This is a genomic window from Aurantiacibacter xanthus (assembly GCF_003584015.1).
GTDB classification, from domain to species: Bacteria; Pseudomonadota; Alphaproteobacteria; order Sphingomonadales; family Sphingomonadaceae; genus Alteraurantiacibacter; species Alteraurantiacibacter xanthus.
Window position 1 is genome coordinate 1 of record NZ_QXFM01000107.1, and the last position, 57,671, is coordinate 57,671.

The following is a 57,671-nucleotide window of genomic DNA, read 5'->3' on the forward strand; positions in this document are numbered from 1 at the left end:
TGAACCGCCCCGCGATTGCCGGAGGCCATTTGGTTTGAGTTATGCCGCCATCGGGCGTTCGTCCAGCATGGCGTAGTATCGTGCTTCGGCTTCGGCGGGCGGGATGTTGCCGATTGGCTCGAGCAACCGCCTGTTGTTGAACCAACTCACCCATTCGAGCGTGGCATGTTCGACAGCCTCGAACGACCGCCACGGCCCGCGTCGGTGGATCACCTCGGCTTTGTAGAGTCCGTTGATCGTTTCGGCCAAAGCGTTGTCGTAGCTGTCGCCAACGCTGCCCACCGAAGGTTCGATCCCGGCTTCGGCGAGACGCTCGGTGTACTTGATCGAGACGTACTGGCTACCGCGGTCGGAGTGGTGGATAAGACCGCCATGATGGACGGGCCGCCGATGATGGATCGCCTGCTCCAGGGCATCCAGGACGAACCCGGCATGCGCGGTCCGGCTCACTCGCCAGCCCACGATATAGCGGGCGAACACGTCGATCACGAAGGCGACGTAGACGAACCCGGTCCAAGTCGCGACGTACGTAAAGTCCGACACCCACAGCATGTTCGGCGCCGGGGCATGGAACTGCCGGTTGACCTGATCGAGCGGGCAAGGCGCCGCCTTGTCGCTCACCGTCGTCTTCACCGGCTTGCCCCGGATCACGCCCTGCAGACCAAGATCGCGCATCAGCCGCTCGACCGTGCATCGGGCGATGTCGAAGCCTTCGCGCTTCATCTGCCGCCACACCTTCCTTGCACCATAGACGCCGAAGTTCTCGGAGAACACGCGCAGCACCTCGGGCTTCAGGGCCTGATCGCGCTGGGCACGGGCCGACATTCGCGAGGGATCGCGCCGCTGCGCGACACGCTCGTGGTAGGTGGATGGGGCGATCGGCAAAACCCTGCAGATCGGCTCGACCCCGTACTCCTCGCGATGCTCGTCGATGAACCCGCTCATCGCTTCAGTGGGCGGTCGAGCTCCGCCTGGGCAAAATAAGCAGACGCCTTGCGCAGGATCTCGTTGGCCTGGCGCAGCTCGCGGTTCTCGCGTTCCAGCGCCTTGAGCTTGTCAGCCAGCTCGGACGGAACGCCAGCACGCATGCCCTTGTCGACCTCGGACTTCTTCACCCACTCGAGCAGCGTGTAGGCCGAGCAGCCAATCTTGCCGGCAATCGATGTCACCGCGGCCCAGCGCGAGGGATGATCCTTCTCGCTGTCGAGAACCATCCGCACCGCCCGCTCGCGAACCTCGGGTGAAAACTTGTTCGTCGTCTTGCTCATAGACCCTTCCTCTCAGGAGTTGGGGCCTCCGGCAATCGCGGGGCGGTTCAGAAGCCGGGGGTGGCATAACTCTTGATCGCTCCGCCCGGCTCAATCGCAAAGCGCACCGGGCCTCCCGTTTCCAGAGCCAGTCGCACTTCGGCCTGTTCGAAACGGGCGAAGCGATCCTTGTCGCCAAACGCCATGTAGCCCGAGGCCGACAAGGCCGCGTGAAACCTGTCCTTGGCGCCCAGCACCAAGGTGACGCCTGCGCTGGGGCCACAATGGGAATAGTACGACTTGAAATCGGAATCGTCGAACTCCGCCGCACAGGTGCCAATCAGGTACATGGATGTGCCAGGCGATGGGCGCAGCGCCAGACCGGCCGATATACGCCCGCCGACGAAACCCAGTTCCTGATGATCGAGAAAGCTCGCGTAAAAGGCGCCAACCGATCCAACCAGAGCGACGCCGTCGGCAACAGGCTTGCCACCATAGGCCGATATGCCGCCAACCACGACAGTGTCTGGTATCCGGTCTTCCTCGAAGCCGCCGGGCAAGTTCGAGGCGGAAAGCGCGTTCAGACTATACCTGAGATCGGCGAAAACGTCGACGCCGGTCTCGACTCGCAGTGGCGGACGCGAGACTTCGAATTCGGTATTTTCATCAATGATCTGCGCCTGCGCGGGGGAGGCCAAACTTCCCATCAGCGCACAAGCACAAAGGGCAAGGCATTCGCCCTGCCGTGCATGGACCTTAAACATGAACCCCCCTTAGTCAGTTCACCGCCGGAATTTGTCTCAGCCGGACAGGCCGCCGTTGCTGGCCACCGCGTGCTGTTTCATTTTCCAAGCAGACTCGGCTGCGCCCACCGTTTGCGAGAGGTGTCAGGCAGGTGGATGTCTGCCTGACACTTTGCTCGCCCCGCATAGCGGCGGGAGCGGGTCGCCCAGGTGGTGTAGCCTTGCCTTTTTGCGCGATCATCTCCCCTGAGGGGGATGTAAGTAAGACGGTTCACATCATCTTGATTCGGGCAAAGCGGCGGAATAGTTAACCATTAATCGGTCATGCCTTCGGTTCACGCCGAGGTTGCTGGGTGGGTCAGGAGCATATGCGGGCTCGCATGAATGAGTTTCCCGATTGGGACGAGGTTTTTACAAGCGCAGCGCTGGATCCAACGCATTGGCTCGACGCCTTGAGGCAGCTGGCCGAGGCGACCGGATCCAGCAGTGGCCAGCTTCTGGGTCTTGGTCCGCTGCGAGCGAATCCGTTCAACCTCGTGTCGAACTTCTCGCCGGAGAATATCTCAAGATCCCTCACTTGTGGTGCTGACAAACCAGAAGAGAACTTCCGCATCGCCGCGGCCAATGCCCAGATCGCTCGCGGCCAGTATGATCAGGTTCTGCACGAGGCTGACTATGACGCGGCCGTTCCGCACCTGAGAACACGCGGCTATGTCGATTTTTGTGCCGAAGTTGATATCCCCTTCGGGTGCCAAACGAATTTGGTAGTCGACGAGCACGGCTTGATCGGCCTTGCGATCCTTCGTTCACAACGGGAAGGTCGTTCAACCCGTGAGCAGCGGCGTGTATTTGCGCACGCGTCTCAGGCCGCGCGGAGGGCCGTCCGCCTTCAGGAACGGCTCGAAAACCAGCAGGCGAAAATGCTGGCCGGTGCCTTCGAAGCTATGACTATCACTGCATTTGTCCTGAATTCACAGGGCAAGGTTACGGCACTGACAAGCGGCGCGGAAGAACTCGTGCGGGAAGGTGCGATCCGGCTTTCCGGTGGTCAGGTGGATGCGGCGGCACAGCCGCTATCGCTGAGCCAGTGCATAGCGGCCTTGGTGGCGCCCAACGGCATTGCGAACGTGCGCTGCCGGATCGAGCGGCCGAACGGGCTGCCGCCGCTGTTCTTCGAAGGCTTCCGCTTGCCCCACTATCCTTGGCAGTTCGGGCAGCCACCTCATGCTGTGTTGCTTAGCCGCAAGCGCAGTGGGGACCGCGCCGGAATTTCGGGCCTCCTCTCGGCGCTCTATGGGCTGACCACGACCGAAGCCACGATCGCGCTACGCCTGCTTAACGGCCACAGCCGCACCGACATCGCCGCCTCACGTGGCGTGTCCACAGACACACTGCGCGGCCAGATCAAGACCTTGCTGGCGAAAACAGATTGCGCCAACGAAGCGGCACTGATGCGCCTGCTTGCGGCAATTACGGACTAGCTCGCCAAGCGGTCGAAACGGGCGCGGCGCGATCCATATGCCTTTCGGGCATCCGCGATCGCCTGTTCTTCCGTCGCAAAAAGCAGACTATCGATCACGGCCGTGAGATGATCCTGCATCGCCTGGCGCGCCCTGGCCGGATCTCGCGTTTTCAGTCCCTCGAGGATGTCCGCATGCTCTTGCACGACAGGCTTAACGTCGGCCATCCGCGCTTTGGCGTGGAGCAACGCGCTTTCCGGGGAATTTGCCCGCAAATCCCACAATTGTGCCACAACCTTTTCCATCGCCGCATTGCGGGTAGCCCGGGCGATGGCGAGATGGAATTCTCGATCCGCCTCCTCCCGGCCACCGGCCTCTTCATTTTCAGCCGAGATTTTCTCAACGAGGCGAGCGAGATTCGCCAGCTCCTCATCGGTGATGTTGACGGCCGCCAGCGCTGCGCATTCGCTTTCCACCAGCCACCGCGCCTCGCTCAGCTCAAACGCACTGACACCGAAATCGGGTTCTTCGTCTTTGCCCGGAAGGCGCAAGAGATACGCTCCCGAGCCCATGCGTACTTCGACGAAGCCCTGTACTTCGAGAGCAATGATCGCCTCGCGGATCGTTGGCCGGCTGACATCGTAAGACGCAGCAAGTTCACGCTCGGTGGGCAAGCGATCACCCGGTTGGTATCCGCCCGCGGCAATGTCCGCGATCAGGCGTCCGGCAATTTCCTGGTAAAGGCGGTCGCGTGGCTTTTTCATGCTCGTCTGATCCTGTGCCCGTTCCACGATGAATTCACCTGTCCGCCCATTTACTTGCTTGCCTTGGCTCCCGCTTCGTAACCCAGCCCGAAGCCAAAGGGAAACAATGTCCCGCCTTCGGTCTCGCCATAGCCGGGAGCATCGGAATGCTGCGCCTCGATTGCGCGCACCGATGCCGGCAGCGCAAAGGGCAGCCTGCCGCCGGGAGCGGCCTGTCCACCGATGACATCGACCAGCGCTTCCTCGCTGACGCCGAGCGTCGCCAGCAGCGCGCCTGCCTCACGCACGCCGCTTTCGCGGTCGATCGCGTAGGGGTTGCGGAAATAGATGCTTACGATCACCCGGCGCGGGTCGCCAATTTCGGCCATCACCGCGCGGATATCCGTAAGCGAGGGATACATCACCCAGCTCTGCGAGGCAGCCATCGCACTCAGCGAAAGCTCGCTCGCCTCCCACGGGAATGCGCCGCCGAAGTAGAGGCGGCTGTCGACGCAGTTCACGCCCTCTCCGGGAGACACGACGCAGGGGTCTTGCGCGCCCCAGCTCGCCTGCTGCTGGCCGGTGTGCGGATCGATGATCTGCATGGTTTCCGGCAAAGCCTGGCCACCGGTTGCAGGGTCGTCGCTACGATAGCGCCCTGCCGGAGCGTTGTTCACCAGCACGCTGAGGACGGCATAGTCCGTCCCAGCGGGCACCGCCGGACGGGTGCCTCCGCTGGCCGGGTTGCCATCGGTCACGGCAAAGCCCGCCTTGGCGAACAGCGTCGGATCGACGCCCATCACATAGACCGAGCTTCCCTGCGCCAGCGGCAACACGGGCCGTCCGTCCAGTTCGCGATTCTGCAACAGCACGATCGAGCGGCGCTGCATGGCAAGGCCCAGCGCGTGGTTTGCGCTGGAGCCGACAATGCGATCGGCCTCCTCCGCCGCGACATAGGGGTTTTCGAACAGCCCCAGTGCGAACTGCTCGACCAGCAGGTGCCGGATGGCCGGATCGATCACCGTCGCTTCATCAATTGCGCCCTGCTCGACCAGATCGACGATCACCTCCGCGCTGCGGAATTCGGAGATCACATCGACGCCTGCTTCGAGGGCCATCTGCGTGCGGTCGGTGACGGTGAAGTTCTTGCCGGTGCGCGGGTTGATCCGGTAATCCTCAAGGCCCCAGCCGCGCTCTTCGATGATGCCGCTGTCGGAGTTGATATAGCCGCCGAATCCCAGTTCTTCGCGCAGCAGGCCGCGCAGGATCGCGGGCGAGAAGGCCATGCCGACCTGCTCCAGTTCCTCGCCATTGTGCATCGCGCCCACAGGCACCCCGTAATAGGGCATGATCGCCGCTACACCGGCGTCAACCGCCTCGGCGAAGGGGCGCAGGTGATAGTCGAAGCCGTAGTTGCCCGAGGGATCGGTGTAGAACTGGTCCTTGCCGAAAGTGTAATGCGCATCGAGACCGAGGTGCTGCGGCCCACCACCGGGGAAATGCTTGACCGTCATGCTGACGGCAGTGTCCGGGCTGAGCGCAAGGCCGTCGGCACCCTTCGGTCCCTGCAAGCCGGCCACTAGTTCGCGTCCGATCAGGCCAACCAGATCGGCATTCTCGCTGAAGGTCTCGTGGAAGCGCGACCAGCGCGGCTCGGTCCCGAGATCGAGCATATAGCCATACATGCCGCGCAGGCCGACCGCGCGCCATTCCTGCCCCATCACGCGGGTGAACTGGCGCAGCACCTCAGGGTCGGGCCGCAGGTTCGCAGGTGGCATGCCATCGCTGGCCGAAAGCGGCGCCCCTGCCCCCAGCATCGCGGCGGCGAGCCCCGCCTCCTTCGGAAACTCGGTGAACGACCCGGCCCCTTGCCCGATCCCGAAGGTGGGCGAGACCTCGACATGGTTGCGGGCATTGTCCTTGAACAGCGCCGGGATGCCGAGCCGGGTCCCCTCGCGCAGTTCCTGCACCGCATTGGTGAATCCTGCGAGTTCGGAAGGCGTCTGGTCATACCCGCCGCGCAGGGCAAATCCGCTCAGTTCGACCGAGCAGTCCGCGCCTTCGGGCGTGGCGGTCGCGCGCAGGATGAAGCGGGTCATATGCCGCTGCTCGATCATCTCGCGCCCGGTGTCGGTCACCGTGCCGTCGCAGGCCGGGTTATTGGTCGCGATCAGCATCATCCCGGCCTTTTCGGCCAGCGTCATGCGCGAGGCGAGATCGTCCGCGCGCTGCTCGGCAGTGAGACGCCAGTCTTCGTAAGGGTCAAGCGTGCCGCTGGCATTCAGGTCCTTGAATCGGAGACCATCGACCGTAATCACCGGCTTTACCCGCGCAGCGATGGGCGCTTGCGGCGTTGAAAGCTCCGGCGCGGTTGCGGGCGTGCTGACACAAGCGCCGAGAAGTGACGCTGTGCCGAAAAGCAGGGCCATCGAATGCCCGATCCGTGTGTTTTTCATTCCCGCTCTCTCCCGCAAGGCTTAGCTATAGATATTCGGTTCGGCAGCCGGGATGGCTCCCTTCCGGCCGACAACCCAGCCGGCCAGCTTGGTGGCCCTGCGCGCAGCCTCTGCCGGAGGGAGCCCGGACAGCCGCCCATGCAGATAGGCGGCGTTGAACGAATCCCCGGCGCCGCTGGTGTCGACCACCGCCACGGCCTGCGCCGCGATGGCCTCACCGCCGGGCACCAGACACCCCGCACTGCCGCACTTCACCACCACTTCATGGCAACCCAGCGCCGACCATGCCGCCGACACGCCCGCCGCATCGCCCGCCGTTCCCAGAGCGACCTCGTCCTCCAGCGTCGGCAGGCCGATGTCGGCGAGAGAAGCCATGGCAGCGCTCCAACGCGCGGCTTCCTCGCGGCTCTGCCACAGGATCGGGCGATAGTTGCTGTCGAAGGAAATCCGCGTTCCGGCTGCCTTCGCCTGCCGCACCAGATCGCGCAGACGTTCACGGCCCTCCTCGGGCAGGATCGCCAGCGAGATCAGCGACAGATGGACAAGCTCGGCCTCAGCCATCGCCGTGCCCAGCCGATCAGCATCGAGTGTTTCCATCATCGCCCGCGCCGCGCTTTGCGAGCGCCAATAGGTGAAGCTGCGCTCACCCGCGGCATCGGTGGAGACGAAGTAGATCCCGCATTGCCGCTGCGCATCGGTCGCCACGAGGCTGGCGTCGACACCCTCGGCTACAATCGCCTCGCGCAGCGCAGCGCTGAACATGTCCTCGCCCAGCGCCGAGGCATAGGCGACATCGGCCCCCAGCCGCGCCAGGTGGATCGCCGTGTTGAGCGTATCGCCGCCAATGCCCTGCACCCAGCGATCCTGCTCGCGGGTGAACTCCACCATGCCTTCGCCGATGACGAGGATGCGCATCACCAGTTCCACACCGTCCCGTCGGACAGGCGGGTGTAGGGTAGATAGGCCCGGCTATAGGGATATTTCGCGGCCAGCTCCTCGTCGATATCGACGCCGTGACCGGGCTTTTCGCCGCAGATCAGGTGGCCGCTCTCGAAGCGATAGTCATGCGGGAAGACCGCGTCGGTCTCCTCGGTGTGGCGCATATATTCCTGAATGCCGAAGTTGGGCACCCAGGTGTCGAAATGCAGCGCCGTGCCCATGGTGACGGGCGAAAGGTCGGTCGCGCCGTGGCAGCCGGTGCGGATCTGATAGAGGCTGGCAAGATCGGCAATCCGGCGCAGATGCGTGAGGCCGCCCGCCCCTACGATGGTGGCGCGGATATAGTCGATCAGCTGGTTCTGGATCAGATCCTTCGCGTCCCAGATCGTGTTGAAAATCTCGCCCACGGCCAGCGGAGTGACCGTGTGCTGGCGGATCAGCTTGAACGCTTCCTGATTTTCCGCCGGGGTCACGTCCTCCAGCCAGAACAGCTGACAGGGCTCCAGCATCTTGCCGAGGTTCGCCGCTTCCTGCGGGGTGTAGCGGTGATGCCCGTCGTGCAGCAGGTGGACATCGAAGCCATAGGTGTCGCGCAGCGTCTCGAACAGCTTGGGCACATGGTTGAGCGCCTTGCGCGTATCCCAGCCGGTCTGGCTCGGCAGATCGGCATCGGCGGGCTCATAATGCAGCACCCCGCGCCCCACGCCATAGGCATCCTTCACCCCCGGTACGCCCGACTGCGCGCGCACCGCGAGATAGCCCATGTCGATATATTTGCCGACCGCATCCACCGTCTCGGCAATATCGGAGCCATTGGCATGGCCATAGACCATCACCTTGTCGCGGCTCTTGCCGCCGAGCAGCTGGTAAAGCGGCATTCCGGCGAGCTTGGCCTTGATGTCCCACAGCGCCACGTCGACCGCGGCAATCGCGCGCATGGTGACCGGGCCGCGCCTCCAGTAGGCCCCGCGATAGAGGAACTGCCAGATGTCCTCGATCCGCTGCGGGTCCTGCCCGATCAGGCAGGGGATCACGTGATCCTCCAGGTAGGACACCACGGCCACCTCACGCCCGTTGAGCGTGGCATCGCCGATCCCGTAAACGCCCTCGTCCGTCTCGATCTTGAGCGTTACGAAGTTGCGTCCGGGGCAGGTAACGATGACCTTCGCCGACGTGATTTTCATTCAGGGTCTCCAACCGAGAGAATGCCGTGCCGGACATTCCGGCTGACAATTTTTCTAGATTGGTCTGACCTATTCTGGCAAGGACTATCTCAATCAAACCGGAGAGAGGCCCAGTGCAACCACTTATCCTGCATCCCGACCGCCTGTTCCCTGCGGATGCGCAGACGCGTAGCATAGCGCGCGATCTCTATCGGTCGGTGCGCGACCTGCCGATCATCAGCCCGCACGGCCACACCGACCCGGCCTGGTTTGCCACCAACGCCCCCTTCACCGATGCGACCAGCCTGTTGCTGGTGCCGGACCACTATCTGCTGCGGATGCTTTACAGTCAGGGAATTGCGCTCGACGATCTGGGCGTTCGCAGAAAGGGTCAGCCGTCCAGCGCCGATCCACGCGCGGCATGGCGCCTGTTCGCGGCGAACTACCACCTGTTTCGCGGCACCCCCTCGCGGCTGTGGCTCGACTGGGTCTTTGCCGAGGCCTTCGGGCTGGAGGTGAGGCTGGAGGCCGGGACGGCCGATCTCTATTTCGACAGCATCAACGCCAAGCTGCAACAGGACGATTTCCGCCCCCGCGCGCTGTTCGAGCGGTTCAATATCGAAGCTATCGCCACCACCGAAAGCCCGCTCGATACGCTGGCGCATCATCAGGCGATCCGCGACAGCGGCTGGACCGGCAGGGTCATCACCGCCTATCGCCCCGATCCGGTGATCGACCCCGAGTTCGAGGGTTTCCGCGATAACCTCGCCCGCTTCTCCGACCTCAGCGGCAAGGATGCGTTCAGCTACGACGGCTACCTCGCCGCGCATCGCAATCGCCGGGCCTTCTTCGCACGGATGGGCGCGACCTCGACCGACCACGGCCACCCCACCGCCCAGACCGCCGACCTCAGCCTCGCTGACGCCCGCGCGCTGTTCGCCCGCGTTACCGGCGAACATGTGTCCCCCGCCGATGCCGAGCTGTTCCGCGCCCATATGCTCACCGTGATGGCGCAGATGAGCATTGAGGATGGGCTGGTGATGCAGATCCACCCCGGCTCCTATCGCAACCACAACCCGTGGCTGTTCGAGACCTTCGGGCGCGACAAGGGCGCGGATATTCCGATGCAGACGGGCTATGTCGAACAGCTCGCCCCGCTGCTTGCCCGCTACGGCAACGAGGCGGGCCTGACGATCATCCTGTTTACGCTCGACGAGACATCCTATTCGCGCGAACTGGCACCGCTGGCCGGGCACTATCCCGCGCTGAGGATCGGGCCGCCATGGTGGTTCCACGATAGCCCCGAAGGCATGCGCCGCTTCCGCGAGCAGATGACCGAGACCGCCGGCTTCTACAACACCGTGGGCTTCAACGACGATACCCGCGCCTTCCTGTCGATCCCCGCCCGCCACGATGTCGCGCGGCGGATGGACTGCGCGTTTCTCGCCAGGCTGGTGGCGGAGCACCGGCTGGAGGATAGCGAAGCCGCAGAGCTTGCGGCAGACCTCGCCTACAACCTCGCCAAGAAGGCCTACAAGTTGTGAGGCTGTCTGCCGCGAGTGTCGCCCGTCTGCCAGCGCAGGTGCAGGTGCCCGCCTATGACTTTGCCGCGCAGGCGGTCGGCATTGTCCATCTGGGCATCGGCGCGTTCCACCGGGCGCATCAGGCCGTCTACACCGATGCGGCGATGGACGGCGGGGAGCGCGACTGGCGCATCTGTGGCGTGTCGCTGCGCAGCGCCGGGGTGCACGATCAACTGGCCCCGCAGGACGCACTCTATTCGGTCACCGTCAAAGGCGACGGCGAGCCGCAGACCAGGGTGATTGGATCGGTCGCCGAAGTGCTGGTGGCAAGCCGGAGCGCCGACGCAGTGATCTCCGCGCTGGCCAATCCAGCCACCCGGATCGTCACCTTTACCGTGACCGAGAAAGGCTATCATTTCGCCGCCAATGGCACGCTCGATTTCGACCACCCGGCCATCGCCGAAGAGCTGCAATCGGGCACGCCTGCGACGATCTACGGCTTTCTCGCCCGAGGCCTCACCGCGCGGCGCGACCATCAGGCAGGCGGCCTGACCCTGCTCAGCTGCGACAACCTCGCCGCCAACGGGCGCAAGCTGCAACGCGCCTTGCTCGCCTATCTGGAGCGGGTCGATCCGGCGCTGGCGCAGTGGACCGAGGCCCATTGCACCTTCCCCTGTTCGATGGTCGACCGCATTGTCCCCGCCACCACCGAGGCCGATCTGGCCGAGGTCGCCGCCATACTCGGGATGGAGGACGCCGGGGCCGTCGTCACCGAGCCGTTCAGCCAGTGGGTGATCGAGGACGCCTTCGCCGCCGGTCGCCCGCGCTGGGAGGACCATGGCGCGCAACTGGTGGCCGATGTCGCGCCCTACGAAACGGCCAAGCTCAGGATGCTGAACGGAGCCCATTCGGCGCTTGCCTATCTCGGGCTGGCAGAAGGGCTGGCGCTGGTCAGCGAAGCCGTCGCTCATCCGCACATCGGCCCGCTCGTGGACCGGCTGATGCGCGAACAGGCTGCGACCAGCTTTGCGGCGGCTCCGGGACAGGACCTGTCCGCCTATGCCGACGATCTGCTGCACCGCTTTGGCAACCCCTCGCTGCCGCACCGGCTGGCGCAAATCGCGATGGACGGATCGCAGAAGATACCGCAGCGCTGGCTCGAAACGCTCGCCCATCATCAGCAGCAGGGCCGCACCTGCCCGGCCATTCTCGAAGCCTTGGCCGCATGGATCGTGTTCGTGCGCGCCGACGGACACACAGTGGACGATCCGATGGCCAACCAGCTCGCCGCCCTCTGGAAAGAGGCCGGGCCCGAGGGGATCGCGAAAGCGATGTTCGGCGCAGGGGGCCTGTTCGCCGAACACTTCACAGCGCAGGCAGAAAGCCTCGCACTGCTGCAATCGCTCGTCGCCAAGCGGCTTGCTACTCGGTGAGCCCCCCGCCCCTCTGGACGCGCAGGACCACGCTGACGGCGGGCGTCTCACTTGCGCTGGCCGGTTGCGTGAGTGCCTGCGGCGTCATTTCCGCGCCCATGCTCGCGGCCGACAGCCAGCCCGAAGGCTATCCCACCGTTGCCGCCCTGCGCTTCTTCGCCGAGGATCTGGCCCGGCGCACCGGCGGGCGAATGCGGGTGGAGGTCTACCCCTCCGAGCAGCTCGGCAGCCAGAACGACACGATGGAACTGGCACAGTTCGGCGGGATCGATTTCGTGCGCATCAACGCCGCGCCGCTCAATTCGCTGGTGCCCGAGACCAAGGTCCCCACCCTGCCCTTCCTGTTCCGCAGCATCGCGCACATGCGCCGCGCCATGGACGGCGCGCCCGGCAAGGCGATCCTGCAGGGGCTCAGCGCGCATGGCCTGATCGGACTTGCCTTCTACGACAGCGGTGCGCGCTCGATCTACACCAAGGACCGCCCCGTGCGCAGCCCCGCCGACATGCGCGGCCTGAAAATCCGCGTGCAGACCTCCGATCTGTTCGTCTCGATGATCGAGGCCATGGGCGGCGATCCCACCCCGATGGCCTATGGCGAGGTCTATCAAGGCCTCGTGCAGGGCGTGATCGACGGGGCCGAGAACAACTTCCCCTCCTACGAAAGCTCGCGCCACTTCGAGGCCGCGCCGGTCTACAGCCTGACCCGGCACGTGATGGCGCCCGAAATCTTCGCCATGTCGCGCCGCCGCTGGGACATGCTTTCGGACGAAGACCGTGGCCACGTGCTTGCTGCCGCCGCCGCCTCCGTCCCGGTGATGCGGCAACTGTGGGATGCCCGCGTGCTCGAATCGCGCCGCATTGTCGAACAGGCCGGGGTGCAGATTATCGACGATGTCGACCGCGACAGTTTCGCCCGCGCCATGACCGGCGTGTGGGACGACTATGCCGACACACCCGCCTTGCGGCGACTGGTTGAGGATATCAGGACCATGCCCGATGCCGATGGAAGCCGCAGCGATGCCTAGGCCGCTGCAACTGATCGGGCGCGCCTTTCTGGCGCTGTCGGCGCTGTGTCTGGCGCTGATGATGGGCGTGCTGTGCTGGCAGGTGCTGGCGCGCTACCTGCTCGGATCGAGCCCGGCATGGGCCGAACAATTCGCGCTGTTGCTGATGATCTGGATGACATTTCTCGGCACGGCGGCGGGGGTTGCCGAGGGCTTCCATATCCGCGTGGCCGAAGGCGTTGCCAGCCTCAGCGAGCCATGGTCACACCGCGCGGTGGCCCTCGCCCATATGCTGAGCATCCTTTCGGGCGTGCTCATCGCCTGGCTCGGCACCGAACTGGTGGCCGAGACCTGGTCCAACGCGGTGCCCACACTCCCGCTATCGCGCGGCATGGTTTACAGCGTGATCCCCGTCAGCGGCGTGCTGATCGCGCTGTTTTCCGTCAGCCATCTCGCCAGCGGCGCCGACGCGGCGGGCAGCCGGGGGAGCGCCTGATGGAGATCCTGTTCCTGCTGCTCCTGCTCGCCGCGCTGCTGTTTCTCGGCGTGCCGGTGGCGCTGTCGCTGTTCCTTTCGGCCACGGCTCTGCTGCTGGCGATGGACATCCCGCTGGTGGTCGCGATGCAGCGCATGGCAGCGGGCATCAACGTGTTCACGCTGATGGCCATTCCGCTGTTCATCCTTGCCGGTGAACTGATGACGCAGGCCGGAATTGCCCGGCGCATGGTGACCTTTGCCGACAATCTGGTGGGCCGCGCACCGGGCGGGCTCGGGCAGGTCACTATCGTTTCATCGATGCTGTTCGGGGCTGTATCCGGCTCTGCCCTCGCCAGCGCCTCGGCGATGGGATCGGCCCTTGGCCCCGAAATGCGCAAGCGTGGCTATGATGCCGACTACGCGGTGAACGTCTCGACCACGGCCTCGATCACGGGCCTGCTGATACCGCCCTCGCACAACATGATCCTTTATGCGACAGCGGCTGGCGCAGGCATTTCGATCGGCGATCTGTTCGTCGGCGGGATCGTGCCCGGTGTGCTCACGGGCATCACGCTGATGGTGGTCGCGGCCATCGTTGCCACCAGGCGCGGCTATCCGCGCGGCTCCTTTCCGGGCTTTCGCGCGGTGCTGCGCTCGGGCGCGGCTGCCTTCCCCGGCATCCTGACCGCGCTGGTGATCCTCGTCGGCATTCTGGCGGGCATCTTCACCCCCACTGAAAGCGCGGCGACAGCCTGCGCCTACACCTTGCTGGTCGGCCTGTTCCTCTATCGTGATCTCGACCTCGCGCGGCTCAAGCTCGCCTTCCTCAATAGCGCACGGACCACGGTGATGGTGATGTTCATCATCGCAGCAGCCTCGCTGTTCGGCTGGGTGCTGGCGGTGCTGCAAGCGCCCGCGCAGCTCGCCGACCTGCTCGCACCCGCGATGCAAAGCCCGGCGCTGACCCTGCTGACGATTGCGCTGATGCTGCTGGTGCTGGGCACCTTCATGGACATGGCGCCGCTGATCCTGATCACCACGCCGATCTTCCTGCCCATCGCCACCTCGGTCGGGATGGACCCGGTGCAGTTCGGAATGATGCTGATGCTGGCGCTGGGGATCGGTCTGCTCACGCCGCCAGTGGGCTCGGTGCTGTTCGTGGGCTGCGCAGCGCAGAACATTCGCATGGGCGAAGCGCTGCGAACGATCTGGCCGTTCTATCTGGCGCTGTTCGTCGCACTGATGCTGATCACCTTCGTGCCCGAACTGACGCTCTGGCTGCCGCGCCAGCTGGGTTAGAGCGCGAAGGCCCCCTTATTGCGAGCCCGGCTCGCGCCACGGCGGCATCAGCGAGACATGCGGGTCGAACGTCCCGTCCTGCACCCGCGCCAGATAGCTCGCCGCCCGGCCGAGATACCCCGGATCGTCGACCAGCGCTTCCACCGCCGGCATAGCGGTCGAAGGATCGGCAACATAGGTCAGCGCATTAAGCGCCTGCAATCGGACCATTTCCGCAGAGCTGTCGGCCAGCAGGCGCGCCAATTCGGTCACTCCCGCTTCGGCCCGGCCAACATGGATCAGCCCTTCTGCCAGAACTACGCGGACTTGCGGGCTGCTCTCGGCTTCGAGTGCCGCTTGCATCGCCCCGGCGAAAGGGGCCGCACCCTCACCCCGGATCAGCAGGCCGGTCGCCGCCCAATAGCGGATCACCTCGTTATCGGATGACAGTTCAGCCGCCAGCGCATCGACCTCGTCAGCCGTGCCGCCTGCCGCACGGGCGGCAAGAGCCATGACCTGCGCCAGCGGATAGGCCCCCGGCTGGCGGCTCTCGACATAGCCTTCAAGCAGCGAGCCTTCGGGGATGAAGCCGTTGTCGTTGATCGCCAGCATGTGTTCGTCAAGCGCTTTGCGCATGGCGTTGAGAACACCCGATCCCGAACCCGGATTGCCAGCCAGATTGTCGATCTCATCCGGATCGGCAGCCAGATCGTAGAATTCCTCGTATGGCTTGGGCTCGAAGAACCGGCTTTGCACCGGCGTCAGCTCACCTGCCAGATAGCGCGCATGCCAGTCCTGATAGCTGCGCAGCATCCACTCGAAGCCGACGACCTGCCCCCACGGGCGGTGCGGCATGTAATTGCGGATATAGCGATAGCGGCCATCGGTGACGGTGCGGATGAAGTCATAACGCTCGTCCATCCGGTTGCGCATCCCGAAGGCATAGACCTTCGGATCGGCGATGTTCTGGCCAAGAAAGGCCTTGCCCGGCATCTCTCGCGGCTGCTGCTCACCAACCAGTGAGAGCAACGTCGGCACGAAATCGATGAACGACACCGGCGCGGCGATCTCGCTGCCCGCAGGAACCGGCGCGAGATGCCGCCACTTCTCGGGCACATGCACCACCATCGCGACGCGCTGCCCTTCCTCGTAGCAATACCGCTTCGAGCGCGGCATGCAGCCGCCGTTGTCGGAATAGTAGAAGACGATGGTGTCCTCTGCGAGGCCAGCCTCTTCCAGTTCGCGCAGACGGTCGCCGACGAATAGGTCCATCTTTTCCATCAGGTTGTAGTAGCTGGCGAAATCGCGCCGCACTTCCGGGCTGTCCGGGAGATAGGGCGGGACTCGCACGTCCTCGGGCGAGACCTTACCCTCGGTCACTCCGAACAGCCGCGATTCATGCGTGATCTCGGTGTTGAACACCGCCATGAACGGCGCGCCTTCGGGCCGGTTGCGATAATGCGCATCCCTGCTGGATTCGTCCCAGATCGCATCGGGCTCGATCTTGCAGTTGTAGTCGGTCTTGGAGTTGTTGGTGCAGTAATAGCCCAGCGCGCGCAGATACTCCGGATAGGTGCGGATGAAATCGGGCAGCCTGGCCTCGGCGCGCATGTGATTGGCTGGCGCAGCGGATTCCGGATTGATGCCCGTCAGCAGGCAGAAGCGCGAGGGCGCGCAGACCGGCGCGTTCGAATAGACATTGCGATAGAGAATGCCGCCCCGCGCCATGGCATCGATGTTGGGCGTGTGGGCCAGCGGATCGCCATAGGCACCGATAAAGGGATTGTTGTCCTCACTGACGATCCACAGAATGTTCGGCCGCTCGCGGCTCATAGGCATACTGCGCGCTGTCGCGCATGCCGAGGTCACGCTTGCCGCGCCAATTGCCGTGATGGCCTGTCTGCGGTTCAGTTTCATATGTTCTGCCTTGCGCAAGTATCCACTACCCGCCCCTTCCTGCACCTCCTCGCAGGAGTACAGGAAATCGGGCGATATGACCTTCCCGCCTACGAGGGCGCGCGTCGAATAGATTGTTCTTATCGCAATTGAACAATTGCAATGATGCAAGTCGGCAAAGCTCAAAATGCGGGCCACTCCGGGATTCCCGGCAGCCGCCGGTTTCCGCGGTCGCCCCATCGAAGGGGGCCACGGTCGTCACACCGATCCAGCCTTCGCGCAATTCACCTCACATCAGCCGCCGTGATACCGGCGCACGAAACGATATAAGGGACTCTTATGAGTCGTGATTACAACATTCAATTTCAGAAATTGGTCTGACCACGTGTATTTGCGGGCCTGAACAATGCCCGGGCCAGTTTCAAGGATCCCGTGGCCAATGGGAGAACCTGCATGACACGCTCCGCCTGTCGGATTGATGTATCCAAAATTGCTCTTGCTGTTACGCTCGCTGCGGTCCCGGCCTCCGCCTTTGCCCAGACCGGCAGCGGTGACGAGCGCCTGCCCTCCAACGCCATTATCGTCACCGCGCAGCGCAGTGAGCAAAATCTTCAGGACGTGCCGGTCAGCCTTGCCGTCGTTTCGGACGAAGCGCTGAACTCACGCCAGATCAACGACCTGACCTCGCTCGCCGCAGCCGCTCCCAGTCTGCAAGTCGGCACCGACTCGAACTTCGCGGTCCGCGGTGTGGGCACGCTGGCCTTTGCCGACACAATCGATTCAAGCGTCGCCTTCGCCCTCGACGAGGTCAATCTGGCCAACCAGACACTGAGCACGCCGATGCTCTATGACGTGGCGCGCGTCGAGGTCTTGTCCGGCCCGCAAGGCCTGCTTTTCGGCAAGAACGCTTCGGCAGGCCTTCTCAATATCGTTACGACCGCCCCGCGCATCGGCGAGCTGAGTGGCCAGACCGATGTCGAGCTTTCAACCCGCGACACGCCCGGCGCCAACCGTGCAGCGATCAGTTTCATCGGCAAGCAAACGCTCAACGTTCCCGTCAGCGAAAACAGCGCGCTGCGCATCAATGCGCTCTACGCCAACCAGAGCCCCCCTGTAACCAACATCACCCGCTTTCAGGGCGGCACGATTCCAGAGCTTGGGTTCGAGCGCAAGAACATCGAGGACAAGACCAACCTGCAGTTCAAGGCCAAGTACCTTTATGAAGGCGACAACGGCCTGTCCGTTTACCTGATCGCCGATTACAACGAAATCGACGACGGGCTCGACCGGTTCGGCAACACGTTCCGTGAACTTGGCGCGGGATCGGAACTGACCGCGGCTGCCAATCAGGCTGGCATCACCCCCAGCCCGGACAATTTCATCAACCTCGCCGATGGCGGCTATTTCCGCGAAATCGGGACCGGCGGCGCACAGGCACGTGTTTCGTATGAGTTCGGCTCGGGTTTAGAGATCTCCAACATCTTCGCCTGGCGCTATTATCAGGCGACGCAAAATCTCGACACGGATGGCACGCAGTTCGATAATGTGAACCAGAACTTCACCGATTCCGATTTCGATCAGTATAGCAACGAATTGCGTCTGGCCCTGCCTTCCAGCGGACGCATTACCGGCCAGATGGGCCTTTACTACATGGAATCGAAGCTGAACCAGCAGTCGGCCCTGTTCGGCAACGGGAGCACGCCAGCCTCCCAATTGCCTAACTTCCCCTTCTGTGTCGGAGCTGTCGTCAACCCCGGACCGCCGCCGAATTGCTCGGTCAGCAACAACTATTTCCTCGGCCGCGATCTGACCACCGAACTCAGCACCAAGAGCTACGCCGGGTTCGGTCAGCTGGAGTTCGAGTTGAGCGATACCTTCAGGGTTTTCGCCGGTGCCCGCGTCACCCACGATCAGGTCGACATCAATATCGTCCAGGGGCAGTACATCTCCTCGTTCGTGAAACTCGGCGTCTTCCCCGGAACCTTTTCCGACTCTGCCGACAACACCAATTTCAGCTGGAAAATCGGCGGCCAGTTCGAGCCCATGCCCGACCTGATGATCTATGGCTTCTTCGGCCGGGGCTACAAGGGGCCGGGTTTCAACCAAACCGCCATCCGCGACAGCGTCACAAGGGTTTCCTCGATCCGTGCGATCGACCCGGAAACGTCAGATGCATTCGAGATCGGCCTGAAGTCGCAGCCGCTCGACTGGCTGACGTTCAACGCCTCGGCATTCTTCACGAAGTTCGACAACTTTCAGGTGCAGTCGCTCGACACCGTGCTGCAGACCTTTGTGGTCCAGAACGCAGCTTCCGTCATCAACAAGGGTGTCGAGATTTCGGTTATTGCCCGGCCCGTCGATGGCCTGTCGATCAACGGTGGCATGACCTTCCTCGATGCACATTACGACAGCTTCCCCGGAGCACAGTGCTATACCGGGCAGCCCGACCCGTCCTGCGCCGTCAACGCGACCTTCGATGCCGAAGGTCTCTCGCTGCCCTACTCGCCGAAGCTGACCTCGACAGTGCAGGCGATCTACGAAATCGATACCGGCGGTGACTTCACACCGTTCATCGAAGCCAACTGGTATCATCGCTCAAGCATCAACTTCCTCATCAACCAGGCCCCCGGCGCGCAGGTCGGTGCCGTCGACTTGCTGGGGGCGAGCGTCGGTTTCAATCTCGGCGACAAGCTGCGCGCGAGCATCTTCTGCAAGAACTGCACCAACGAATTCGTGCCCAAGCAGATTACTCTCGAGAACGCGGATTCCAATGCGGGTGTGCTAAGCTACACCCAGCGCTTCGGTTTCGACAGCGTGCGGCAGATCGGCGTCTCCTTGCGGGTCAACTACTGAGGCAAGGCAGCAGACACACACAGAGGAGGGGGGCACCAGCAACAGTGCCCCTCCCCTGTTGCAAAGGCACGCCTCACAGGAAATGCAAAGCCCCAAGGAACTATTGGATACCCCTGCCGCTCTCGGTGGACGCATTTCTCGCGGCCGCGCAAGCGCGCCTGGCGATAAGTGTCGCACAGTCATCCACCTTTGCAGAGCACCATGTGCGGAGCCTTGGAGGCGGAGCGGCGGATCGAGAGAACTTCACCTTGATCAGCCATCTCCTGCCGGGGACGTGGTAAGCTTGGGTTCGCAGCGACACCACGTCATATCGGGATAAATCACTCATGAAGTTGATCGGCCTTCTCGCTTGCGCCTCTGTTCTCGCGCTTTTCCCCAGTCCGGCATTCGCCGAGGAATCCGCGCCAGAACTGCAAGAGGGCTTTCAGGAACCTCCGCAGGAAGCGCGCCCGCACCTGTGGTGGCACTGGATGGACGGCAACGTCACTGTTGAAGGTGCCCTCGCAGATCTCGAGTGGATGCATCGCATGGGGATTGGCGGTGTTCATGCCTTCTCCGGGTCTCTCGGCGTGCCAGTGGTGGTGGACGAGCCTGCCCCGTTCATGAGTGAGCGATGGGCGCAGGCGTTCGAGGTGGCCATCGAGCGAGCCCACGAATACGGCATGGAGGTCGTCATTGCCGGTTCGCCGGGATGGAGCCAGACGGGTGGTCCGTGGGTCGCGCCGCAGGACGGCATGAAGAAATATGTCTGGAGTGAGGTCACGCTCGAAGGCGGCCAAAGTGCCGGACGACTTCCCCAGCCGCCAGTTACGACGGGCGACTTTGCCGCTCTCACCGTCCCCTCCGGATGGGGTGAGGCACCGACGGTCACACCCGAGGCCTACGGCGATGCTGCGGTGTTCGCATTCCCGATGCCGGGCGACCGGCTTCCGCTGGCTCACTACGTTTCGGCGGATCAGGGCGAGGAGTTTGCCAGCCTCACTCCCGAACTCAGCCACTCGGTCACCCTACCCTTCACCGAAGGCGAAGATCTGCGATCGGTCGATATCGTTTATGATGAGCCGGTCGAGGTTCATGCCCTGACGATGGCGATGGAGAAGTGGCCGGCCTTCGAAATCTGGGCGGGCGCATCCCCCGATAGCTTGCGCCCCTTGGCCTCCTTTGCCGCGGCTGCGGCTGAGCACCCATCCCCGCAACAGACCTTCGCCCTTCCCGCTACCACCGCTCAGCACTACCGGATCGCTTTCCAACGGCCTCCGGGGCCGCCCCCGCGGCCGGGGCTCCCGCCGCAGTTCTCGCGCGGGGGCGCACCGGATTCGCTGAAAATCTACCGGCTGGAACTGCTTGGCGAAGCGCGCGTGAATCAATTCGAGGCGAAGGCGGGCTTCTCGTCGATTGCCAACTTCGATGACCAGTCACTTCAGCAGGCCAGTTCGACCAGCGCTATCGCCCCTGCAGCAGTAGTCGATCTGACCTCGCGCTTGCAGGCCGACGGCACCCTTGACTGGACCGCGCCCGATAATGGGCGCTGGACGGTAGTCAGGCTGGGATGGTCCCTCACGGGCCAGACCAATGGCCCCGCCGAACCCGAGGCCACGGGCCTTGAGGTGGACAAGCTGGATGCGAGCGCCGTCCACGAGTACATCACAACCCTTCTCGCACTGTACCGCGACAATGCCAATGTCGCGCTTGGGGAAGGCGGGATCAACGCTCTCCTCACCGATAGCTGGGAAGCCGGGGTCCAGAACTGGACGCCCCGGATCCTGTCCGATTTCGAGCGTCTGCGCGGCTACGATCCGCAGCCATGGCTGCCGGTGCTGGTCGGGCGGGTGGTGGTCGATCCAGCCAGCAGCGAGGCGTTCCTGTTCGACTTCCGCCAGACGCTCGAGGATCTTCTGATCGAAAACCACTATGGCACGCTGGCGCGCGTGGCGGGCGAACAGGGGATGACCTATTACACCGAAGCGCAAGGCGATACGCCGCGCGCCATTGTCGATGGTCTTGCGGCCAAGGCTCGGGCAGATATTCCGACAGCCGAGTTCTGGTATCGGCCTTTCGCGACCGACCCCGGCCAGCCGTCACTGATTGCGGATGTCCGCGAGGCGGCTTCGGCAGCGCATATCTATGGCAAGCCATTTGTGGCGGTGGAGGCCTTGACCGTCGCGGCCGGCACCGACCCATGGTCCTTTTCCCCGGCAATGCTGCAACCCGTTGCAGATCGCATCTTTGCCTATGGCGCCAATCGCCTGCTCCTCCACGAATCGACCTCGCAGCCCTTCCTCGACCGCGCACCGGGCCTCAGCCTCGGGTTCTTCGGCCAGTTCCTCAACCGCAACGAGACCTGGGCTGACGAGGCACGTCCGTTCTTCGACTATCTGGCGCGCACCTCGTTCATGCTTCAGCAGGGGCAATACCAAGCCGACATCGCCTATTTCTACGGTGATGAGCAAAGCCTGTCGCAACTCTTCCATCACGACTTCAACACCAATGTGCCCAAGGGATACGGGTACGACTATCTCGATGCGCGGTCGCTGGCACACGAGGTGCACGTGGCCGATGGCCAACTGGTCACCTCGGGCGGCATGGCATACCGCATCCTCTACATGCCATCCCACGTGCGCCACCTGACGATAGCGACGTTGGAGCGCCTGCAATCCCTCGTCGAGCAAGGCGCTACCCTCGTGGCAGACAAGCCGGTCGGGCGTTTCGGCATGGCGGGAACAGAGGCACAGGCGGCGGAAATCATCGACCACCTCTGGGGCGTCGGCACCGGGCAATCCCGCGATGTCGGTCTGGGCCGCGTCTATCCCACGTCGGATCTGGCGCTGGCACTGAAGGCGGAAGGCATCACTCCCGATGTTGCCTTTGCCGGGACATCCGAATTGCTCTCCCTGCACCGCAGATCGGGAGAGACGGATATCTATTATCTCTCGAACCAGGGAGACGAGCCCCTGTCCTTGCCCATCACTTTCCGCGCGACAGGGACGCCGCAGTTGTGGTCAGCCGACAGGGGTGAGACACGTGCCCTGTCGTTCGCGCGGCAGGGGCAGAACACCGAGGTTTCCGTGCCGCTTGATGCAGGGCAATCCGGCTTTGTCGTTTTCCAACCTTCTGCGGCGACCGAGCTGACGCTCAGCGAGCCCAGGACCTTGCGCGAAACACTTCTCGATAACGAATGGGAAGTGGATTTTCAGGCCCAGCGCGGAGGCCCCGAGGAGACGGTCACCTTCGAAATCCTGACGGACTGGAGCGAAAACGCCGATCCGCGCATCCGCTATTTCTCGGGAGCAGCGACATACCGCGCCGATATCGACATTGACGCCGACATGCTGGAATCCGGCACCAGGCTCTACCTCGACCTTGGTGAGGTCAACGAACTGGCCACGGTTTTCATCGATGGACGGGAAGTCGGCACGGCTTGGAAAAGTCCTTACCGTATCGATCTGACCGGGCAGGTTACTGCCGGACAGCACCACCTCGAACTCAAGGTCACAAACCTCTGGGTGAACAGGCTGATCGGCGACAAGCAGGAAGGTGCCAGCCCACTCGCCTTTGCCCCGCAGTCGCCCTACACGGCGGAATCCCCGCTCAGGTCATCCGGTTTGCTTGGGCCTGTTCGACTGGTCCAGACGAGCGAACTTACTCCCGGATAGAGCGCGGTTCTCCTGTTGGGCTGCCCCCCTGACACGTTGCCATCCCATCAAACATCAATCATGAAGTACTCTGCCACCTGAAAACTGGGCACGCAGACTTTCGCTTGACGCCTATGCCTCACTTCCGGCCTTGGCAAACTTGTCCTTCTGGGAAGGGGCTTCAATCAACTTAGGTTCGATAGCGCCCCGCAAGGAGCAGGGGGTCAAAGGGTAGCCCCTCTGCCCCTCGCCCAGCAGATTGGTGATCTTCAGCGCGACTGCAATGATCCTTACCCCCGGCACGAAGGCCAGAACCAGAGACGTCCGGCCTCAGCGCATCGCCGAAAAGAGGCGCCGCCTCAGCCCCCCTCAGCCCCCGCCTTATCCGAAATCGCCTTCGATGTCGCGATGGCGGTGAGATTGACGATGCTCCGCGCCGTTGCCGCCGGGATCAATACATGCAGCGGCTTGGAAAGACCCAGGATCATCGGGCCGATCACTTGCCCGTTGGTCGCGGCCCGCAGCGCGGTGAGCGTGATGTTTGCGGCGTCGAGACTGGGCATGATCAGCAGGTTGGCAGAGCCGGTGAGCGGGGAATCCGCGACCAGCCGGTCACGCAGCGGCTGTGCCAGAGCAGCGTCGGCATGCATCTCGCCATCGACCGCAAAGTCCAGATCGGCTGCGTTCAGAAGCTGCATCGCCTCGCGCATCTTGCGGGCGCTCTTGCTGTTGGATGCGCCATAGTTGCTGTGCGACAGCAGCGCGGCCTGCGGCTCCAGCCCGAACCGCCGCACTTCCGTCGCCGCCAGCCGGGTCATCTCGGCCAGCTGCGCCGCGTCGGGGTCCGGTATCATGTGCGTGTCCGCAATGAACATGGTCCCGGCGTCGATGATCAGCGCTGTGAGAGCGTAGGCCCGCGTCGCGTTCACACTGCGCGGGATGATCGGCAGCACCAGCCGGACCTGCTCCCACCAGTCTCCATTGCCGCCGACGATAGCGGCATCGACATGGCCCTGTTCGAGCAGCATCGCCGCGGCGACGGACGGTCGCCGATAGACGCGACGTTCCGCATCGGCCACCGTCACCCCACGGCGACCGGACAGCGCGCGATATGGCGCGATAAGGCTGTGAAGCAACGGCCCGCCTTCTTCGGGATCGACGATCTCGACATCCTGATCGAGCCGCCAGCGCAGGCCAAGTTCAGCCAGCCTGTCCTCGATAACCCGGCGTCGCGCCACGATGACAGGCCGGGCTAGTCCCTCATCGACGACGGTCTGGATCGCACGCATGACCCGCTCGTCTTCCCCCTCGCCATAGGCCACGCGCGCGCAGCTTCTCCGCGCCGCGGCAAAGACGGGAAGCATCAGGTGCCCCGAGCGCCAGCTGCGCTGCTCGATATCGCGACGATAATCCTCGATGTCGGCAATCGGCCGGCGGGCAACACCCGTCTGGATCGCCGCGCGGGCGACAGCGGGCGTCACCTCAAGGATCAGGCGCGGATCGAAGGGCACGGGAATGATGTAGTCCGGCCCAAATTTGGGCGGGCGACCGCTGTAGGCCGTCACCACCGCTTCGGGCGCCGGTTGCCGCGCCAGTGCGGCGATCGCGTCAACCGCCGCGATCTTCATCGCCTCGTTGATCTGCGTCGCGCCGACATCGAGCGCGCCGCGAAAGATGAAGGGGAAGCACAGGACGTTGTTGACCTGGTTCGGGTAGTCCGAGCGGCCCGTCGCCACGATCGCATCGGGCCGCGCCGCCTTGACCAGTTCGGGCAGGATTTCCGGCTCCGGGTTGGCCAGCGCCAGGATGATCGGCTTGTCGGCAAGGCGCTCAAGCCATTCCGGCTTCAGCACGCGCGGGGCCGAAAGGCCGAGGAAAACATCGGCACCGTCCAGCACATCGGCCAGGGTCCGGGCATCGGTCTGCCGGGCATAGCGCGCGAGGTTGGGCGCCATCCCCTCCCGGTCGGCCCGGACGACACCATCCTTGTCGGTCAGCGTCACGTTCCCGATCGGCAGCCCCATCGCCACCAGCAAGTCCACACAAGCAAGGGCCGCCGCCCCCGCGCCCGATGTCACCAGCTGAATATCCTCCAGCCGCTTGCCTTGCAGGATGAGAGCATTGCGGACCGCCGCGGCGACGACGATTGCGGTGCCATGCTGATCGTCATGAAAGACCGGGATCTTCATCCGTTCGCGCAGGCGGCGTTCGATCTCGAAGCACTCCGGCGCCTTGATGTCTTCGAGATTGATCCCGCCGAAGGTCGGCTCAAGCAGCGCAACGGCCTCGACGAATTTGTCCGGGTCGGTGGTATCGACCTCGATATCGAACACGTCGATGTCGGCGAACTTCTTGAACAGGACGGCCTTGCCTTCCATCACCGGCTTTCCGGCAAGGGCGCCGATATTCCCCAGCCCGAGCACCGCGGTTCCGTTGGAGATCACCGCAACGAGGTTGCCCCGCGCGGTATAGTCCAGCGCCTTGTCCGGATCGACCGCGATCGCTTCGCACGGCGCCGCAACGCCGGGGGAATAGGCGAGCGCCAGATCGCGCTGGGTCGCCATCCGCTTGATCGGCTCGACCGACAGTTTGCCGGGCCTTGGCCACCGGTGGTAGTCAAGTGCCGCCTTCCTGACATCGTCGTCCATCTGAACCCTTTCGCTTAGTTTGTTCCTAGAACCGGAACGACAGCCATGTGGCCATGAAGTCTGAGCTACGATAGCCGGCCTGTGTCAATGCCGGACCAGCCGCAAAGTGCTCATATCGTCCGGTCATGGTGAGCCGGGGCGTGATCGTCCAGACTGCTTGCAACCGGGCGAGATTTCCGACCCTGGCTTGAGCCACGTCCTGCGTTCCGGCGAAAGGCTGGCCGTTTGCGCGGTAAACCGCGTCGTGCACCGTGGCTCGCCAGGCAAGCTCATATTCCGCCGTGAGGCGCAGCCGCTTGACCGGCGATAGCGTCACGTTCGGCGAAACCGCAATCAGGTTGGAGGGCATCAAAAACAGCCCGTAGCTGTAGTAGATGTTGCTGCCGAAGGGGGTGTAGGCATTGCGCAGATTGCCCTCGCCATAGCCCCCTCCACCGCTCGCATAGTCCAGATGAATGCCAACCGTGGGTGCCGACCGCGCCGGGGCGACGCGCCACGTCTGGGCCAGGAAGACCTGCCATGCGTCGATGTCCTGCTCCATGAAGCGACCCCACTGGCGATTGACCGTCCAGTCCATCGTTAGCCGCCCCGCCGTGCCCCAAAGGCGGGCACCGAGAAAATGGCGCGTGGCCGGTCCAACACGGCCACCCCAGGTGCCGACGCGGTTACGCCGACGCCACAGGAACGGGTCGAGATACAGCCTGGAACCGCCGAACCATCGCTCGGGCAGGACTATCCCGGCGGTAATGCCCGAGAAGCGCCGCTCCGGATCGGGCTCATCGTCGGCGGCGCTGAGATCGCCATATTGCGTCGGCCGAAAGTCGAACAGGTCGATGCGCACTTTCGATCCGCGCGCCCAGGCCCGCCAGCCGTTAAGCGTATAGCGGATTGTATTGTTATCGCGCTGCGACACCAGAAGACCGGGACCATCGGTGAATTCCTGACGTCCGTAACGTAGCCCTACATCCACACCGCCGACATCGGCATCGCCTTCGACAAACAACTGCTGGACGGCGATCTCATTGCGCAGTGTTGCGGGCGGCGCGCCGAGATTCACACCGGAAATACCGCCATGGGCGATCTCGCCGAACACCCGCAGATTCGGCCCCAGATGCAAGTCAGCTCCGGCGACCAGTCGGCGGATGTCCTGTCGCTGTGCCGGGGCATCGCGCAAATTGGGGTTGGTCGTGTGGTTGACCCGCAAGCGCACCTCGCCCGAAAGGGTGAGATAGGTCCGGTGGTCGGGATCGAACGAAATGCACTTGAGCCGGTCGATCGGATCGCCCTGCTCGTCCGCGTGGCACAGGGCGCTCCAGTCCTCAGCCCAGCGCGAAAGACTGTACCCATCGACGGTCGAACCATTGCCAGCCGCCGCAGACGGGTACGGGGTGACGACGGGCTGGACGGAAGCCCGCGTCGTCGCGGGCTGATCCTGGGGCGGCGGTGTTGCAGGCTGCGTTGCTGGCGTTGCAATCACCGCCGCAGCGAGCGGAAGGAGGGGCCACATCATTGAATAATCGAGCCGCCGCCTATTCGGCGGCGACCCGGTCTGCAGGAAGCTCATCGATGCGCGGAGCGCGACCCGCAAGGGCATCATCGAGCATTTCCCGGTCCAAACGGCCTTCCCATCGCGATACCACGATCGTCGCCACCGCATTGCCGATGAAGTTGGTCAGGCTCCGGCACTCGGACATGAAGCGGTCCACGCCGAGGATCAGCGCCATCCCCGCCACCGGCACCGAAGGCACGATGGAGAGCGTCGCGGCAAGGGTAATGAACCCGGCCCCGGTCACGCCCGCCGCTCCCTTCGAAGAGAGCATGGCCACGCCGAGCAACAGGATCTGCTCGCCGATCGTCAGTTCGACATTGCAGGCCTGCGCGATAAACAGCGCCGCCAATGTCATGTAGATATTCGTACCGTCGAGATTGAAGCTGTAGCCGGTCGGAACGACCAGGCCGACCACCGACTTGGGGCAACCGGCACGCTCCATCTTCTCGATCAGGCTGGGCAGCGCGCTTTCCGAGGAAGAGGTGCCAAGCACCAGCAACAACTCGGCCTTGAGATAGGCGATCAGCCGGAAGATCGAGAAACCGGCCCATCGGCTGATCGCGCCGAGCACGACGATCACGAACAACAGCGAGGTCAGGTAGAAGGTCGCGACCAGAGCCGCGAGGTTGGCCAGCGTGCCGACGCCATAGGCGCCAACGGTGAAGGCCATCGCGCCGAACGCACCGATCGGCGCGGCGCGCATCAGGATTGCCACCACCTTGAACATCGCCAGCGACACGTCGTCCAGCGCGGACAGCACCCGCGCGCCGCGGTCGCCGATCAGAGCGAGCCCGATGCCGAACAGGATGGCGACGAACAGGGTCTGAAGGATGTTTCCATCGGTCAATGCCGAGAGGAAAGTGTTCGGTATCACTTCAAGCAGAAACCCGGTGAGCGTTGCCTCATGTGCCTTGGCGGCATATTCGGCAACCTTGCCGCCATCGAGCGTCGCGGGATCGATGTTGAGCCCTGCCCCCGGTTGCACCACATTCGCGATGATCAGCCCGATGATCAGCGCCAGCGTCGAGAAGAACAGGAAATAGGCGAAGGCCTTTCCTGCCACCCGGCCGACCGACGCAAGGTCGCGCATACCCGCGATGCCGGTCACGATGGTGAGGAAAATCACCGGTGCGATGATCATCTTGACGAGCTTGATGAAAGCATCACCAAGCGGTTTGAGTTGCTCGCCTGTCTCGGGCGCGAAATGGCCCAGCAGCACGCCTGCGGCGATAGCAACCAACACCTGGATATAGAGGTGGCGATACCAGGGCCGCGGCGAAGCTTCGCGCGCGGCCTCAGTGGTCTCTTTCGTGGTTCCGATGGAGATCATTGGGTCAGTTCTGCATAGCGAGCGCGCATCCGGTCGATGACCGACTGCTTCACGGGTTTGCCATCTCGAAGCTTGTACCAGCTGTGCTGGCTGATCCGGTAGGTCTGCATTACGCCTTCCTGTGTCACCGTCGGAAGCGCACGGCGTAGCCGACTGAACTCCTCCGGACTGATAGTTGCCATGTTGAGTATGCGTGCCACGATGTCGCGCTCCTGCTTCAGAATTTCACGCTGGCGGTGATGAAATAATAGGCGCCGTTGAACCCGAACTGGTTGGCGTTGCGGGTATAGGGCGTCTGGCCATCGGAATAGGACGCGGCCTGTCCGATGTCGCCGTCGCGGGTGTTGTTCCACTTGTCGGGATAGACGTCGAAAATGTTGTTGGCGCCGGCCGTCAGCGAGAACGTGTCGGTGAAAGCATAGCTCAGGGTCAGATCGATCAGTGTCTTGCCACCGAATGTCTGCAGGCAGCGGTTATTGTCGTCGCAGGCGACATTGTCGTCCTGCCCGCTGAGACCGGTGGAGAAGGCCTTGACGTTGCCGAAGTACGATGCCCGGACACCGAAGTTGACCCTGTCCCACGCATAGTTGGCAGAGGCCAGGATCTTGGTGCGCGGCTGGGCCACTTCGATAAGCTCTGTCGCGGTCTGGCCGAGGAGCTTGATCTGCTGGGCGGCCGGTGATGCGCCAACAAGAATGGGCGCCGGCGTATCGCGTTGGCGAAGCACCTCAGTCTCGGCATGGCTGCCAGCCAAAGTGAGGGTCAGATCCTGATCATCGCCGATAGCGGTTTTGTAGGTGAGAACAACGTCGACACCGCGTGTCCGTGTGTCGATCTGGTTGGTGAAGAACCGGATCTCCCGCGCCTCCGGGAACAGCGCCGCCACGGATGGGTACAGCGCGGTCTGCAGGCGCTCGGTGATGACGATGCGATCCTTGATGTCGATCTGGAAACCGTCGATCGTCATGGTCACCCGGCCGCCCAGCACGCCCGGGAAGTCACCGGTCAGGCCAAGTGCATAGCTGTCGGAAATTTCCGCCTTGGGCTGGGGCACACCAAGTGTCGCGAGGCGCGGATCGTCGCTGGACACCTGCTTGGTGATAAGGATCTGGTTGTTCTGGACAGTCGAGGTGTTGACCCGGCTTCCGGTCTGCTGGAGCGACGGAGCACGAAAACCGCGATTGTACGAACCGCGCAGCGCGAGAGCATCGGTCAGCTTGTAGCGACCGGCAAGCTTGCCGGAGAGATTGCTGCCGAAGTCGGAGTAGTTCTCGAAGCGAAGTGCGGCCGCGAACAGGAGCCTGTCGTTGAACTCCGCCTCGGCATCGACATAGGCGCCGATGCTGTGGCGGCTGACGTCGTTCTCGTCGGCCGGTGCATAACCGGGCCGCCCGTTTGCGCCAGGCGCCTTGCCGGAGGTCGCCAGCGGACCGACCGCATAGGAGGCCGGATCGCCGCGCGTTACAACGAAGTTGTCGCGTCGATATTGTGCGCCGAAGGCGATGTTCAGGCTCTCGCCGATAAAGCCGACCGGGCCGAAGTCCTTGGACGCGTTGAAGTCGCCGGTCCACTGATTGAACGCCGTGCGCCCGATGTAGAAGTCGGTCGGGCTGGCGTCGCCGAGCGAGGCATTGACCGTATTATGCGCGTTCTGGTCGAGATGATTGGCGCCATACCCACCACTCAGGTCCAGATTCCATCCCGCCAGTTCGGTGTTGACGCCGACGACTGCCGACCAGTCGACCGAGGTGCCGGGCAGGATCGGGACATAGCCGTCCGGGTAAATCCCCAACGAAGAGTTGGATGTGACGGCAGCCGAGCGGAAGAAACCAAAGGCCCGGATATCCTTCCGGCTGTAGCCGCCGAAAGCATAGATGTTGGTGTCTTCGGCGACCGGATAGGATGCGTTGACGAAAGCCTGATATGTGCGATTGCGATTTGCGCCATAATTGCCGACGACAAATGGCGTCTGCGGATAGACACCGCGATCGGCTCGGGGATTGGCAGTACTATAGGGAAAGGCAGCGGTCGGCCCGGTGACCGCATAGCTGGCGGGCGTCGCCGGGTAGAGCGTCCCCGTGTAGGTATCCGACCGGTTGGTGCCCTCGAACCCGAAATATTCGAGCGTGTAGTTGATGAAGCCGCCGTTGTCGCCAAGCTCGATGCCGTGGTTCAGGCTGATCTTGTTGGTGAAGCCATCGCCCTCCCGGTAGATGCCGCCGTTCACGTCGAGGTTGCCGCCGATCTGGTCGTTCAGCACGATGTTGACGACACCGGCGATCGCGTCGGAACCGTATTGGGCTGCCGCGCCGTCGCGCAGCACCTCGGTGCGCATCACCGCGCCGGTGGGGATCGAGTTCAGGTCGGTCACGACCGTGCCGAGGCCCGGTGCAACGTTGAGATTGATGGCCGAGAACTGGTGGCGACGTTTGCCGTTGACGAGCACCAGCACCTGATCGGGCGCGAGGCCGCGCAGCGAAGCCGGATCGGCGAAGTTGGTCGCGCCGTTGACACCATATTTGGCGGAATTGAACGACAGCGAAGTGAACTGGATCTGCTGGCCAAGATCGATCTGACCGGTCGCGCGCATTTCGGTGCTGGTCACGACATCGACCGCAACCGGGCGATCGACATCGGATCGCGACCTGCCGCGCGAGCCGATCACGGTGATCTGCGTGACGTCATCGTCTTGGGCGGACGCATCGGATGTGGCAGCCTCTGGCATGTCCGATGCCGGGGATGGGTCTGCGGCGTCCTGTGCGAAGGCCGGGAATGCAGCAGCCATCGCTGTGCCTACCATTAACGTACGAACAAATTGACCTCTCATTGCCTTGCCCCTCTCCATTTCTCACCAGCCCTGAGGGCCGCGTGACGATTGTTTTAAGTTCCCGCCCTCTCTTGGGGCGTCGTACTCCTAAATTTGCGCGCATCGGCGCCTGACGCAACGGCGGATGGCAAACTTAATATTATTCTATATTTCAATGTCTTACTACAAAACCCTTTCGTCGTATGGGCAAAATTCCAGCCATGTCATGTTGCGCCATGGGCAATAATTCGCCACGCTGCATTCATGTCGAGTCGCCCCCTGCCCTTGTTCGTTCGACTGGCTGGAGCCGGGGTCGCGGCGCTTGTGCTTGTCGGGATGCTCTATGCGTCGGGCCGGGTCGCGACGACGCAGGCGATCGACAGCGAATCCCGGCGGGCGGAAGCATCCTCGATCCTGCTTGCATCCAGTTTCCGGCGTGAACTCGACAAGTTCCGCCTCGTCCCGATCGTCCTTGCCGACGACCGCGAAACCCGCGATGCCTTGTCGACCCGCGACCCCGCGCGGCTCGCACAGCTTAACCGCAAGCTCGAAGCCCTGAGCGACGAGACCCGCGCCGCCGAAGTCTATCTGCTGGATGCCCGCGGAGTGACCGTGGCGGCGAGCAACTGGCAGAGCGAGGACAGCTTCGTCGGCGACGACTATTCGTACCGTGCCTATTATCGCGATGCGATGCGGGCGGACGATGCGCAGCAATTCGCGCTGGGGCAGCGCAGCCGCCGTCCGGGCCTGTACATTTCGAAGCGGGTGATGGACGGCGACCGCATACTGGGCGTCTTCGTCGTCAAGGTCGACTTTTCGTCGGTGGAGCGCGAATGGCGCGAGACGGCGACAACCGCCTTCGTTACCGATGATCGCGGCATCATTCTCGTTTCGGCCACGCCCGAGTGGCAGTTCCAGACAACCCGGCCCCTCTCGGATGAAGAACGAACCAGAGCGCGGCGATTGCTCGATTACGGCGAGGTGCCTCTGGTCCAGAACCGGCTCTATGCCACGGGAGAAGTCGCACCGGTCGGGGCGGCTTCACGCGCCTTCGACTATGTCGAGGCCAGCGAGGATGTGGGAAAGGGCTGGAAGGTGCACGTGCTCGCTCCGATCGGGCCTGCCATCGCCGAGGCGGTCGCCTTTGCGCACCTGGCCGTGGCGATCGCTGCGGTGGCTCTGGCCGCGCTGTTCCTGCTCTGGCGCGTCCATCGGCGCGGTGTGGCAGCCAGGATCGAACGCGAGGCCAATACGCGGCTGACGGACCTGCGTGAGCAGCTCGTCCAGGCCAACAAGCTGGCCACGCTCGGCCAGATCACGGCTGGCGTGGCGCACGAAGTCAACCAGCCTCTCGCGGCCATCTCGGCCTATACCTCGAATGCCCGGACCCTGCTCGAACGGGACAAGCGCGACGATGCGATAGCAGCGATCGATCAGATTGGCGCCCTGACCGAGCGCATCGGGCTGATCACACGCGAACTGCGCGGTTTCGCACGGCGCGCATCGGGTGAGATCGGCCCCGTAGCGGTTGAGGAAGCTCTTGCGGGCACGGCGCTGCTGTTGCGGGACCGGCTGCGCATGCGCGGCGCGGAGTTTGTCACCACCGGTTCGGCCATCGCGGTGCGGGCGGAGCGGGTCCGGCTGGAGCAGGTGCTGGTCAACCTCGTGCAGAATGCGCTGGACGCCGGAGCACGGACGATCACCGCCACGGTCAAGGAAAACGGCGATCGTGTCGCGATCACGGTTGCCGACGATGGCGCCGGGCTATCCGATGACATGCGGGCAACACTCTTCATGCCCTTCAAGACATCCAAACAGAACGGGCTCGGTCTCGGTCTGGTGATCTGCCGTGATATCATCGCGGATTTCGGCGGCACTCTCAAAGCCAACACGCCCGCCGTGGGGGCGGAATTCGTTATCGATCTGGAGCGGGCGCGATGAACAAGGTTCTCTTCGTGGACGACGACGACGATCTGTGCCGGGCCTCCGTACAGTCGCTCTCTCTCGCCGGTTTCGACGTGGATTGCGTCCAAAGCGCCGGCGAGGCGCTTGGAGCGATCGACGCGGGTTTTGACGGGGTCGTGGTCAGCGACATCCGCATGCCCGGCATGGACGGCCTGGAATTGCTCGACCGGATTGTCGCGCTCGATCCCGACATGCCGGTCATCCTCATCTCGGGGCATGTCGACGTGCCCACCGCGATGGGCGCCCTGCGCTGCGGCGCTTACGACGTGCTGGAAAAGCCCTATTCGGCCGAACAGCTTGTCGCTGCGGTCGAGCGCGCGCTGGAGCGCCGGCAACTGGTGACCGAGAATCGGCGCTTGCGTCAGACGACGACTCCCGACGCCGACGACAGCCCTCTTTTCGGCCACTCGCCCGCCATGGTGCAGCTGCGGCGAACCATCGCACAGGTCGCGCCCATCGGCGTCGATGTTCTGATTCAGGGCGAGACGGGCACCGGGAAAGGTCTGGTCGCCGAGATGCTGCATGCCGCATCGCGCCGCCGCGGGCAGCTGATGACGGTGGACTGCGGCGCCCTGCCCGCCGGCCTTGTGGAGGCGGAGCTGTTTGGCAGCGTGGCTGACGGCCTGCCGGGCAGCCGGATGCCGCGCACCGGGCGGATCGAGCAGGCCAGTCGCGGCACCCTCTTTCTGGACGATATCGACGCGCTGGGAAACGGCGTGCAACTCGGCCTGCAGCGTGTGCTTGAGCACCGCGAGGTCACGCCCATCGGCGCCACCTCGGCGCGGCCAGTCGATTTGCGCGTCGTATCGGCCAGCAGCGTGGACCTGGAGGAAGCAGCCCGAGAGGGAAAGTTCCGGATGTCGCTCTTCTATCGGCTGAACAGCGTGACGCTTCGCCTGCCCCCCTTGCGGGAACGGCGCGAGGACATCGTGCCGCTCTTCCGCCGCTTCGTGGTCCAGACCTCTGCGCGGCTGGGGATCGATCCCCCGGCGCTGGAAGCGCGCACGTTCCGCCATCTCGAAAAGCACGACTGGCCGGGGAATGTCCGCGAACTGCTGCGATTTGCGGAGAACTTTGCGCTCGGGCTGGATGACAGCGGCCCTCGCGAACCCTCTTTGCTGGAGGAGACCGATCTGAAGAGCCGTCTGGAGGCGTTCGAGACCGAACTGATCGAGGAAGCGCTTACTGCGGCGGCTGGAGATGTTTCGCGGGCATGCGCGGCCCTCAAACTCCCGCGCAAGACATTCTACTACCGTCTGCAAAAGCTCGGCGTCGATCTGGCCCGCTTCCGCAGCTGATCCCAGCCGTGCCAGCGGCCACAAGGCGAGGCAGACAGCAATCCTTGTGCCGCGGCATCCCGTACGAAATGCCGCAAGAGAGCGATCAAATCGGTTCCTCAACGGCGGTGCTACTTTTGGATCGACAAACCGCATCTGAGTTGCGATTACGTCGCAATAGCGAAGCTGCCACCTGTCGAACCGAGAACCACGCATGATCAGCGCCCCGCCGTTGCCAACCCGTCCCCCAACCTGGACCAGCGAACCAACGCCCGGCATCCATCTGAGCGGCGGCACACAATGTTTTCGCGCCGCGCAGCAGGCTCAGGAACATCTCGGGCCGGGCCTGAAACTGGCCTTGCTCATCGAAGGCAGTTTCTCGCTTGATGTGGACGATCATGCGGGTGCAATTGTGCCCGCAGGCACCAGCAGCCTTTTCGTCAGCCGCGATAGCTGGCGGCTAGACCACCATTTCGCGGAGGGCATGCGGCTACAGTATCTCACGCTTTTTCTCGAAGCCGGACTAGTCGAGGATTTGCTCGAACAGGATCTCCCCGAAAGCGTTGAGCGTGGCAGCATATTTCACACCACGCGCAGCACGCCGCGCGCGATGGGAAGCCTTGCCACCAGCATCCTCCACCGCCCCTTTCACGGTGCCGCCGGTCGATTGCACAATTCGGGCAAGGCTCTTGAGCTGGCGGCGCTTGCGGTCGAGACCATTGCAGGACGCCTTCCCCACAGCCAGCCTTCGCTTGCCAATGCCAGTGAGGTGCAGCGGCTCCATGACCTGCGTGATTATCTCGACAATCATTGGCGCCATGCGCCCAGCGTCGATGTGCTGGCGCGCCAGTTCGGCTTCGGTCACCGAAAAATGACGGCCGGATTTCGGCGCCTGTTCGGCTCAAGCATCACCGAATATCTGCGCGAACTGCGCTTGCGGGAGGCCTGGCACCTGTTGGATAGCGGGATGTCCGCCACGCTGGCGGCAGAGCAGACCGGCTACACCCTGCCCCACTTCACGGTCGCCTTCACCCGCCGCTTTGGCGTCACGCCGGGAAGCCTTTCGCGCCACGGCATGAACTGACCGCATTTCGAAAGATCTTTACCGGCAATCGAAAAGACAGGACGCGCCGCCACGCCTAGAGCATCTATTGATAATCATTCGCATCAATCGAGGCTCTATGTCCGTTCCACGCATACCGGGGCTGCGCGCCGGCACTTCCCTTTCCGTCCTTCTCCTGGCGCTGGCAGCGCCATCCGTCGCAAGTGCCAGCGATCGGGCTGACGATGACGTGCCTGCCAATGTCATCATCGTGACCGCAGCCATGCCGGAGGGTGTCGGCATCGGCACCCGATTGCCGCTGACCATTGCCGAAACGCCGCAAACCATCAGTATCATCGACCGCAAACGGCTCGATGAGCAGCACCTCGTCACGCTCGACGATGTGATGACCAATGCGCCCGGCGTGACGGTCCAGCCGGGCACGCGCCTGCGCACCGCCTATTATTCGCGCGGCTTCGTGATCGACACGCTCAATTTCGACGGCATCCCGACATCGGGCTGGAACGAAGCCGTCAACACCGAAGACATGGCGATCTACGACAGGGTGGAACTGCTGCGCGGCGCGAGCGGGCTGCTGCAGGGCACCGGCAACCCCTCGGGCACCATCAATCTGGTGCGCAAGCGGCCCGGTCGCGACCTGTCGGCCAATGCCACGCTGAGCGCCGGAAGCTGGAGCAACTTTCGCGCCGAGGGCGACGTCAGCATTCCGCTCACCAGCGGCGGCGACCTCAGGGCCCGCGCGGTCGGTGTGGTCGAAGATCGCGACTATTATTACGACGTTGGCCACCGCAACAAGGTGCTCGGCTACGGCACGCTGGAGTGGAACGTCACCCCGCGCACCGTGCTCGCCGCGACGATCAAGTGGCAGGATGTCCGCGATGACGGCACCTATATGGGCGTGCCGCGCTACAGCGACGGCGGAGCGCTCGATCTGCCCCGTTCGCGCTACACCGGCGCGGACTGGTCGGAGCGCAACTGGAACAACACGCAGCTGTTCGCCGAGTTGCGCCACGATTTCGGCAATGACTGGGAAGCGCGGTTAGCCGTCAGCCGGATCGATGGCGACAGCGACATGACCTACGCCAGCGCCTATGGCGCGGTGGACCGCGCGACCGGCCTCGGTCCGATCCTCTATGGCGGCTCCTACGATTTCGACAACCGCGAGACCGATCTCGACGGCTATGTCTCTGGCGGGTTCGACCTGCTCGGCCAGCGTCACCAGATCCTGATCGGCGGCAACTATTGGGACGGCCATACCCGGCAGGTCTCTTATGACCTGCCCGGCATGTTCGGCCCGGTGAACCTGTTCGCCGACCGACCGGTGACGGTGCCCAGACCCGACACCCGGACATGGGCGGGCGAACAGACCACCGACACCAAGCAATATGGCGGATATGCCGTGCTGCGCCTGAAGCTGGCCGAGCCGCTGACGCTGATCGGTGGCGGCCGCCTGAGCTGGTGGGAGACGGAAACCGTGCGCCGCGCCAGCATCGGCGGGCCGCTCACTCCGACAGGGCGTTATCAGGTCGACAGCGAGTTTACGCCCTATGGCGGCCTGGTCTGGAAGCTGGGCGGCCCGTTCTCGTTTTACGCCAGCTACAGTTCGATCTTCACGCCGCAGAGCAACCTGACCCATGACGGCGAGGTCATCGACCCGATGACCGGTAACAATATCGAGGCTGGCCTCAAGGGAAGCTGGTTCCGCGACAAGCTCAACGCATCCATCGCGCTGTTCCGTATTCGCCAGAACAACCGGGCACAGCTCGATCCCGACTATCCCTGCGCCCCCGGATCGACCTGCGCCTACATCGCCGATGGCGAAGTGGAGAGCAAAGGGATCGACGCCGAAATCCAGGGCGAACTGGCCGAGGGCTGGAGCATTCAGGCGGGCTATACCTATACCGACACCGAATATCTGCGTGACCGTACAGCGGCAGGCGATCCAAGCGGCAATCAGGGACAACAGTTCTCCACAATCACGCCCGCCCACATGGTGAAGCTCTGGACGCATTACCGGGTTCCGGCGCTCGATGGGCGGCTCGGCGTCGGAGCGGGCGTGAACTGGCAGAGCAGCTTCTACGTTACCTCGGGCGGGGTGCGGATGACGCAGGGCAGCTACGGTGTGGTCGATCTGCGGGTCGACTATGCGCTCACGCCGGGCATCGACCTCGCGCTCAACGCCAGGAACCTGTTCGACAAGACCTACTTCGCCGCCCTCGGCGGGACCGCGTGGAACAACTGGTATGGCGAACCCCGCAGCGTGATGGCCACCCTCAGGGTGAGGTACTGACATGGCCATCACACTGTTCGACCCGCTCGACACGCTGGTCCGCCTCGACGCCGAGGCGCGCAAGGCTTCTCCCCTGCCCCGTTCGCCCGAGGCCTGGAGAGAGATCAACACATCGCATGGAGAACGGGTGATCGGCATGTTCGCGCCGGTCGATCCGCAGGACCTGCATCCCGAGAAGTGGGAAATGCACCCGCATGGCGATGAGCTGCTTTTTCTGCTCGAAGGCGCAATCGATGTCGTGCTCGGTGACGACGACGGGCACGATCAAGCGCCACTCGCCCTGCGTGCCGGACAGGGCTGTCTTGTGCCGGTGGGCACCTGGCACCGGCTGTTGCTGCGCGAACCGTCGCGGCTGATGTTCGTGACACCGGCGGGCGGAACGCGGATGCGGCCATGGCGTGATGGTGCGTAACGATGCGCGCCGCTCTCTGGAAGGTTCACCGCTGGATCGGGCTGGCCTGCCTTGCGCCCTTTCTGATCCTGACGCTGACGGGCATCGGCCTTCTCCTCCTGCCGGCATGGCCCAAGGGAGCAGCCAGCCCGCTCGCTCCCGCCGGGATCGACAGGGCCGTGGCCGAGGCGAACCATTGCTTTCCGCAAGCGCAGATCGGCCTGATCATGCCGGGCCTGTCTCCGGCCAAGGAGTGGACGCTCGCCTTGCGCGAAGGAGACGGGATTGGCCGGACCCTCACCTTCGATCCGCGCGATGGCCGCGTTCTCGCCGAGGCGCGCAGCGGGTCGTCGCTGCGCGATATCCTGCTGGACCTGCACAACAGCCTGCTGATCGGTCTGCCCGGCAAGCTGGTCATGCTCGCCGCCTCGCTGGGGCTGCTGACGCTTGCCATAACCGGCCTTGCGATCATGCGCCGCCGCTTGCGGGTGCTGCGCCGCGCGCCATGGCATGGGGCCTATCCGCTTGCCTCGCTGCACAAATGGACCGGCCTTGTCGCGCTGGCCTTCCTGCTGCTGCTGAGCGTGACCGGCGCGATGCTGCTGGCGTTCAAGACGCTCGGTGACTTGCGATCCGGGCCGGAGCGTTCCGCTCCGCGGGCGATCGAACAGGTCCGCCCGGATAACCTTGCGGCAATGACGTCGACGGCGCTGGCGCTGCACCCCGGTGCGGAAATTCAGGGCATCATGCCGGGCGGCGGTGATGGCCCCGTCGCGATCATGCTGCTCGATCGCAGCGCTGCGCCCTGGGCCAAATCGCGCACGCTGATGCTCGACCGGCAGAGCGGCCAGCCCCTGCCCGCCCGTCCGGTGCCCGCCTTCATGCAGGTGATGATCGCCGCCAAGTCGCTCCACACCGGCCTGTGGAGCAGTGCGGCAGTGCGCGGTCTCTACCTCGCCTGCGCCCTGTTGTGCGGGGTTCTCGCCTGTTCCGGCCTGTTTCTGTGGCTGCAACGCCGACGCCTGCGCCGCTCCCTTCCCTCTGCAAGCAAAGCTGCCCACTCATGACGATCATGCTTTCACGCGCCGAATGGCGTCTCTTCGCGCTCATTGCCTTTCTGTACATGACACAGGGCATTCCGCTCGGCCTTGCCATGGAGACCTTGCCGACTTTGCTGCGGCAGGACGGGGTCTCGCTGCAATGGCTGGCCCTGCTGCCGCTGGTCGGCCTGCCATGGATCCTTAAGTTTCTCTGGGCACCGATGGTCGACAATGTCTGGTCTCAGCGCTTCGGCAAGCGGCGCAGCTGGATCATTCCGATGCAAAGCGTGGTGCTGCTGTGCCTGTTGCTCGTGGCCGCCATCGGTCTGACCGGCCCTGCAACTCCCGTGGCCCTCGCGCTGTTCGCCCTGTCCTCGCTGGCTTCGGCCACGCAGGACACGGCTACGGACGGGCTGACGGCGGAGAATGTCCACGGGCCCGCACTTGCCAGAGCCAATGCGGTGCAGGTCGGCGGCACGATGGTAGGGTTCTTCATCGGCGGCTCGGGCTGCCTGATCCTGTCCGGGCTGTTTGGACGAACGGTCGCGCTGCTGGTCGTTGCCGCCATTGTCGGCGTGGGCCTGATGCTGGCGCTGCTGTGGCGCGAGCCCGGCACTGACCGGCAATCGCGCGAACGCCCCCGCGCCAGCCTCCTCCGCCTGATCAGGCGCCGGGGTGCCGGAGCGATCCTCGCCCTCGCCCTGCTGACGGCGGTTGCAGCAAGTTCGACTTTCGCGCTGTTCAAGCTCCTGCTGGTCGACCGCGGCTGGCCGCTCGAACAGATCGGAGCGCTCGGCATGGCGGGCGGCGTTGCGACGATCGTGATCGGTTGCGGCGGCGGCGCATGGTTGATCAACCGGGCTGGAATCCGGTTCGTCCTGATCTGCGGCCTTGCCTGCCTTGCGCTGTCCGCCGCGCTGTGGATGCAAGCAAGTGCCAGCGAGGCCGACGTCACGCAAGCGATGGCGCTGATTGCGGTCGTGGCAGGCTCAATTGGCAGTGGCAGCGTCTCGGTTGCGTTGATGACGCTTGCCATGGCCTTTGCCCAGAAGGGCGATCAGGCCGGCACGGACATGACGGGTGTGCAAAGTACGCGCGATCTGGGCGAGATGGGCGGCAGCTCCTTTGCCACCTTCATCGCCGCGTCCTTCGGATATGGCGCGGCCTTCGGCGTTGCGCTCCTGCTGCCGTTCTGCGGCGCGCTCCTGTCGCTTGGGGCCAAGCCTAAGCGGCCTCCTGGAAATCCGCGTTCACGTTGATCCGGGTATGATCACAAGATTTATCAGGGATATCGCCTCGCGTTCTACAACTGCGCAAGCGCGACAATTTTCGCAGCCTCAGGCAATGTGGAAACTCCGAGTTTCTCCATAATATGCACGCGATGCGTCTCGATGGTTCTTGGGCTCACCCCCAGTTCGCGCGCCAGCTCTTTGTTGGTCGCCCCGTCGCTCAAGCCCAAGAGCACTTCGCGTTCACGGTCGCTCAAAATCTGCATGGATTCCTTCGCCCGGCGTACCGTATCGCCTTCTCGTTGGTCTTTGCGGATCGCGCTCAAAGCGGAAGAAATAGCCTGATCCAGCCGTTCGAGAGGGTCGGTGGGCAACACGATATCCTTGATCCCCTGCTTCATTAGCTGGATCGCTGTCGAAGCATCCGCCACCTCGGAAATAACCAGCAATGGGAAGGCATAAAATTCACCCCTCAGCGCGCTGGCGAGACGGGTTGCTTCAACTCCGCCACTCGAATCCAGCAGGATTACACAGCCAGGGACGAGGCCCCGGCACACCTTGAGGAATGTATCTACTCCGTCATAGCTACGAACGTCGTAGCCGTTAGCCTGAAAGCGCCGGTTCAGAGTAACCCGGCTTTCCATTTCCCCATCAATCAGGTGGATGGTCCTGTAGCCTCCGTCCGTGATGTCTTGCGCGATGCCTCCCACCAGCCGGATCGATCCATCGGAGTCGAATATTGGGAACTTCGTGCTGCGGATCCATTTGATCGCACCATCGGTCCGTACGATCCGATATTGTTCGCGCAGGACTTCACCCGACAGAAGCCTTTCAAGGCCCGCATCCTGGTGCGCCCGATCATCGGGATGAATGGCGCAGCGCCACTGATACCAACTGAAGCCGGGCTCCGGTAACTCTCCCCAAATCGTCCGACAAGCCGGACTGGTATACTCGACGGTCTTCTTGCTTACATCGATCACCCAAATCGCGTCGGCGGAGTTTTCGGCAAAACTCCGGAACACCGCCGAAGCCTTGCTCAGAGCCGTGGAGGATTGGTGAAGATCGTCCACGTCGGTCGCAACCCCGTACCATTCGACAATTTCTCCGGTGCCGTCGCTTCGGGGTTCCGAGGTCGCTATGTGCCAACGATATTCACCGTTGCGCATTCGGAGCCGGTGATAGTGTCGAAAGGTTGCCTCGTCCCGCTGTGATCGCGCCCAGGTGTCGCGCACCGATGGCAGGTCATCAGGATGAACTGACTGCCAGACATTGTCGCTCGAAAGCCCTTCGCGCAATTTGTTGTTTGCCCAAAGAATTTCCCCTTGTGGAGAGGCCCGCCAAAGCAAGCTTGGCACGATATCGCTGACCTGGTGCAGGCCCTCCTCGCTCCCGTTTGAGCGGGCTTGCGCTTCGATCCGATCAGCTTGCGTAAGGAGCGGCACCAGGACACCGCTGATTGTCCCGGCGTCGTCATAGATCGGCGAAAGGGAGGCTGCCCAACAGCTATCGTGCGCTTCGCCTCCGGGCTGTAGTGGAACTCGCAAGGACTTCGCAAAAATCGGCTTCCCCTCCAAGGCTTCGCGAAACAGAGGCCTTAGCTGCTCCATCGATTCAGGGAGCACCGCGGCAAGAGGGCTGCCAAGAGTGTTTACCTTCCTGCGAAGTGCAGGAAGGCAAGCATCGTTGTAGAAGCAAAGCAGTTCCGCTCCCCAACATATCAAGGTCGGATGACCGGAATTGAGGATGAGATTGAGCGTAGTGCGCAAGGTCGATGGCCAGCCTTCCATCGGCCCGAGGCTGGTTGATGACCAGTCGCGTAAAGCGATCTCAGTCCCTACCTGCCCGCCACCCTGTAACCAGTTTCGGGTGCGCCCCAAACGCGTTCGATTGATGTCTTGCACAAGTGTCAATGAACCATTCCTGCTACGTCCCGGGCCCCACAGCCCAAGCAAAAAATCCATGATTTATTTTCTTTTACAGCCGCTTATTTTGATGCATCCTGTTGCCATCGCAATATATGATCAGCATTCATTCACCGGGTTTTCTCCCGTTCCATCAAATCGGAAGAGGCGATGATTTTTACCACCGAAACGGCACACGCTCGTTCTTCGTTTGCAATGATTGAGATGTCTTTCTCGCCCGTAGCAAGCGAGGCACCAGTATGCAGACCACCGAAATGTGCCGATTATCCAACATGGTAAATCCATAGCATGGTAACATTTCTTGTCAGAGCAAGTATCGCAACCTTGTGACTTCACTCATGTTCTATACCTGAAACCACTCCTAATAATTGGTTAATTCAATTAAGATTTTGGTACGGTAATTCCACGTGGAAACAACGGATGGCCACGTGGAAATACCGAGCGATGATAATCCTCATATCTGTCATCACGAAAGTGGAAAGAAGAGGATTGAAAGCGCGGTATTGTCGTAAGGCGGATGTTGTTTCGCTCACGCCCGGTATCCCTAGCATCCTCTTTGCACTGTTCTTGATGGCATACCCGATCCGCAGGGACGGTTCATTGAGGCTGGCGCCATCCACTGTCGCAGCTCGTGAGCAACGCTTCCGGCGGACCTCGGGTGACAACAGTGAGGGTGCTTGCGATGACCGATGTACTGCTGATTGCCAAGGATAGCGGAACGAGCGAAGAGCTTGTGGCCAATCTCGTCACACTTGACGAAGCGAAGATCGTCGTGCTCGGGCTTGATCGCGCCGACGTGGTCGGCTTCCGGCGCGAGGGTCAGAACCTTGTGGTGGAACTCGCCTCGGGCGAGATGGTGATTGTAGAGAACTTCTACGCCAACTGGCCAGACGGCGAGATGAGCGAACTGGTCCTGGAAGAAGAGGACGGCTCTCACTGGTGGCTCCGTGATGAAAGCGGCCTCGAATTCGCGCAATATTCCCCGCTCGATTCCCCCGAACAATTGCTGGCAGCAGACGGTGGCGGCGGAGCGGGTATCGGCATGTTACCGGTCCTCGGCGGCGCCGGTCTTCTTGGCGGACTTGCAGCCGCTGCTGGTGGAGGCGGGTCGTCCGGCCAATCTCCCTCCTCGCCTCCACCACCTCCCCCTCCCCCTCCGCCGCCGCCGCCGCCGCCGGCTCCCGAAGCCTTTCTGGAAAACGACACCGGCTTTTCTGACGAAGATGGCATTACCAACGATCCAACCGTGATCGTGACCGGACTGGCAGTCGGCGCAACCTACGAATACAGCCTCGACGGCGGAGCCACGTGGACCGCTGGCACAGGCGGCAGCTTCGAACTGCCTGAGGGGAGTTACAATGACGGCGATGTCCTGGTTCGCCAGGTCGTCGCAGGGGCCCCCGCGAGCACGCCGATATCGGTCGGCCCGGTTACAGTAGACCTGTCCGCACCACCTCCGCCCGGTGCCGTGCTCGAAAACGACACCGGCGCTTCATCGGACGACGGCGTGACGAGCGACGGCACGGTCCTGGTGCCTGATCTGGACCCGGCCAACACCTGGGAATTCAGCCTCGATGGCGGCGAAACCTGGACTGCGGGTACTGGCTCCAGCTTCGAGTTGCCCGATGGAACCTATTCCGACGGGGATGTGTTGGTCCGCCAAATCGACGCCGCCGGCAATACTAGCGAAATCTCCGCCCTCGGCGCGGTGACGATCACTGATGATACTGACGCAGACGCTGATGCTGACGCAGACGCCGATGCTGACGCAGACGCCGATGCTGACGCAGACGCCGATGCTGACGCAGACGCTGACGCCGATGCTGACGCCGATGCTGACGCAGACGCTGACGCCGATGCTGACGCCGATGCCGATGCTGACGCTGACGCAGACGCCGATGCTGACGCAGACGCTGACGCTGACGCTGATGCTGACGCAGACGCCGATGCTGACGCAGATGCCGACGCTGATGCTGACGCTGACGCCGATGCCGATGCTGACGCTGACGCTGACGCTGACGCAGACGCTGACGCTGACGCTGACGCCGATGCTGACGCTGACGCAGACGCTGACGCAGACGCCGATGCTGACGCTGACGCTGACGCCGATGCTGACGCCGATGCCGATGCTGACGCAGATGCAGACGCTGACGCTGATGCTGACGCAGACGCTGACGCTGACGCTGACGCTGACGCCGATGCTGACGCTGACGCTGACGCTGACGCTGACGCCGATGCTGACGCCGATGCCGATGCTGACGCAGACGCTGACGCCGATGCTGACGCAGACGCCGATGCTGACGCAGACGCTGACGCCGATGCTGACGCAGACGCCGATGCTGACGCTGACGCTGACGCAGATGCTGACGCCGATGCTGACGCTGACGCTGACGCAGATGCTGATGCTGATGCTGACGCTGACGCTGACGCAGACGCAGACGCAGACGCAGATGCTGACGCCGATGCTGACGCCGATGCAGATGCCGATGCCGATGCCGACGCAGATGCTGACGCTGACGCAGATGCTGACGCTGACGCTGACGCAGATGCTGACGCTGACGCAGATGCTGACGCTGATGCTGACGCTGACGCAGATGCTGACGCTGATGCCGACGCAGACGCCGATGCCGATGCCGATGCCGATGCCGATGCCGATGCCGACGCTGATGCTGACCTCGGGGCCGAGGACGATATCGCCAACTTGACCGTCGCGGTCGAACTTGAAGAAGTTACCTACTCCGCCAGCGAAACCGGCAGTGGGCTTGTCTCGGTCGGCGCGCTGGGCCTTGGCCTCGCGATCAACGAGAGCGTTCCGGTTCTCGCGTTCACTGTCGATGCCGGCCACAGCACCGATGTCGATGCCACTCTTTCGACCTCGGGCCTCTTGGACATAAACCTTCTCGGCGACGTGCAACTGGTCCTGCAGCAATACGATGCCGGCACCGGAGAATGGACGAATGTCACCAGTGTGGGCAACGGCGGCCTGCTCGACATCACGCTGCTTGGGACCGACGACGTAGCCGAAGTCTCGATCGATGGGCTTGGCGAAGGGCAATATCGCCTGGTCACAGCGAGCAACTCTCTGATCGATCTTGGAGCGCTCAGCTCAGTTACGCTTGCGGCCGACTTTACCGACCAGAGCTACATCAGCACCGGCACGGCGAGCGGCGACGTCCATGACAACGACGCCCTGAGCACCACTACAGTGGTTTCGGTCGAAGGACCGAGCGGGACGACAACCGTGCCGAGCACGGGAACGGTCGCGGTATCGGGTCTTTACGGCACCCTGCTTATCGCCGCTGATGGCTCCTACACCTACACGGCAGACCCGAATGTTGTGATCAACACGCCGCAGCAGGAGGTGTTCACCGTTTCGCTCAGCGACGGATCGATAAGCGAAATGTCGACGCTGACCTTCAATCTGGCACCGGACGAAACGCCTCCCACCGCACCGGCTGCCGAAATCTCGGCTGATGGAACCACGGTGTCGGGTGGTCCAGGGGCCGCGGAACCCGGCTCGACGGTCACTGTATTCGGTCCGGGCGGTGTCCCGATCGGATCGGCGATCGCCGGAAGCGATGGCAGCTACGCCATCGTACTCGATGATCCGCAGGTGGACGGCGAGGCCCTGACGGTTACGGCGACCGATAATCCCGGCAACAGTTCGGGGGGTACGCCAGTTGATGCGCCGGACCTTTTCGCTCCGCCGACACCCACCGCCGCCATCTCGACCGACGGCACAACCGTCACTGGTCTGGCCGAAGCAGGATCGACTGTGACCGTGCTTGGCGCGGACGGTCTAACCGTGCTTGGCACTGCCACGGCAGATGCAGGCGGCGCTTACTCGATCACCCTGTCCACATCGCAGATCGATGGTGAAACGATCACCGTGACGGCAGGGGATGCCGGAGGAACCTCGCTGCCAACGGCCCTCACCGCACCCGATCTCTACTTCGCGATCGACAACGAGGTGACGCTGGCTCTCGACGTGACGCCAACCATCACCAGCAACCCGTCAGCGACGGAAACTGCCGGTACGGTACTCAGTCTGTCGGCGCTCTCTGGTGTGATCGATATCGCGCTCTTGCAGAGCAACAGCGTCATGGCGTTCGACGTTCCCGAATATGCCACACGCGATGTCACACTCGATGGCAGTGGCTCAGCGCTCGCAGCTGTCAGTCTGAGCGATGCAGATTTCGATCTGATCGTCTTTGCCGAGCGCGACGGTGTGGTGACCGAATTCGCACGCGTCACCAACTGGTTGGACTATGATCCCGGCATCCTCGGCATTTTGCTGCCAAGCTGGGATGCCACGGGGCCAGTACCTCTCGAACTGGAGGGCGGAGCAACCTATTATGTTCTGCTGGCAAATTCCCAGGCCGTGCTGAACCTGAACCTGCTCGGTTCAGTCACGGTTTCCACTTCCGACGACTTGACGACCGACTTCGGCGATCCGCAAAGCGCCAGCGGTAGCGTCAGCGGCAATGTCATCACCGATGACGGAGCCGGCGGGACGGACGTGGTCCAGCCGGGCACCAACGTTGCCGAGGTTGAAGGTATCACCATAGCCGGAGCGAATACGGAGGTCGCCGGCACCTATGGCACGCTCTCAATCGATCCTGATGGCAGCTATACCTACACGATCGATCCCGCCTTCGATGGCCAGTATGGTCAGAGCGACACGTTCAGCTACACATTGGAGGCGCCTGACGGTTCAACCGAGACGGCCCATCTGATCGTAACGCTCGAACTGGCAGGGCAACCAGCGGTCATGGCCTTTGCCGAAACCGGGCTGCTGGAGAGCGATGGGCTGACCTTCGCGCTCAGCACTGAACCCGACGACAGCGGATCCGGTGGCGGCGAAGAAGGATCGGGCAGCTCCACTGCATCCACCGATCCGACCGATGCGCCGCCTGTCGTCGAATACGATACGACCTCGCCCCTTGGCGGACTGGATGATCCGCTCGAACAGCAGGTCTGACTTGGAAGCCGGTCAGGGCCCTGTGATAACAACCATGGGCCGTGCCCGCGGCGCGCTGGCTATTGCTTGCGCGGGCACGGCCCTAATGGGCATGCAACCGGCGTCGGCGCAGGATTCCTCCTGGACCGATGCGATTCTCGATCTGCCCACCGCGGCGCGCGAAGCGGTGGCCTGGCACCCCACCGTGGCGCGGGCCGCCGACCAGCTCAATGCGCAGGAGCAACGGATCGGCGAGGTGCGTTCCGCATTGTATCCCCAGGTCACGGGCGGGGTTGGACTCGGTTACGACTCCACTCTGCGCAATGACTGGCGTCCGAGCGCAAATATCGGCGTCAGTCAGCGGCTGCTGGATTTCGGAAAACTCGACAGCCTGACCGACATCGAGCGCGCCGGCGTGCGTGTGGCGCGCGCGCAGGTGCTGCTTTCCGTCGATACCTTGCTTCACGACACGGCGTTCAGCGTGATCGAGATCCTGCGCGGCGAAATGCTGCACGCCGCTGCGAGCGAGCAGGTCGAGCGGGTGCGAGCCATCGGCAACCTGGTTGATGCCCGCGCCGCACGCGGGGCGGCCACACGGTCTGACGCGTTGCAGACTCAATCGCGCGTCGATGCCGCGCAATCCACCATCCAGCAGATCAAGGCCGAACTGCTGCGCTGGCAGACCAACCTTGGCTTTCTGCTCGGCCGCGAGGTGGCGCCACCCGTGTCCTCCACCTTGCCCGAAAGCTTCGACAATGCATGTGGTGCAAACCTCGAAGCCCTCGATGCACCGCCCCTGATGCAGGAAGCACGCGCACGGCTCGATCAGGCCGAAGCCCGGTTGCGCAATGAGAGGGTTGGCAGGATGCCAACCATAAGTGTCGGCGGCAGCGGTCGAAGCGACTTGCTCGATCCGCTAGGTGAAGACCGGGCCCGCTACGACTTTGGCATCAGGGTGGAATCGTCGCTCTTCGACGGCGGTGCCTATCGTTGACGCGTGCGCGGGGCGCAGATGGCGCAGTCGGCGGCAGCCGCCGATTTTGCCGCGGCCCGGCTCGAAACCGAACGCACTTTCGCTGAAGCACGGGCTCAGGAACGCGCACTGGAGGATCGCGCTGTCACGCTTGCGCGCCGCTATTCGACAATGGAACGAACGCGCGAGCTATACCGCCTGCAATATCTCGAACTGGGCACACGTACGCTGGTCGACCTGCTCAACGCCGATCAGGAATTAAGCCAGATCCGCTTCGACGAGATCAACGCCCGCTACGACCTCGCCCGGCTCGCGGTGGTCTGCCTCCATTCGGGCGGACGGCTTCGCGAAGCGCTCGGTCTGACCGGGGAAGATCTCCGTGGGGTTCGACTATGACGGCCTTTCAACCGATCCAGATTCCGGCGCCTCCGGCCAAGCCAACCTTGCAAGAGAACGAGCGATGGCTTGAGGCGCTGCGTTTCCTTGCCCGGCACCATGGCCTTACCCTGTCCGAACAATCCGCGCGGCTGGCCGGGCAATGGGACGACAGCCACACATTCGAAGATCGGGTTGCCACCATGGCCCGCAGGCTTGGTCTTCGCGTGACCTTCAGCGATCCTGCCAGCTTGCGACTGAGCAGCCTGCACCTGCCTCTGCTGGCCGAAATGCGGGACGGTTCACTTGCTTTGGTCAGTGCGATTTCCGCAGGCGAAGTCGTCGTGGCGCCAGCCGATTGCCCCGCCCTGCCCCATCGCATGTTGCTCGAAGAATTCGGCAGCAAGGCCCTGCGCTATATTCAGGCACGGCCCGCCGGAGGCCTGAGCGATGAGCGCGTGGATCTCTATGTTAAGCCCTATGACGAAGGCTGGCTGCGGCGCATTCTGACTGCCGACCTGCCCCGCTATGGCCATGTGCTGCTCGCCAGCTTCATCTGCAACGTGCTCGCACTCGCCGGCATCGTTTTCTCGATGCAGGTCTACGACCGCGTCGTGCCCGCCGAATCCATGCCCACACTGATGGTGCTCTTCCTCGGCGTGGTGCTGGCCATAGCGCTCGATTTCATCCTGCGCCGTATGCGCATGACCATCGTCGACGTACTCGGCAAGCGAGCCGACCTGCGGATGTCGGATCTGGTCTTCGGGCATGCCCTGCGCGTGAAGGCCAGCGCGCGCCCGCAGTCGACCGGTTCATTCATCGCCCAGCTGCGCGATCTGGAGCAGGTCCGCGAGGTGCTCGGATCCACCACGCTCGCAGCGGTGGCCGACATCCCGTTCTTCATCCTGTTCGCAGCGGTCATGTTCTATCTGGTCGGCGCATTGGCGCTGGTGCCGCTGGGCGCATTGGTGCTGCTGGTGGTTCCGGGGCTGCTCGCCCAGCGGCGGATGCGCGAGCATGCGACGGCCGCAATGCGCGAAGCCTCACTGCGCAACGCCATGCTGGTCGAAGCCGTGCAGGGGCTTGAAGATATCAAGACATTGCAGGCCGAGGAGCGGTTCCAGCGCCAATGGCGTCACTACACCGAGGTGGCGGGCGAAGCGCAGCTCAGGCTGCGCGGGCTTACCAACGGGCTGACCGTGTGGACACACAACGTTCAATCGGGTGTCTATGCCACGATCATTTTCGTTGGTGCGCCGATGGTCATCGCCGGCGACATCACCACGGGCGTGCTGGTGGGAGCCTCGGTGCTGGGGTCGCGCATGCTGGCCCCGATGGCGCATCTCACACAGGTGTTCAGCCGCCTCCAGCAAGCGCGGATCGGGGCCCGCAGCCTCGATGCGATTATGCAATTGCCGGTCGATCATCCCGAGGGCGAAAGCCGCATCGCGCTGCCCAGTGCCTCGGGCGAGCTGGCGCTGCGCCATACCCGGTTCGGCTATGAGCCCAGCCGGCCCATTCTGGCGATCGATGACCTCACCATCGCGCCGGGCGAACGAATAGCACTGTTGGGCCGTAACGGCGCGGGTAAGTCCACGCTGCTCCAAGGCCTGTCGGGTCTGCTCGATCCGCTCGAAGGGCAGATCCTTCTCGACGGGCTCAACCTGGCGCAGATCGACCCTGCGGATTCGCGGCGCGAGGTGGGCTTGCTTGGCGCAAACTCGCGGCTGTTCCATGGCACGATCCGGGAAAACCTAACGCTGGGCGCACCGCTCGCAAGCGACGAGGCAATCATGCGCGCACTTGCCGCGGTAGGAGCTGACCGGTTCGTGAGCGGCCTGCAAAGCGGCCTCGACTATCGCCTGCGCGAAGGGGGAGGAGGTCTGTCAGCCGGACAGGCGCAGGCGCTGCTGCTGGCCCGCCTGCTGCTGCGGGAGCCTACCGTCCTCCTGCTCGACGAGCCGAGCGCGGCCATGGACGAGTTGACCGAACGCCACTTTGTCGAGCAGCTGGGTGCCTGGAGCCGTGGCCGAACGCTGGTGATCGCTACACACCGCACCCGCCTGCTCGATGTGGTCGACCGGGTGATCGTGCTCGACAAGGGCCGCATCGCCTCCGACCAGCCGCGCGCGCGCTTTCTCGCCACCCAGGCCCGCGCCGCCGCGATACAGGCGCAAACCAGTTCAGAAGCGCGGGCCCAAGCGGGAGGCACACGATGAGCACCGCTCCGGCAGATCTCGGCCCCAATTTCGAGAACCTGTTCGACGAGCGTCGCCTCAGGCGCAGCACACGCGTGGTATCGGTGGCGCTGGCCGGGCTGCTGGCCTTTCTGGCCTGGGCCTATCTCGCCACGCTCGACGAGGTCGCCAGCGGCTCGGGCCGTGTCATTCCCACCAGCCGCGAGCAAACGATCCAGTCGCTTGAGGGCGGCATCCTGTCCAAACTGATGGTGCAGCAGGATGATCTGGTCTCGCCGGGCCAGGTCGTGGCCCAGCTCGATCCGACCCGCTCTGGCGCCGAGGTCGAGGAAAGCGAGGCCCGTTACACCGCGGTGCAGGCGAAGGTTGCCCGGCTCGAAGCTGAAGTGGCGCAACTGCCCATCACCTTCCCCGATAGCCTCGACGGCTTCGCTTCGTTGCGTGCCACCGAACAGCGCCTTTACGAAACTCGGCGGCGCAGCGTGGACCAGTCGATAGCGCTGGTGGATCGGTCTCTGGCGCTGATCACCCAGGAGCTGAACATTGCCCGGTCACTGGTCGAGGTCGGGGCGGCCAGCAATGTCGAGGTGATCCGCCTGCGCCGCGAACAAGCCGAGCTGGAACTGCGCAAGGCGGATATTCGCTCCGAATACATGGTGCAGGCACGCGAGGAGCTGAGCCAGGCACGAGAAGAAATGGAATCGCTCTCGCCGATCGTACGGGGGCGCAACTTTTCGCTCGAAACGCTGACCCTGCGCGCGCCCGTGCGGGGCATCGTGAAGAGCGTCGATGTGTCGACCATCGGCGGGGTGGTGCCACCGGGCGGGCTGTTGATGACCATCACCCCGGTCGATGACCAATTGCTGATCGAGGCGCGAATGTCGCCCCGCGATATCGCCTTCATCCACCCCGGCCAGCGGGCCACTGTCAAGGTGACGGCCTACGACAGCGCCATTTACGGCTCGCTCGAAGGTGACGTCACTTCGATCTCGCCCGATACCATTCAGGACCAGGCCGATCCGTCGATCTATTATTACCGCGTTTTCGTGCGCACCAGCGCCGACGCTCTCACCGACCGGGCCGGTGCTCCGCTCCGCATCGTGCCGGGCATGATCGCCACCGTCGATATCCACACCGGCAGCAAGACAGTGCTGCAATATCTGATGAAGCCGCTTAACCGGGCCCGCGAGGCCCTGCGCGAGCGATAGAACCTTGCGGGGTGAAATAGCATGGACACGGCAAGGCTCATTGCCCGAATGAACGATGCGGCTGCCGCGGCAGCGCGCGCCCTGCCCGGATCGGATCGCTTCGCGCTGTTTTTGTCGGCAAGTGATGGCTCCGCGCGCGCGGTGACTGTCAATGCCACGGCCGATAGCTTCGCGAAGGCTTGGTCCGCTTGTGCCGAACAGCTCGCCAAACGCCAGCCTGAGGCACGCTGGTTGCGCCTCGACTGGGTGGAAGACCTGTCCCTCACCACCGTCGCCGGCCTCAAGCAACAAGTCGAAGGGACCAAGCGCAACTATTTTCGCCACGGCATAGCGTTCGATGCCGACCTTGAGACAGCCTTTCTCGAAACTGAGTTGAACGCGAACGCCATGCTCTATGGGGGCAACAAGCTCGATCATGGCGTGCTCAACGAGCGCAACTTCACACGCTATGCCCGGCAGCGTCATCCCGGTGCCCAGCTCGACCTGCGCGACGATGCGCCCCTGTGGCTGTTTAGCACCGGCGGGCTGTTTCTTGCCGCCGATGATCCCGCCCCCATCCCGCTCCACGGCACCGGTCGCAATGCAGGGCGTCGCCGGGTTGATCGGCTTGGGATTGCCGATCTCGACAGCCTGATCACCGCAGGCTCAACCTATCTCGCGCGGCAGGTGGATGCGGACGGGCGCTTTGCCTATGGCTGGCACCCTTGTTTCGACCGCCCGATCCTCACCTACAACAGCCTGCGCCACGCCAGCACGCTGCATTCGATGCTTGAGGCCTACGAGGTGCGGCCCTCCGCTCCTCTGGCAGCGGCGATCGAGCGTGCGACCGAATACCTCGCCACCCGGCTCGTGCGATCTTCCACGGTTCACGAGCAGCAGCTGGCCTTCGTGGTAGAGGACAATGGCGAGATCAAGCTCGGGGCGAGCGGCGTGTGTCTGCTCGCGCTGGTGAAACATGCCGAACTGTTCAGGACAGACCGTTATCGTGCCCTGCTCGACGCGCTGGGCAATGGCATCCTTCACATGCAGGACCGCGAGAGCGGCGGCTTTGCCCATGTCCTCAGCTACCCCGCGCTGGAGCTGAAGGAGAAATTCCGCATCATCTACTACGATGGCGAGGCCGCCTTCGGCCTGATGCGGCTTTACGGCCTGACCGGAGAAGCGCGCTGGCTGGCGGCAGTAGAGCGAGCTTTCTCGTACTTCCTCCAGCATCGCCACTGGCGCGCGCACGATCACTGGCTGGGCTATGCCGCCAGCGAGCTGATAAAGTACCGGCCCAATGCAGCCTATTTCCGCTTCGGCCTGCGCAACGTGCGCTCGCACCTGGGTTTCGTGCTTGATCGCATCACGACCTTTCCCACTCTGCTGGAACTGATGATCTCGTCCGCACAACTGATTGCACAATTGCGCGAGGCTCCAGCTGCGCGGCATTTGCTGCGCGAGATCGATCTGCCCACATTCTATGAAGCTTTGCACTTTCGCGCGCACTATCTGCTCAATGGTCATTTCTGGCCCGAGCTGGCGATGTTCTACCGGCGGCCGGATCGGATCGAAGGCAGTTTTTTCATCCGTCACCACGCCTTCCGCGTGCGCATCGACGATGTCGAGCACTACCTCTCAGGCCTGATCGGCTATCGCCGCTTCCTTCAGGAAAGCGGCGAGGCATATCCCGCCGATCCGGCCCGGCTGGAATGGCGTCCGCCGCAAGAGAGCGGCTGGAACGCGCGCAACTTGCCCCTCGCTACGGGCGGTGTCTGGCAAAATCCGCCTCCGCTCAGATGGAGTGCCACGGGCGTCTGCATTCATCGCGGCGGCTTCACGCCGGGCCGGATAGCCGCCGTGCGGCTACGCAAGGGCGAAAAGGGCCTCACCCCTGACGATATTGCGAAAGAACCGGTCAAACCCGCTGCCGTACTGGTCAGCAATCCGGCGGGGATTGAGGGCACCGTTCCGAAGCTCTGGGTCGAAAATCCGCAGACTGCGGTGCTTGATATGGCACGCTATGCCCGTGCCCGTTTCGGTGGACGGGTGATCGGCGTTACCGGGAGCGCAGGGAAGACCACCACCGTCGCCATGATGGCCCATGCCCTGCGCTCTTATGGCCTGGTGGGCCAGACCAGCAGCAATGCCAACCTGCCGCTGGGAGTCGCGTGGAACCTTGCCTCGATGCGCTGGGACGATCCCCATATTGTGATCGAGATGGGCGTCGGTCGCATGGAACAAAGTGCCGCCCTCGCGAGGCCAGATGTGGCGGTTTTCACCACCATCGCACCGGCGCACCTCGAATATCACAATACCCTTGAGGGCGTTGCCTTACGAAAAAGCCGGATGTTTCTCGGAATGAAGCCCGGCGCGCTGGCGGTGCTCAACCGCGAGATGCCGGAATGGGAAACAGTCGCCAAGGCCGCCCTGCGACGAAAGCTCAGGCTGTGCAACTATGGCCGTTCGGCAGAATGCCCATACCGCCTGCTGGAATACAACCAGGCATCTGGCGAAGTGACCGCAGACATTCGCGGCAAGAAAGTCCGCTATACTCTGGGCGCGCCTGGCGAGCATATGGCGCTGAATTCACTGGCAGTTATCGCTGCGACTTGCGAAATGGGGCACGATCCCGAGCTGGCACTTTTCCAGCTTGCAAGTTTTCAACCAGTCGCTGGTCGGGGTGCGCGCAAGAAGCTGCTTCTGGAGGGAAAATCCATCGTCGCAATCGACGACAGCTATAACGCCAACCCCGCCTCAATGAAGGCGGCCCTGCATCAACTCGGTGGTGAACAGACGGACGGACGCAAAATCGCCGTTTTGGGAGAGATGGCAGAACTCGGTGAAGACACCATTCAGTTCCACACCGAGCTTGCCACTGTCATTCGGGCGGTGGACATAGATCGCGTCTATGTCATGGGAAAAAGCTACGCTGCCTTTTGCCGCGATATGCCGGGACACTTGCATGCCGGTCACACAGATTCCCATGAAGAAATGGCCGCTTGGCTCAGAAGAGATATCCGTGCGGGTGATTGCATCCTTTTCAAAGGATCCGCCGTTGCGAAGATGGGCAGTGTATTGAAGCGGCTGGGCGCTATTGAATCGGATTCCCAAGCATAGGCTTCCGTCCCCAATTTAGGCAGGGCGTTCAGATCCCGCCAAGCCTGCCCCATCGCCACCCCGGCATTCTCGCACCGTCCTCACCGCCTCAAGCTTGAACTGACACCGCAACATCCATGGACCTCCCGCCATGCTCCCGAAGTCCATCGAAATGCTCGATGCTCAATCCTCTTTGGCAATCCTGACCTTCAGGCCATCGTGCGCCGTGCTCAGCGATATCTGGCAGGAGAGCCGCGAGGTCGCATCGCGATGATCGGAACTGTCGAGCAGGTCATCCTCGTCCTCGCTCATCTCGGACAATCGGCCTGCAAACGCGGGATCGATATGAACGTGGCACGTCGCGCAGGAACAGCAGCCGCCGCACAGCGCGAGCAACTGGTCGAAGCCGTTGTCGCGAATAGCCTCCATCAATGTCAGCCCTTCCTCGGCCTCGATTTCGTGAGCCTCGCCTTCGCGGTCGGTAACGGTGAGCTTGATCATATTGATTTCCTTGCAAGAGCCCGGAACACCGGCTCGCCTATGATAGGTAAATTGCATTTGTCCTGGCCGACACTTCGTCGGCAGTCACACCCGGCGCCAGCTCGATCAGCCTGAACGGCGAGGAATGGTCAGGACGCTGAAACACCGCGAGGTCGGTGATCAGCATGTCGATCACATTTTTGCCGGTCAGCGGCAAGGTGCACTCAGGTATAAACTTGGGTTCACCGTGCTTGGAGACATGCTCCATCACGCAGATGATCTTCTTCACCCCGGCGACCAGATCCATCGCTCCGCCCATCCCCTTGATAAGTTTACCGGGGATCATCCAATTGGCGATATCGCCATTCTGGCTGACTTCCATCGCACCGAGCACGGTCAAGTCGATATGGCCGCCGCGGATCATCGCGAAGCTCTGCGCGCTGTCGAAATAAGCGCTGTGCGGAAGTTCGCTGATTGTCTGCTTGCCGGCGTTGATAAGGTCGGCGTCGACCTCGTCAGGATAGGGGAACGGGCCGATCCCGAGCATCCCGTTCTCGCTTTGCAGCGTGACGTGGATATTCTCGGGAATGTGATTGGCCACCAGCGTCGGAATGCCGATGCCGAGGTTGACGTAGAAGCCGTCCTGCAATTCCTGCGCAGCACGGGCAGCCATCTGGTCACGCGTCCAGCTCATCGGGTGCTCTCCCTTTCGCGCGTGGTCACGAATTCGATCTTCTTGTCGTAAGGCGCGCCCATCACCATGCGCTGGACATAAACGCCGGGCAGGTGGATCTGGTCGGGATCGAGCGATCCGGCGGGCACGATTTCCTCGACCTCGACCACCGCGATCTTGCCGCAGGTGAGCGCGGGCAGGTTGAAGTTGCGCGCGGTCTTGCGGAACACCAGATTGCCGGTCTCGTCGGCCTTCCATGCCTTGGCAATCGCAAGGTCAGCGAAGATTCCGCGCTCAAGCACATAGTCTTCACCGTCGAAGCTCTTGATCTCCTTGCCCTCGGCCACCAACGTGCCGAAGCCGGTCCTCGTATAGAAACCGGGAATGCCCGCGCCGCCAGCGCGCATCCGCTCGGCCAGCGTGCCCTGGGGACAGAACTCCACCTCCAACTCGCCCGCAAGATACTGGCGTTCGAACTCCTTGTTCTCACCGACGTAGCTCGAGATCATCTTCTTTACCTGCCGCGTGCGCAGCAACATGCCGATGCCCTCGTTGTCGATCCCGGCATTGTTCGAGGCGAAGGTGAGATCCTTCACCCCAGAGGTCTGGATCGCCTTCAGCAAACGCTCGGGAATGCCGCAGAGGCCGAACCCGCCCGAGGCGATCAGCATGCCATCGTGGAGCACGCCTTGCAGCGCCGCTTCGGCGGAAGGATAGAGCTTGTTCATCAGAGCTTTCCGGCCAATTCCGGCACGGCTTCGAACAGATCGGCCACCAGCCCCAGGTCGGCGACCTGGAAGATCGGCGCATCGGGGTCCTTGTTGATCGCCACGATCACCTTGGAGTCCTTCATCCCCGCAAGGTGCTGGATCGCGCCCGAAATGCCCACGGCAACGTAAAGCTCCGGCGCGACGATCTTGCCGGTCTGGCCGACCTGATAGTCGTTGGGCACATAGCCCGCGTCCACCGCCGCGCGGCTCGCGCCGATGGCAGCGCCAAGCTTGTCGGCCAGCGGGGTGACGATCTCCTGGAAGGTCTCGCCGTCCTTCAGCGCACGGCCACCCGATACGATGGTCTTGGCGCTGGTCAGTTCGGGGCGGTCGCTCTTCACTGCTTCGAGGCCGACGAAGCTCGACAGGCCCGCATCGCCGGGGCCGCTCACCGACTCGACGCTGGCCGAGCCGCCCTCTGCGTCCGCCTTGTCGAAGGCGGTGGTGCGCACGGTGATCACCAGCTTGGCATCGCTCGATTCGACCGTCGCGATGGCGTTGCCGGCGTAGATCGGGCGGGTGAAGCTCTTCGGACCTTCGACCGAGAGAATGTCCGACACCTGCATCACGTCAAGCAGCGCAGCCACACGCGGGGCGAC

Annotated in this window: 39 protein-coding genes, 1 pseudogene and 1 other annotated feature (1 of these 41 running past the window's edge); of the genes and pseudogenes, 23 read left to right on the forward strand and 17 right to left on the reverse strand. The window is 63.3% G+C overall.

Features of this window, described 5'->3' with window-relative positions; translation table 11 throughout:
- Window positions 1-39: 39 nt before the first annotated feature.
- Both D2V17_RS11885 and D2V17_RS11890 read right to left on the reverse strand, forming a co-directional pair.
- Window positions 40-1,268 (reverse strand): IS3 family transposase gene (locus D2V17_RS11885; protein ID WP_119592530.1). Its coding sequence is split into 2 segments (ribosomal slippage): window positions 40-980 and window positions 980-1,268, totalling 1,230 coding nucleotides; the frame shifts between segments, so codons are not numbered across the junction.
- Window positions 871-987 (reverse strand) — a sequence feature (AL1L pseudoknot). (Overlaps the previous gene by 117 nt.)
- Window positions 1,269-1,315: 47 nt before the next feature.
- A complete protein-coding gene (locus tag D2V17_RS11890; protein WP_119593109.1) occupies window positions 1,316-1,954 on the reverse strand; it encodes a hypothetical protein in 639 nt (212 codons plus the stop codon).
- Window positions 1,955-2,370: 416 nt separating this feature from the next.
- Here D2V17_RS11890 and D2V17_RS11895 point away from each other — a divergent pair, with 416 nt between their 5' ends.
- The gene (locus D2V17_RS11895; RefSeq protein ID WP_119593110.1) at window positions 2,371-3,471 is read left to right on the forward strand and encodes a helix-turn-helix transcriptional regulator; all 1,101 of its coding nucleotides are present in this window, start codon (window positions 2,371-2,373) and stop codon (window positions 3,469-3,471) included.
- On the opposite strand, the gene D2V17_RS11900 is transcribed toward D2V17_RS11895, so the two are convergent.
- From D2V17_RS11900 to manD, 4 genes are read right to left on the reverse strand one after another with little or no spacing between them, the layout of a single operon-like run.
- Window positions 3,468-4,214 carry a FadR/GntR family transcriptional regulator gene (locus tag D2V17_RS11900; RefSeq protein ID WP_119593111.1) on the reverse strand — a complete coding sequence of 249 codons (747 nt, stop codon included), beginning with the start codon at window positions 4,212-4,214 and terminating at the stop codon, window positions 3,468-3,470. The two genes, D2V17_RS11895 and D2V17_RS11900, sit on opposite strands and share 4 nt — an antisense overlap.
- A 50-nt stretch (window positions 4,215-4,264) precedes the next feature.
- On the reverse strand, window positions 4,265-6,649 hold the full coding sequence (locus D2V17_RS11905) for a glycoside hydrolase family 3 protein (protein ID WP_119593112.1): 2,385 nt from the start codon (window positions 6,647-6,649) through the stop codon (window positions 4,265-4,267).
- A 21-nt stretch (window positions 6,650-6,670) separates the two neighbouring features.
- Window positions 6,671-7,564 (reverse strand): sugar kinase, encoded by an 894-nt coding sequence (locus D2V17_RS11910; RefSeq protein ID WP_119593113.1) that lies wholly within the window; start codon window positions 7,562-7,564, stop codon window positions 6,671-6,673.
- Window positions 7,564-8,772 carry a D-mannonate dehydratase ManD gene (manD, locus tag D2V17_RS11915; RefSeq protein WP_119593114.1) on the reverse strand — a complete coding sequence of 403 codons (1,209 nt, stop codon included), beginning with the start codon at window positions 8,770-8,772 and terminating at the stop codon, window positions 7,564-7,566. Before manD ends, D2V17_RS11910 begins: the two co-directional genes overlap by 1 nt.
- Window positions 8,773-8,885: 113 nt before the next feature.
- On the opposite strand from manD, the gene uxaC reads away from it, so the two are divergent.
- Genes uxaC through D2V17_RS11940 form a run of 5 tightly spaced genes read left to right on the forward strand, consistent with a single transcriptional unit; the run spans window position 8,886 to window position 14,487 of the window.
- Window positions 8,886-10,295, forward strand: a complete 1,410-nt coding sequence (gene uxaC / locus D2V17_RS11920) for a glucuronate isomerase (RefSeq protein WP_119593115.1) — start codon at window positions 8,886-8,888, stop codon at window positions 10,293-10,295.
- Window positions 10,292-11,707, forward strand: coding sequence for a mannitol dehydrogenase family protein (locus D2V17_RS11925; protein ID WP_119593116.1), 1,416 nt, complete (start codon window positions 10,292-10,294; stop codon window positions 11,705-11,707). Before uxaC ends, D2V17_RS11925 begins: the two co-directional genes overlap by 4 nt.
- On the forward strand, window positions 11,704-12,732 hold the full coding sequence (locus tag D2V17_RS11930) for a TRAP transporter substrate-binding protein (protein ID WP_220474112.1): 1,029 nt from the start codon (window positions 11,704-11,706) through the stop codon (window positions 12,730-12,732). Before D2V17_RS11925 ends, D2V17_RS11930 begins: the two co-directional genes overlap by 4 nt.
- Complete coding sequence (locus tag D2V17_RS11935) at window positions 12,725-13,207, forward strand: TRAP transporter small permease (protein WP_191229170.1); 483 nt, start codon at window positions 12,725-12,727, stop codon at window positions 13,205-13,207. The genes D2V17_RS11930 and D2V17_RS11935 overlap by 8 nt, the downstream gene beginning before the upstream one ends.
- Window positions 13,207-14,487, forward strand: coding sequence for a TRAP transporter large permease (locus D2V17_RS11940; protein ID WP_119593118.1), 1,281 nt, complete (start codon window positions 13,207-13,209; stop codon window positions 14,485-14,487). The genes D2V17_RS11935 and D2V17_RS11940 overlap by 1 nt, the downstream gene beginning before the upstream one ends.
- A 15-nt stretch (window positions 14,488-14,502) precedes the next feature.
- On the opposite strand, the gene D2V17_RS11945 is transcribed toward D2V17_RS11940, so the two are convergent.
- Window positions 14,503-16,383 carry a sulfatase-like hydrolase/transferase gene (locus D2V17_RS11945; protein WP_119593119.1) on the reverse strand — a complete coding sequence of 627 codons (1,881 nt, stop codon included), beginning with the start codon at window positions 16,381-16,383 and terminating at the stop codon, window positions 14,503-14,505.
- 432 nt (window positions 16,384-16,815) lie between these two features.
- On the opposite strand from D2V17_RS11945, the gene D2V17_RS11950 reads away from it, so the two are divergent.
- Window positions 16,816-19,215, forward strand: coding sequence for a TonB-dependent receptor (locus tag D2V17_RS11950; protein ID WP_119593120.1), 2,400 nt, complete (start codon window positions 16,816-16,818; stop codon window positions 19,213-19,215).
- A gap of 326 nt (window positions 19,216-19,541) precedes the next feature.
- On the forward strand, window positions 19,542-22,868 hold the full coding sequence (locus D2V17_RS11955; RefSeq protein WP_119593121.1) for a glycosyl hydrolase: 3,327 nt from the start codon (window positions 19,542-19,544) through the stop codon (window positions 22,866-22,868).
- 338 nt (window positions 22,869-23,206) lie between these two features.
- Here D2V17_RS11955 and D2V17_RS11960 read toward each other — a convergent pair whose 3' ends face one another.
- From D2V17_RS11960 to D2V17_RS11980, 5 genes are read right to left on the reverse strand one after another with little or no spacing between them, the layout of a single operon-like run.
- Window positions 23,207-25,495 carry an NADP-dependent malic enzyme gene (locus D2V17_RS11960; protein ID WP_119593122.1) on the reverse strand — a complete coding sequence of 763 codons (2,289 nt, stop codon included), beginning with the start codon at window positions 25,493-25,495 and terminating at the stop codon, window positions 23,207-23,209.
- 25 nt (window positions 25,496-25,520) lie between these two features.
- Window positions 25,521-27,002 (reverse strand): alginate export family protein, encoded by a 1,482-nt coding sequence (locus D2V17_RS11965; protein ID WP_245978689.1) that lies wholly within the window; start codon window positions 27,000-27,002, stop codon window positions 25,521-25,523.
- Window positions 27,003-27,024: 22 nt separating this feature from the next.
- Window positions 27,025-28,374, reverse strand: a complete 1,350-nt coding sequence (locus D2V17_RS11970; protein ID WP_119593123.1) for a dicarboxylate/amino acid:cation symporter — start codon at window positions 28,372-28,374, stop codon at window positions 27,025-27,027.
- On the reverse strand, window positions 28,371-28,574 hold the full coding sequence (locus tag D2V17_RS11975; protein ID WP_245978690.1) for a hypothetical protein: 204 nt from the start codon (window positions 28,572-28,574) through the stop codon (window positions 28,371-28,373). The genes D2V17_RS11970 and D2V17_RS11975 overlap by 4 nt, the downstream gene beginning before the upstream one ends.
- 17 nt (window positions 28,575-28,591) lie before the next feature.
- Entirely contained in the window at window positions 28,592-31,159 is a 2,568-nt protein-coding gene (locus D2V17_RS11980) for a TonB-dependent receptor plug domain-containing protein (RefSeq protein WP_191229171.1), read from the reverse strand.
- Window positions 31,160-31,444: 285 nt separating this feature from the next.
- Here D2V17_RS11980 and D2V17_RS11985 point away from each other — a divergent pair, with 285 nt between their 5' ends.
- The 7 genes from D2V17_RS11985 (at window position 31,445) to D2V17_RS12015 (ending at window position 40,465) form a co-directional block, all read left to right on the forward strand.
- Window positions 31,445-33,121 carry a sensor histidine kinase gene (locus D2V17_RS11985; protein WP_119593126.1) on the forward strand — a complete coding sequence of 559 codons (1,677 nt, stop codon included), beginning with the start codon at window positions 31,445-31,447 and terminating at the stop codon, window positions 33,119-33,121.
- Window positions 33,118-34,443: a sigma-54-dependent transcriptional regulator gene (locus tag D2V17_RS11990; protein WP_119593127.1), complete on the forward strand. Its 1,326-nt coding sequence runs from the start codon at window positions 33,118-33,120 to the stop codon at window positions 34,441-34,443. Before D2V17_RS11985 ends, D2V17_RS11990 begins: the two co-directional genes overlap by 4 nt.
- 193 nt (window positions 34,444-34,636) lie before the next feature.
- Window positions 34,637-35,506, forward strand: a complete 870-nt coding sequence (locus tag D2V17_RS11995; RefSeq protein WP_119593128.1) for an AraC family transcriptional regulator — start codon at window positions 34,637-34,639, stop codon at window positions 35,504-35,506.
- Between the two features lie 97 nt (window positions 35,507-35,603).
- Window positions 35,604-37,775: a TonB-dependent siderophore receptor gene (locus tag D2V17_RS12000; protein ID WP_119593129.1), complete on the forward strand. Its 2,172-nt coding sequence runs from the start codon at window positions 35,604-35,606 to the stop codon at window positions 37,773-37,775.
- Window position 37,776: 1 nt separating this feature from the next.
- The gene (locus D2V17_RS12005; RefSeq protein WP_119593130.1) at window positions 37,777-38,187 is read left to right on the forward strand and encodes a cupin domain-containing protein; all 411 of its coding nucleotides are present in this window, start codon (window positions 37,777-37,779) and stop codon (window positions 38,185-38,187) included.
- A 2-nt stretch (window positions 38,188-38,189) separates the two neighbouring features.
- A complete protein-coding gene (locus tag D2V17_RS12010; RefSeq protein ID WP_119593131.1) occupies window positions 38,190-39,233 on the forward strand; it encodes a PepSY-associated TM helix domain-containing protein in 1,044 nt (347 codons plus the stop codon).
- A gap of 5 nt (window positions 39,234-39,238) precedes the next feature.
- The gene (locus tag D2V17_RS12015; RefSeq protein WP_281270576.1) at window positions 39,239-40,465 is read left to right on the forward strand and encodes a RhtX/FptX family siderophore transporter; all 1,227 of its coding nucleotides are present in this window, start codon (window positions 39,239-39,241) and stop codon (window positions 40,463-40,465) included.
- 44 nt (window positions 40,466-40,509) lie between these two features.
- Here D2V17_RS12015 and D2V17_RS12020 read toward each other — a convergent pair whose 3' ends face one another.
- Window positions 40,510-42,396, reverse strand: coding sequence for a PAS domain-containing protein (locus D2V17_RS12020; RefSeq protein ID WP_119593133.1), 1,887 nt, complete (start codon window positions 42,394-42,396; stop codon window positions 40,510-40,512).
- A gap of 643 nt (window positions 42,397-43,039) precedes the next feature.
- On the opposite strand from D2V17_RS12020, the pseudogene D2V17_RS22010 reads away from it, so the two are divergent.
- The 8 genes and pseudogenes from D2V17_RS22010 to D2V17_RS12060 all read left to right on the forward strand — a co-directional run.
- Window positions 43,040-43,375, forward strand: a pseudogene (locus D2V17_RS22010) (BapA/Bap/LapF family prefix-like domain-containing protein); the annotation flags it as partial.
- Window positions 43,376-44,078: 703 nt separating this feature from the next.
- Window positions 44,079-45,062, forward strand: coding sequence for a hypothetical protein (locus D2V17_RS21785; protein WP_245978692.1), 984 nt, complete (start codon window positions 44,079-44,081; stop codon window positions 45,060-45,062).
- Window positions 45,059-47,338 carry an Ig-like domain-containing protein gene (locus tag D2V17_RS21790; RefSeq protein ID WP_245978693.1) on the forward strand — a complete coding sequence of 760 codons (2,280 nt, stop codon included), beginning with the start codon at window positions 45,059-45,061 and terminating at the stop codon, window positions 47,336-47,338. The genes D2V17_RS21785 and D2V17_RS21790 overlap by 4 nt, the downstream gene beginning before the upstream one ends.
- 91 nt (window positions 47,339-47,429) lie before the next feature.
- Window positions 47,430-48,311, forward strand: coding sequence for a TolC family protein (locus tag D2V17_RS12040; RefSeq protein WP_220474113.1), 882 nt, complete (start codon window positions 47,430-47,432; stop codon window positions 48,309-48,311).
- Window positions 48,312-48,314: 3 nt separating this feature from the next.
- Window positions 48,315-48,686, forward strand: a complete 372-nt coding sequence (locus D2V17_RS12045; RefSeq protein WP_147367384.1) for a TolC family protein — start codon at window positions 48,315-48,317, stop codon at window positions 48,684-48,686.
- The gene (locus tag D2V17_RS12050) at window positions 48,683-50,884 is read left to right on the forward strand and encodes a type I secretion system permease/ATPase (protein WP_119593136.1); all 2,202 of its coding nucleotides are present in this window, start codon (window positions 48,683-48,685) and stop codon (window positions 50,882-50,884) included. Before D2V17_RS12045 ends, D2V17_RS12050 begins: the two co-directional genes overlap by 4 nt.
- On the forward strand, window positions 50,881-52,071 hold the full coding sequence (locus tag D2V17_RS12055) for a beta-barrel domain-containing protein (RefSeq protein WP_119593137.1): 1,191 nt from the start codon (window positions 50,881-50,883) through the stop codon (window positions 52,069-52,071). Before D2V17_RS12050 ends, D2V17_RS12055 begins: the two co-directional genes overlap by 4 nt.
- Before the next feature lie 21 nt (window positions 52,072-52,092).
- On the forward strand, window positions 52,093-55,170 hold the full coding sequence (locus D2V17_RS12060) for a UDP-N-acetylmuramoyl-tripeptide--D-alanyl-D-alanine ligase (RefSeq protein ID WP_119593138.1): 3,078 nt from the start codon (window positions 52,093-52,095) through the stop codon (window positions 55,168-55,170).
- A 162-nt stretch (window positions 55,171-55,332) separates the two neighbouring features.
- Here the strand turns inward: D2V17_RS12060 and D2V17_RS12065 are convergent, their stop codons facing one another.
- The 4 genes in view from D2V17_RS12065 to D2V17_RS12080 are tightly spaced (at most 37 nt apart) and all read right to left on the reverse strand, a layout consistent with a single transcriptional unit that may run on beyond the window.
- Window positions 55,333-55,650, reverse strand: a complete 318-nt coding sequence (locus D2V17_RS12065; RefSeq protein WP_119593139.1) for a 2Fe-2S iron-sulfur cluster-binding protein — start codon at window positions 55,648-55,650, stop codon at window positions 55,333-55,335.
- Between the two features lie 37 nt (window positions 55,651-55,687).
- Window positions 55,688-56,323, reverse strand: a complete 636-nt coding sequence (locus D2V17_RS12070; protein ID WP_119593140.1) for a CoA transferase subunit B — start codon at window positions 56,321-56,323, stop codon at window positions 55,688-55,690.
- Window positions 56,320-57,030 carry a CoA transferase subunit A gene (locus D2V17_RS12075; protein ID WP_191229175.1) on the reverse strand — a complete coding sequence of 237 codons (711 nt, stop codon included), beginning with the start codon at window positions 57,028-57,030 and terminating at the stop codon, window positions 56,320-56,322. The genes D2V17_RS12070 and D2V17_RS12075 overlap by 4 nt, the downstream gene beginning before the upstream one ends.
- Window positions 57,030-57,671, reverse strand: the 3' portion of a protein-coding gene (locus D2V17_RS12080) for an electron transfer flavoprotein subunit alpha/FixB family protein (RefSeq protein WP_119593142.1). Its footprint extends 285 nt past the window's final position; 642 of the gene's 927 nt are visible here — the last part of the coding sequence; its start codon lies off the right edge, out of view — the gene reads right to left on this strand; it ends in the stop codon at window positions 57,030-57,032. The genes D2V17_RS12075 and D2V17_RS12080 overlap by 1 nt, the downstream gene beginning before the upstream one ends.

Coding starts and splice junctions, on each gene's coding strand:
- D2V17_RS12000 (WP_119593129.1), top strand. CDS start 35,604: ATGTCCGTTCCACGCATACCGGGGCTGCGCGCCGGCACTTCCCTTTCC.
- D2V17_RS11945 (WP_119593119.1), bottom strand. CDS start 16,383: ATGAAACTGAACCGCAGACAGGCCATCACGGCAATTGGCGCGGCAAGC.
- D2V17_RS21785 (WP_245978692.1), top strand. CDS start 44,079: ATGATACTGACGCAGACGCTGATGCTGACGCAGACGCCGATGCTGACG.
- D2V17_RS11910 (WP_119593113.1), bottom strand. CDS start 7,564: ATGCGCATCCTCGTCATCGGCGAAGGCATGGTGGAGTTCACCCGCGAG.
- D2V17_RS11900 (WP_119593111.1), bottom strand. CDS start 4,214: ATGAAAAAGCCACGCGACCGCCTTTACCAGGAAATTGCCGGACGCCTG.
- D2V17_RS11950 (WP_119593120.1), top strand. CDS start 16,816: ATGACACGCTCCGCCTGTCGGATTGATGTATCCAAAATTGCTCTTGCT.
- D2V17_RS12005 (WP_119593130.1), top strand. CDS start 37,777: ATGGCCATCACACTGTTCGACCCGCTCGACACGCTGGTCCGCCTCGAC.
- D2V17_RS11960 (WP_119593122.1), bottom strand. CDS start 25,495: ATGGACGACGATGTCAGGAAGGCGGCACTTGACTACCACCGGTGGCCA.
- manD (WP_119593114.1), bottom strand. CDS start 8,772: ATGAAAATCACGTCGGCGAAGGTCATCGTTACCTGCCCCGGACGCAAC.
- D2V17_RS12050 (WP_119593136.1), top strand. CDS start 48,683: ATGACGGCCTTTCAACCGATCCAGATTCCGGCGCCTCCGGCCAAGCCA.
- D2V17_RS12020 (WP_119593133.1), bottom strand. CDS start 42,396: ATGGATTTTTTGCTTGGGCTGTGGGGCCCGGGACGTAGCAGGAATGGT.
- D2V17_RS12060 (WP_119593138.1), top strand. CDS start 52,093: ATGGACACGGCAAGGCTCATTGCCCGAATGAACGATGCGGCTGCCGCG.
- D2V17_RS11995 (WP_119593128.1), top strand. CDS start 34,637: ATGATCAGCGCCCCGCCGTTGCCAACCCGTCCCCCAACCTGGACCAGC.
- D2V17_RS11935 (WP_191229170.1), top strand. CDS start 12,725: ATGCCTAGGCCGCTGCAACTGATCGGGCGCGCCTTTCTGGCGCTGTCG.
- D2V17_RS12075 (WP_191229175.1), bottom strand. CDS start 57,030: ATGAACAAGCTCTATCCTTCCGCCGAAGCGGCGCTGCAAGGCGTGCTC.
- D2V17_RS11905 (WP_119593112.1), bottom strand. CDS start 6,649: ATGAAAAACACACGGATCGGGCATTCGATGGCCCTGCTTTTCGGCACA.
- D2V17_RS11970 (WP_119593123.1), bottom strand. CDS start 28,374: ATGATCTCCATCGGAACCACGAAAGAGACCACTGAGGCCGCGCGCGAA.
- D2V17_RS12070 (WP_119593140.1), bottom strand. CDS start 56,323: ATGAGCTGGACGCGTGACCAGATGGCTGCCCGTGCTGCGCAGGAATTG.
- D2V17_RS11980 (WP_191229171.1), bottom strand. CDS start 31,159: ATGGCTGCTGCATTCCCGGCCTTCGCACAGGACGCCGCAGACCCATCC.
- D2V17_RS11895 (WP_119593110.1), top strand. CDS start 2,371: ATGAATGAGTTTCCCGATTGGGACGAGGTTTTTACAAGCGCAGCGCTG.
- D2V17_RS11985 (WP_119593126.1), top strand. CDS start 31,445: ATGTCGAGTCGCCCCCTGCCCTTGTTCGTTCGACTGGCTGGAGCCGGG.
- D2V17_RS12065 (WP_119593139.1), bottom strand. CDS start 55,650: ATGATCAAGCTCACCGTTACCGACCGCGAAGGCGAGGCTCACGAAATC.
- D2V17_RS11955 (WP_119593121.1), top strand. CDS start 19,542: ATGAAGTTGATCGGCCTTCTCGCTTGCGCCTCTGTTCTCGCGCTTTTC.
- D2V17_RS11965 (WP_245978689.1), bottom strand. CDS start 27,002: ATGTGGCCCCTCCTTCCGCTCGCTGCGGCGGTGATTGCAACGCCAGCA.
- D2V17_RS11990 (WP_119593127.1), top strand. CDS start 33,118: ATGAACAAGGTTCTCTTCGTGGACGACGACGACGATCTGTGCCGGGCC.
- D2V17_RS11940 (WP_119593118.1), top strand. CDS start 13,207: ATGGAGATCCTGTTCCTGCTGCTCCTGCTCGCCGCGCTGCTGTTTCTC.
- D2V17_RS12055 (WP_119593137.1), top strand. CDS start 50,881: ATGAGCACCGCTCCGGCAGATCTCGGCCCCAATTTCGAGAACCTGTTC.
- D2V17_RS12015 (WP_281270576.1), top strand. CDS start 39,239: ATGCTTTCACGCGCCGAATGGCGTCTCTTCGCGCTCATTGCCTTTCTG.
- D2V17_RS11890 (WP_119593109.1), bottom strand. CDS start 1,954: ATGGGAAGTTTGGCCTCCCCCGCGCAGGCGCAGATCATTGATGAAAAT.
- D2V17_RS12040 (WP_220474113.1), top strand. CDS start 47,430: ATGCAACCGGCGTCGGCGCAGGATTCCTCCTGGACCGATGCGATTCTC.
- D2V17_RS12010 (WP_119593131.1), top strand. CDS start 38,190: ATGCGCGCCGCTCTCTGGAAGGTTCACCGCTGGATCGGGCTGGCCTGC.